This is a genomic window from Pontibacter sp. H249 (assembly GCF_037892465.1).
Taxonomy (GTDB): Bacteria; Bacteroidota; Bacteroidia; order Cytophagales; family Hymenobacteraceae; genus Pontibacter.
Genome location: NZ_JBBKTR010000018.1, coordinates 57672 through 101619, shown reverse-complemented (window position 1 = coordinate 101619; position 43948 = coordinate 57672). Strand labels below are relative to the sequence as shown.

Sequence of the window (43948 nt, the reverse complement as noted above, 5' to 3'; positions counted from 1 at the left end):
CAGGTGGATCACCGCGTCGAACCTGTGCTCTGAGAAGATCTCCTCCAGGTATGCAGCGTCCACGATGTCGCCCTTCAGGAAAGTGTAGTTTTCCCTGTCCTCAATGTCGGTGAGGTTAGCCAGGTTGCCGGCGTAGGTCAGCTTGTCGAGGTTGTAGATCCGGTAGTTCGGGTACTTGGTGACGAACAGGCGCACCACGTGAGAGCCGATGAAGCCGGCCCCTCCGGTAATTAATATTTTTGTTGTACTCAATGGTTTAAAATTAACTTATTTAATCCCTTTATTACCAACCTACTGGTTGTCCTCCATATACTTACTTATCGCTACTTCAGTATCACCAAAGTATATCAGTTCCCCCTGCTTCATAAAAGCAGCTCTGTTGCAGTACCGCCTTATTACATCCATGGAGTGACTAACCAAGATCACGGTTCTTCCTTTTATCCAGGAGCTTTCGAATACCTTGATTGCCTTCTCCTGAAACTTGGCATCCCCTACTGCGAAGATTTCATCTAGGAACATGATATCCGCTCCTGCCTTCACGGCTATCGAGAAACCCAACCTGGCAACCATACCTGATGAGAAGAATTTGATCTTTGTATCAACGAAGCCCTCGAGTTCAGCAAACTCTATGATTTCGTCAAAGATAGCATCAACTTCTTTTATCTTTAGGCCAAGTACTGATCCAGAAACATACACGTTCTCCCTAGCAGTTAGTTCGTGGCTCATGCCTACGCCAAGATTCATCAGCATTGTAGAGCCGGTTATATTCACATAGCCGCTATCAGTTGGATACACACCTGCCAAAAGCTTTACAAGAGTAGATTTACCCGAGCCGTTTCTACCTAACAAACCAATACATTCCCCCTGCATAATTTCAAGCGACATACTCTTAAGTGAAGGCACATATTTAGTCTTAGGAGGATTGAATAAATTGAACAACCTATGTTTAACAGTATTATGACTATCCTCTGATATTTTAAAAGTCTTGCTGATATTTCTTGCCTTTATAGCAACCGCACGATCAACAGTAGTAGTATTTCCCATAAGAATTAAAGCTTTTCAGCAGCTTTAGAGCCAAGTTTGTTTAAAAGAATAAGACCAATGAACAGAAGAAATATAGCATACATAAAGTCGAATAAAAGTAGTTCCATATCAGGTTGACTATTATACATCATCACATTTCTTGCATTAATAATTATTCCAGCAAGAGGATTCGCATAATCAAAGTTAGGAAGTGCCTCTCTGAATGAAACTAATTTGTAAAAAATTGGAGATAAGAAAAACAAGAAAGTAGAAACTACTTGCCACACTTGGTTTATATCCTTTGCAATCACATAAATATTAGAAAGTATAAGTGATGCAGCTAGTGATAAGATAAAAAGATTGACAAATATCACGGGCATCCATAAATTAAAAATAGAGGGTCCTAATGAAGTTGGTTCCAAGAAGAAGTAAAATATCAGAAACATAATAAAATTGAATGAAAATCCTATAACACTACTTAAGATTGTAGATATATAGATTTCTATTTTATTCATGTTACTATATTCATACAGGTACTTCTTAGTGTTTAACAGCTGTATTGTACCACTTGTAGATTCAATAAAAAAGTTGAAAAGGATTAGTCCAATAAATAAGTAAGAAGCAAATGCAGGGACATCTTGCTTCATTATGATCTGGAACACGACATAATAAATACCGATATCCATCACAGGCTTCAATAGAGCCCAAAACAAGCCTAACTTATTTTCATAATACCTAAGTTTGAATTCAATTTTTGCCAAGAGCCAAATTCTCTCCATTTTGTTGGAGCTCTTGTACCAGTCACTAATGATAGCTGTAATCATAAAAATATTATTTTAACAGTTTGTATATCCTGTAGGCGAATTGTTTAGCTTTTTTGTTTCTTTTTAAAGTTGATACTATTCTTTGATTGATTTTTTGTCCAAATGGCAATCTATTAATAACATCATAGTCTAATGTTGGATTATCCAGAAATATTCCGGGACCGTTTTCTGAGGAGAGGTTATAAATTTCTATTCCATAATTTGAATATGCTTTCCGATGCTTTTGTGTTATATACTCTATAAGAATCTGCTTTTTTACCTTTGTAATGTTTCTAATCATTGACTTCTTTCTCACTCTATAGTAAAACAGAACTTCAGGTAGCACAATACCACAATAACCTGATGTTACCATAGAGATTACACTTTCATAATCTTCCAAACCTTGAAAAGGCATGTGTATATCATTTAGGCCCGCTTTCAGAAATGATTTTTTTTTGTAAACCAAAGCACTTGAATTCACTAAGTTATGATACAAAATCAATGGAGGTTCTGGATTAAAAGTTGGCCACACCTTTTTAGATCCTTCAAAATATTGTGTCCAACATCCAACAAAATGAACATTGCTATATAATTTTAATACATTAATTGCTTTTGTGAAATACCTTGGATCTACTTTATCGTCTGAGTCTAAAAAAGCAATAAATACTCCTTTAGCTTCTTTAGCACCTCTATTTCTTGCACTTGCTAGTCCTTCATTTTTTTGATCTATAATTCTAATTCTTGTATCTCCCTTTAGTGTGTTAAGTTTATGTATACTATCAATATCATTACTTCCATCATTTACAATAATAATTTCAATATCAGTGTAATCTGACAATAGAATTGAGTTTACAGTTTCCTCAATATAGGTGCCCATATTAAAATATGGCACAATAACAGATAATTTACTCTCTACCCCACTAATATCGCCTATGATAAACTCTTGGGAATGAACATGCACAAACGGATATTCAAAAGGTGTACTTTCCTTATTTAGGAATTCAATTACTTTGCTCTTCCGAGCAAAAGTTAAGTTATAGTTATACTCACTTTTGATTCTCTCAACAGCATTTAATGATATGTGACTTCTTTCTATAGATGTTAAAGATAAGGCCCTTTTGAGTTTATTAAAGAAGCTAGAATTATCAGTATGGTCAAAAACAAAGCCACTAATGCCATCTTCAACTATCTCGGATTGCCCGCCTTGCTTAGACACTAACACTACTAAGCCGATATTCATCATCTCCATAACTACGTATGGTAGATTATCGACAATACTAGGTATTATAACAACCTTTGCACTCTCTAGCCTCTCCTTAATTTTACCTGGTGGTAACTTATCTTCTATTATTAAAAGTTTATTAGAAATGAACTTAGCATACTTCTGTCTAACTACATCTCCCATATTCTTTCCCTCTGGATGGTAAACTATTTCTTGACCACCAATTAGAAAGAGCTTTTCATTAAACCCTTCCTCCCATAGTTCAACAAAATAATCTACTAACTTAAATGTTCCTTTCTGAGGAGAAAGCTTACCAAAAAATACAATATCTTCAGCCTTAGCCTTTTTTACTTCATTACTGTCTGCAAAATAAGGATTTGGTACATGATGTATCTTATTTCTATCGATATACATTCTTTTTTCTATCTCTTCTATCAAATAAGAGCTAGGTGAGATACATATATCAGCTGAAATGATACAAAAACGCTCCATCTCACCTATCCAATAGTTTGGATATTGGAAGAGTGGCACCTGATTATATTCCAGATATAAAAATGCAGGAGAATGAAGTGTAATGATAAACTTTGTATTTTTATACCATTCGTATCTTATGAACTTATGCTGTAACAAATAATATGCAATTCCTAGATATTCTTGAGATTCAATTATATCAGGTGCTCCTTCACTCTTAATAAAAGTTTTTACAATCTCAAGAAACCGATAGCTAAGATTTGCAGCGTACCCTAAGAACTGATTAGTTTCTCCAGTAGAGGCATTAAATCGGATAATTCTGATTTTATCCTGCTCTTCAACTATATAGTCATCTACAACTTCATCATTAAGAAATATTGTAACATAATATCCTCTCTCTGCAAGCATTCTCGCTGTATTAAAACAGTAAGTACTAATGCCTCCTCCATAAAATGGGGGGTACTCAGTGGTTAATAGCCAGTATTGCATATTAGATTTTACTTGAATATAGATCCTATAGACCGTTTACCAAGCATTACTTTAACAAGATGCCCAATTCTCTTAAACCACAACGGTAATACTTCATATTCTTTATGATACCAATCTAAGACCTCTTTATATTCCTTTTCTTGTATTTCCTTACTAATATTCAAAAAGTTGCGATACACTTCAACCCTTTCCTGTAATAGACTTTTCTCATGAATTAAATTTTCTACTTCATTCTTTTGCTCAATCACCGTATTAAGACAAACGCCAATGCTACAGTTGTTGTCTTGTTCAGCCCTTCTTGAGGCTGCATTTAGCGGTCTGCATAATATTAGTGATGATATGTTTCTATTGACAAGATGAGTTAGAAGTTTGGTTTGAAACTCATAACTGCTAAACATTTCGGGCTGTACAAGTGTAACTCCTTTGTCATCAATTATTTGTTGTGAAGAATCAAATATAGAAAATACAGGTAATAAAATTTTGTTGTTCCTTTGTACTGAGAAGACGGATTCTATTTTGCTAACTAAATGCGACACTGAATGGCTGGGATGGCTATTAAACACTGGAATGACTGCCAAACCTCCAACTCTATAATAATTACTTAACAACGTAATCAAGTATAGGTCTTGATAAGTTTTATCCTGAAGATTCAAGTTCCCACTAAAAGATAGCGTCACAATAAATTTAAAGTCACATCCAATTAACAACTTTATCAATTCATCATTAATTTCTACAGGACTCTGAATAATTACATTTATGCATTTACTTGTGACATTATGAAATTTTCTAGCTTCCTCAGAAATTTGATCAATATATATATTAGATAATATATTTGATATCATTATCAGACCCCCTTTATTAAGTAACCCTGTGAGGTTACTATCCAACTAAGCAATCTCTCCCATGCATGTGTTCTGCTGCCGCAATAATTATCTAGCACGTTACCCTCTTCCAAACTTGCTCTAATTGCAAGTGGGCAGTTAGCATTAAAAAAGTTTAGCAATGGCTTAACCTTAACCCAAAACATTGTACCTGCTACATATTTATAATTTGGAGGATTTATATTAAAACTACCCATTAACTCTAGAAGGAATACAGAGTTAGTACTACCTTCAAACTGATAATTTCTGAACTCCTCTTCTAAGATGTATTTATTTGCGGCTACGATACCACAATTATTATCACTAAAGTGGTTACTAATTTTCTCAATAGACTCAGTAGATAAAATTTTTAATAAGTCTCTTTTCCAAGAATTACTTTTTAAAGCCTGTAGACTCTTTTTATCATGAAGAAATACAAAACAGTCACAGTCTAGGTCAAGTCTCAAGTATAGAGCAACAAGGTTAAGCTTTGCTCCAATATCCTTACCAACATTAGATGAAAGTGTGATAAAGCAGTTTTCTAGCTTTTCTTTTAATACTTTAGAGATGAACTCATTATTAGGAGTATCGATACATATGTTAATAAAAAAGTATACCTCTTTACCATCAAACACTGCTAATTCTTGTAAAACATCGTCTAAGCTATCCTCATAAAATATATGGTAAAAAACGGCGATTCTAAAATTCATTTTGAGTAAGTCAGTTATTTCGAAGCTGAGCTGATAGTCAGCAGCTTTTCATCAAACAAATAAGATACTTTATAAAACTCCTCAGGAAGTACTCCAGTGCTACATTTAGCTAATATGTGAATCAGGAATTGGAACAGCAAAACTGTAGTTATTTGGATCATAACGTTTGATTTCTTTGAAAGGCAAGATATTATGCCAATTAAATAAACGAGTATCAGTAACAATTCTGTCATCTAAGAAGCAGCATATTGAGAATATCCTTTCTATTGCATGGCTTAATGTCCCATCTTTGATACCAACTAATTTATCTTCAGTCTCAAAATCTTCTGCATTCAGATTTAATTCTCTAAAGACCTTTAATACCTCCACTCTAATCCAAAACATAGTACCTGCAATAAAATGAAACTCATCATTTATTTCATAGCCAAGTTTTGTCGCTAATTTTTTTACCAAGGGTTTATTATCACCCCAATAGTTTTTAGTATTTAATATGTGTCCCTCAGGGCCAATTATTCCGATATTCTCATACTGCTCAAAATATTGCCTTATGTAATTTAGAGTTTCTTCATTACCTACAAGCTTTGCTAACAGTTCATTTCTCCAGACGTGGCCATCTTCTCTATGACTTGATTTTTTAGAATGTATCTTGCACAGATACTTACAACCACTCTCTATTATATCATCTATAAATAAAATAAACGGTAAAACATCCCTACCTTTATTTTCTACTAACTTAATTTTAGCAGTCGGATATTTCTTCAGTATAGTCTCTCTAAGTACTTCTGATTCACTTCCTTGATCAACAATACTTATGAACAAATGAAAGTTTAGATTCAAGTTACCCAAATATGAATCTATTTCATTCCACAAGTCATGATAATAAATATGAATACAAAATCCTAACTCAACTGTTTTAGTGAAACTTACATTTATACTATTAGGGAAATATTCTAACACTTGTGCTGTTGCATCAAGCACAGAAAAGCCATAAAATCGGTCTGGCTCTAAGTGGGTACCTTCAGCCCATTCATTCCAAGCATTTATAAACAAAAACTTATCTTTGTCATATCTCTCGTTTGTATATCTAGCTGCCTCAAGTAACCAATCCTGATAAACTTTTGGTGATGAGTAATGAAATATGTGACCATCATTATTTCTTCTTGCTGTATTATCCCACGATGGCATTACACCCTTATAAACTCTATACTCAGGATACTTCATTTGCTTCATGTTATTAGCTACTTTCCTGTAGTCATATATTTTACCAGAAAACTCTGGATTGTTGAGCTTTATAGTTGCCTTATCATGAGTATCTAGCTCAATGTACCCTGCAGGTGTTGCTGGCGGAAATTCAACCAAAGCGTCTAATCCAAATTCTGCTGGATCCTCACATCCAAAGCCTTTTACACTTATTAAATGCAAATCTGGAAAACCCATTTCTTTAGCTGCTTTTCTCCAGTGTGAAGCAGTCTCTTTGAAATCTGGAAATAATGTTGGTTTATAAACCATTAGTACTGGTTTAGCATCATACTTGATGTACCTTTTGTCTAAAAGATAATCTTTAATAGAGTCTAAGAACTCTAGATCAGTTTTTGTATTATGATTTTGTTTTAGAAGAACTTGACTGTCTAAACCATCCCATCTTTTGGTCCAGTTCTCATTTGCCCAGCAAAGCATAAAGTTGATGTCTAAATCCTTATTGTTGTAGATTAAATCTAGAGGTGTCTCTAATACTCTTTTACCTTCAAACCAATAGTGGTAAATACAAAATCCATATATACCATAGTGCTTTGCAATATTTATTTGCTTCTTTATTGCTGATTTATCTGTGAGATTATAAAAACCTAAATCCCCAGGCAAATGTGGTTGATAATGTCCTTCAAATTGGGAAAATGTTTTTGTCACATTAGTCCATTCAGTAAATCCCTTTACCCAATTGTTATCATTTTCTTTTATCGGATGAAACTGAGGCAAATAAAAAGCTATTGTTTTGATTGCAGTATTTACAACAGAGAACTCCCTCATCTCTTTATAGTCCCCGCTTCTGTTCTTCATAAAATAGGTCATGTCGCAGAACACCTTCTCTCCAGAAGCTGACTCTCTGCTTAATGACGCCGTCTTGGGTAATTCTATGAATTCTATAGCATTCGCTTTTATATTCTTTTTAAAGTTATAAATATTGGCGCCAAGGCTTTTGATACTTCCAACAAAATATCCTTTAACCCTTGATTGGTTTTTCAACAGCTGGTCTAAAAATACACCATATTTACTTTGTCTAATAAGTTTGAAGGTGTCAATAGAGAACTCTACATTGCCTGCTATATTTTCATGTGGATCAAATCGTATTTGATTACAGTTTTGGTTTATTTTTATATAAAACGTTGTTAAGTAGCCGTTACTCAAGCTAAATTCATAAGCTGTATCCTCAGAGAAAAGACCATTAAAATCAAAATATAATTTTGATGTAATATGGTTAAAAGGAATGTTTTTGAAATTCGCTTTAATTTGAAATTTATACCAGCCATATTCTAGAGGGGAATTAAATCCAAACCAGATTTGAGGATCATTAGTCGTAGAAATAAAGCAATTAACCTCGGTTTCCTCAATATTTTCTACAGCTGACTTATACTTTTGTAAAAGTTTCATTTTATATAAATTAATAATTTTAACGCAAAATTTTTTCTTTTAAAGTACCAATGAAACTCCTACTTTCATATGTGCGCTTATACCAATCAATATCCTGCTGCAAACGATCAATATCATTTAGCAACTTATTTACAATTTGCCTATTACCTTCAGTAAGTCGCCTGTTAGTTTCCAGCTCAGCGTACAACTCTGTGATTTTCTGATCACGCTGATCAATAATATTTTCAAGCTTAGCTAAACGTTCTACAAGAAGCTGCATAGCCTCATGCTTTATTTTAACTTCATTAAGCAACTGATCTTGAATAACTTCTAAAGATTGATGAATGGCTTCTAAGTAAAAAGGGTGCGGTTCATCTTTGGGTAGGAGTAAAGGTTCGCCCATACGGTATACTAAAAGGGTACTAAATTAAATTGCTGCTTGTAATGTTTCGTGATCCGGGGTAGATCGCTTTGTCTGATAAATGCGTTTGTAGTCTAGGAAGTTCTGGAACATATCAAATTCTGATTTACAAATGTCCCTGGAGTGCTGGCCCATCACATCTACCATATCTCTATTGTTAAAATAACTTAAGATCTTAACAATGGCTTCGGTTTTATTTGTAAATATATCGCCGTTGATACCTTTTTTAACGACATCCTTATTACCCACGCATTCACTGAGAAGTACCGGCTTGTTTAAAGCTAAGGCCTCAAGCACGCCAAAAGAAAGTCCCTCGAAGATGGAAGTTGATAAATACACATCAGCCTGTACTACGAGCCTCTTAATTTCTTCTGAAGAGACCCAACCTGTGACTTGAATGTTTTGAGAGGTTAACAGGTGCTTCTCCTGTCCATCTCCCGCCCAAATAAACCTAAACTGTTTAAACTCTTCAAAATAGGAAGCAATCTCATTAAAAAGGGCTGGGTTTTTCTGGTTTTCAATCCGACCTGTAGTTATGACAGTGAAGACATCATTTTCTTTTTTGACCGCAGGCTGATTAAAACTTTTTACTGATATACCATTATTGACATAAACTGAACGCACACCAAGTTTGCCGTACACTTTTTGTTCAGAGGCCGAACAGCATACAACCTCCCCTCCTATCCTATTTCCAAATTTCTCGATCTGCTGATAAAAAAAGTTAGCAATAGAACTGCCTCCTGATAAAAAGGGCGCTCCGTTGGGAGTATAAACAACCTTTTCAATACCTGCCATCCTACAAGCAATTCTTCCTAAGAAACCGCTTTTAGATGAATGTAAATGAACAGCATCTACCAGGTTTTTGCGTTTTAACCTTCTTAAAATTTTATAAAGCTCAGCTAATGCCAGGAAGTCCTTTAGAGGGTGTATAGACCTTTGCGCTGATTGCCAGCGAATAAAACGGACATTATTTTTGGGAAAGGTATTTTTTACTGCCGCTGCTGATACCTCTTTCTTTCGTTCGCCGTGAACAACAATATGCAACTCATCTGGCATAGATTCCGTAAGAGAGCGTACAAAAACCGAAACTCCGGCAGCGAAAGGTTCAACAACGTGTACAATAATCATAAGTTTGTTTATTCAGAGCAATCTTATAGGGCATATCATGCCCTATACAAAACTCCACAAAGTTAATATAATATACTCTTATATAACAAATGAATATGTAGTTATTTACCTTATTATTTTCCTTACTAAAAGGAAAATCGGAATAGTTTAATATTTGGTTATCAGAGCCTTCGTTTTGAGAATAAAGTTGTAAGGAATAAGAAGAAGTAGACGGAGCTTAGCAATACCAAGTTGCTTCATAAGATAGTTTGTTCCGAACACTTTCACAATTCTTTTCCGGGCCAATAACTGAAGTTTTCGTTTCGAAATAGAAATACCTCCTTTGTTTATTTCACAGGTTACTAGAAAATCAGCTATAACTGCCCCTTTAGAGACATTAAGTATATTCCAGAAAAAGGCATAATCCTCTACATATTCATACCCTTCAGGATACGACCCTACACTTTCAATTAGCTCGCTTCTGAATATTACTCCCGGATGAATGAACACGTTTCTCAGGTGCATTTCCTTTAAAATCTGTTGATGGTCAGTTGGAGTCGTATAGTTATAAGACAAAGTTCCATCTTCTGTCTCAAATTTGCACCAACAGCCTAGAAGACCTGTTTCGGTATTTGCATACAAGAACTCAACTTGTTTATAAAACCGATCAGATCGACAAACATCTCCACAATCTAAGCGAGCTATGTATTTAACCTTCAAATTCTTTTGAATCCAACGAAGGCCTGTGTTCATAGCCTTCGTGATACCTCCATTTACACTGCACTTTATGATGTGCAAAGGGACGGGGTGATTGACACCTCTCATCGCTTCTGCTTTAGTAAGAGGTGTATTGCTACCATCGTCAACGACTAAAACCAAGAACTTACCAGTATGATACTCAATACTATTCAGCGATTTTCTTAATCCTTCAATGTTATTATAGTATGGTACAAGCACACATACATCAAGTACCTCCTGTGTTATATTATCCATTATTACAGCCTAAATCATACGCACAGAAGGCGTAAAACCAATACTCAAAAGTATAATAATTGTAGCGGAAGCACATCAATACTTTTGTAAAAAGAGAATAACCTCAAAATAGTAATGATTGCACATATTATTTACTGATTCTTACTCTTCTTAATAGCATCATACACCACCTGTAGCACTTTGGTGCGAGTGTTCAACTTGCTTAGTTTCGGGTTATCTCGGCTTGGGTTTACTCGGTTAGACAAAAACACATATACTAAATTATTCACAGGATCTACCCAAGTATAAGTGCCTGTAAAGCCAGAGTGTCCAAAACTTTCTACAGGTGCCGACGGGGCTGCGTTGCTGTTCTGCTCACCGGGTTTGGCAGGCCTGTCGAAGCCGAGGGCGCGGTAGTTACCCTGATCGCAGAACTGGCTCTTGCTAAACTCCTCTACCACCCCATCCGCTATGTAGCGTTTGTAGCCATACACTCCATCGTTCAGGTACATCTGCATCAGCTTGGCTAGATCGTTGGCGGTACCAAACAAACCGGCGTGGCCGCTCACACCACCTAACATGGCGGCGCCCTCATCATTCACGGTGCCATGCAACAGGCTTTTCCTGAAGTGTGGGTCAAACTCTGTAGGCACAATGCGTGATCTTGGGTATTTGGTGTAAGGGTTAAAGGTTAACGTGGTAGCGCCAAGCGACTCGTAGAAGTTTTCCTGCAGGTACGTCTGGAAATCCTCACCAGTAATGTTCTCGATCACCTTCGGAGCAAGTATAAACGACAGGTCGCTGTACACGTAACCCGGCTTCTCGTTTAGCGGGTACTCCACTATACTTTCATAGATCTTCTTGTGGTACTTGCGGTGCATGTAAAGGTTATCGGCTACTCTAAAAGGGAATCGTGCAGTGGAATCTTCGTTAAAGGTGCGCCACTTAAATTTGCCGTTCTTCTTCACCGTCTCCTTCCAGAAAGGTATCCAGGCATACAGGCGGGCCTGGTGCGTGAGGATGTCTCTATACTTCAGGTTCTGAAGGTCTGTGCCCTGTACCATGGGTAAGTATGCACCAAGCGTGTTGTCTACATTAAACCTGCCCTCCCCTTTCAGCTTCATGAAAGCAGCCATTGAGGTACTGATCTTAGTTACAGATGCCAGGTCGTAGATGTCGGTATTTTTTACAGGCGCTTCGTTGTCGTACGTATGGTAGCCGAAGGATTTATGATAGATCACCTTACCGTCTTTTGCCACCAGCACCTGTGCCCCAGGAGTAGCTTTTTCCTGTATAGCTTGTGCTACTAAAGAGTCTATTCCTGCAAAATGCTCCGACTTCAGGCCAACCGCCTCCGCCATACTATACGCCAGCCGTATGCCGCCATGCGTTATCAAACCATCGTTTAAATTAAAGGCATTGGATACGGCAATAGGCAACTTACCTTTAGCACTTATGCCACCAAAGATCAGCTGTGATGCAATATCCTGCGTTTCCGGCGACTCCTGGTAAGCGGCAATAACGGCATCGGCCTTATCTAGACTCTCTATTTTAGCCAAGCTGTATACATTGCCAAACACACTCACGATTGTTTTTTGGCTGCGAATCAGGTCTTTCAGGAAGAAGTTCATTTCGGCAGTGATGCCGAAGTTGCTGCCGCCGGCTTTTAACTGCAGTTTGTGCACTCCCGCTACAATCAGGTTATACTTTGCCAGCTGGTCCTTCAGCTGCTGGAGCTCTGCCAGGGTAGCAGTTGGCTTCAGAAAAAAAGTATCTACTTTCGTGTAGCGTGCCAGGTTTCTCTGAAAGTCTGTTTCGGTATATGTGCCTATGGCAAGGGCAGCAATGCGTAGGGTATCCAGGTAATTTAGCGGAAGTATGTTTCCCTTATTGCGCAGCAGCGTGAGCGAAGCTTCTGTTAACTGGCGGCTCAGATTTTTAGCGTAAGGGTTGTTCAGGTCCTCGATCAGGTTTTCAGTTTCGATAGGCTTATACTTGTCGAGTCCTACCCATTGCTTGGCGGCCAGTAACTTACGTACCCGGGCATCAATTTCTGCCTGGGTTATCTCTCCGTTCTGTATGGCTTTTTTGATTTCCTCAATGGTGGTTTTTACATCCATGGTGTTCAGCAGCACATCGTTGCCGGCAAGCAAAGCCTTTACATCTACTATGCCCGGAGGATAGAATTTTGCCACGCCCTGCATGTTCAAGGCATCGGTAAACACCAGGCCTTTATACTTTAATTCCTTCTTTAGCAGGTCCATTACAATGCGCTCGGATAAAGTAGATGCCAGGTTCGGTGTATTATCCAGCACCGGAATGTTCATGTGCGCCACCATCAAGCTTCCTAATCCATTTTCCATCAATTCCCGAAACGGGTACAGCTCTACAGAATCTAGCCTGATGCGGGAGAAGTTAAGGATTGGTAAGTCTGCGTGTGAGTCTACATTGGTATCGCCATGGCCGGGGAAGTGCTTGGCGTTTGCCAGCACACGCTGGTCCTGCATACCTTTCATATAGGCCATAGCCTTGCGGGTAACGTTATACTTGTCTTCGCCGAAAGCCCGGAAACCGATCACAGGGTTGTTGGCATTGTTGTTCACATCCACCACCGGCGCAAAGTTAACGTGTATGCCCAGGCGCTTGCACTGACGGGCAATCTCTGCCCCCATCTCGTAAATCAACTGCTCATTCTCTATCCCTCCCAAAGACATCTGGTACGGAAAGCGAATGGTACTATCCAGACGCATGGCAAGTCCCCACTCAGCATCTATAGTTACCATCAACGGCACCTTGCTTTCCTGCTGGTATCGGTTTGTCATCTGTGCCTGCCTCACCGGACCGCCTTGGAAAAATATCAAGCCGCCTACTTTATAAGTAGTAATTAAATTGCTAATAGAGTCGATGTGCGCCTGGTCGCGGTTAGAGTATACCGGGATCATAATCAGCTGCGCAATACGTTCTTCCGGCGTCAGGGTGCTCATCACAGAGTCTACCCACCTGGATTGTTGCCAAGCCAGAAAATCGGGGTCTCTGGTTTGATCATAAGGCAAAGCAGTTTTTTGTACAGTGTTTTTTGTACCGGAGCGACTTCGCTGCGCATCAGCCTGCAGGACAAAAAACATCCATAGTATAGTTAGCAAAAGCGATAAAGTATGTTTTTTCAAGACGAACAGGTGGTTTAGTATCAAGTATTTAGTATGTATACAGTAAAAGCAAAATTAAGGTAAAAAGTATAGATGGAAGAAAAATAAGCATAACTGACTGTGTATACTGTAAGAAAAACAAAAGCTCCTCCCTATACTTAAAAGGAACCCTTGGGCTGGTCTGATAGTTGCATAGTATAATTCAATAGATTAAACCTTTATATTTTAAACCACTCTAAGGCAGTAACAACTAAGCTTATATAGCCTATAAAATTTAACTGCTAATTCAGCATAAACTATTACATTTAGCCGTGCTTTTGTAGTTACAACGACAAACGCCAGAGGCATATAAATTAATCTACATTTTCTTAAAACTAAACCGACTACTAATAACTAAATGACAAATTTGAATTCTATGAAAAGTAAGAAGAACTGGAAAAACCACCTTCGTATTTTACTTTTTGGAGCAGCCATGTTTACTGCCGCAGAAGCCTCTGCACAGTATAACCCAAACAATGGCACCAAAAATACCTTTATCGATAAAGCCAACATGGACCTGTCTGTTAAGCCAGGCGATGACTTTTATACTTACGCTGGTGGTGTATGGGTTAAAAACAACCCGGTTCCGGCAAAGGAAACCCGCTGGGGTAGCTTTAACCTGCTGCGCGACTTTAACATCAAGGCTGTAAAAGATATCCTGAACGAGGCAGCAGCTGACAAAAACGCAGCAACTGGATCTGTGAACAAGCGTGTAGGCGATTTTTATGCAGCTGCCATGGATAGTGCTGCTATCGAGAAACTGGGATACAAGCCTATCAAAAAAGACCTGAAGCGTACCGGTAAGGTTAAAGACGTAAACGGTTTACTGAACGAGGTAACTTACCTGAGAACATCAGGAGCAGGTTCTCCGATGTATGGTTTCTATGTTGGCCAGGACCGCAAGAACCCGAACAACATGGTGCCTCAGCTTAGCCAGGGCGGTACAACTTTACCTGACCGCGACTACTACCTGAAAGATGATGCCCGCAGCAAAAAGATTCAGGACGCTTATAAAACATATATAACTACCCTGTTTACTTTAACAGGTGAATCTCAGGCTAAAGCTCAAGCAAACGCTGAGACTATCTTTAACCTGGAGAAAAAGCTGGCAGCTGCACAGATGGCTCGTGTAGAGATGCGCGACCCATATAAAACGTACAACAAATTCTCTGTTGCCGACTTCAGCAAAACCACTCCGAACATGGATTGGAAAGCGTTGATGGCTAAGATGAAAGTGAACGGCCAGGACACTATACTTGTAAACAACCCTAAGTTCTTTGTAGAGCTGGACGGCATGCTGAAAAGCGTACCTGCTAAAGACTGGGCTACGTACCTGCAGTGGAACGTGCTGAAGTCATCTGCGCCATACCTTAGCTCTGATTTCACAAATGCTAACTTTGCCTTTACACAAGCTCTAACAGGCCAGAAAGTACAAACGCCACGTTGGCAGCGCATGTCGCAGTTAACTGACGGTACAATCGGTGAATTGCTAGGCCAACTGTATGTGCAAAAGCACTTTAAGCCAGAAGCAAAAGCTCGTATGAACGAGATGATCGCTAACCTGATCAAGGCTTATGAGATTCGTATCAACGGTCTGGATTGGATGAGTGCTGAAACAAAAGAGAAAGCGCTTGCTAAACTACATGCCTTCCGTCCAAAAGTAGGGTACCCGGATAAGTGGGAAACGTATGAGGGCTTAGATATCTCTCGTAATACTTTCTTTGCGAATGTGCGCAACTCTGGTGAGTGGGGCTACAACAAAATGGTGAGCCAGCTAGGTAAGCCAGTAGACCGTGAGCGTTGGGGCATGACACCTCCGACAGTAAACGCATACTACAGCCCAGTGATGAATGAGATCGTATTCCCGGCAGGTATCCTGCAGTTCCCGTTCTTCGATCCGAATGCGGATGATGCGGTAAACTACGGTGGTATTGGTGCAGTAATCGGTCACGAGATATCTCATGGTTTTGATGACTCTGGTAGCCAGTACGACAAAGACGGTACGTTGCGCAACTGGTGGCAGCCTGAAGACCTTGCAAAGTTTAAAGCAAAAGCAAAGTTGCTGAAAGAGCAGTATGATGCTTATACTGTATTAGATACTGTTCATGTAAATGGTCAGCTTACTTTAGGTGAGAACATTGGTGACCTTGGTGGACTTGCAGGTGCTTACGAAGCCTTTAAAATGACGAAGCAGGGCCAGTCTAACGAGAAAATTGATGGCTTTACTCCTGATCAGCGTTTCTTCCTGTCGTGGGCACAAGTATGGAGAGGTAACATTTTGCCAGAGGCAGCTGCCCAGCAAATCATTACTGATACACACTCACCTGGCCAGTTCAGAACCGTTGGACCGCTAGTGAACATGGATGCCTGGTATGAGGCATTTGATGTGAAGCCGGGAGATAAGCTGTATAAAGCTCCGGAAGAAAGAATCAGAATCTGGTAAGTATAACCGGATAGAATCTATATCTTGGAAAGCCGCTCAGACATTAGTTTGAGCGGCTTTTTTTATACTACCTGTTATTTCGAGCCCAGCGAGAAATCTGGAGCATTTCATGAACCTGAAATATGTCAGATTTATTACTAGCGTTTGAAATGACAACTGATTATCCTAAAACCTTCTGATGTATTTATAGTTTTAAACACTTAAGACTAAAATACAAAGTATAAATGCCGAATCTATTTTCTCCTCTTACTGTAAAGAGTATTACGCTTAAAAATAGAATTGCCGTATCGCCGATGTGCCAGTACTCCAGCCAGGATGGCTTTGCCAACGACTGGCATTTGGTGCACCTTGGCAGTCGTGCAGTAGGTGGTGCAGGACTAGTCATAGCAGAAGCTACAGCTGTTTCGCCTGAGGGTAGAATTACACCTGATGACACTGGCTTATGGAAAGACGAGCATATTCCGATGTGGCAGCGCATCAATGCTTTTATCGAATCGCAGGGAGCCATTCCGGGTGTGCAAATGGCTCATGCTGGCAGAAAAGCCAGCCACAGCAGTCCGTGGAAGGGAGCTAAAGCTTTAACTCCCTCAGAAGGTGGATGGCAAACAGTTGCACCAAGCGCCATACCTTTCTCAGATGCAGAACCTGCTCCCCTGGCACTCGATAAGGAAGGTATACAAAAACTGATCTCTGACTTTAGAAAAGCTGCTGTAAGATCTTTAGAGGCTGGTTTTAAGGTAGTAGAGGTACATGCCGCACATGGCTACTTACTACACGAGTTCTACTCCCCGCTCAGTAACAAACGAACTGATGAATACGGCGGATCCTTTGATAACCGCATTCGCCTGTTGCTAGAAGTAACAGAAAGTATAAAAGAAGTGTGGCCTGACGATTACCCGCTTATCGTGCGTATCTCCGCTACCGACTGGACTGAAGGCGGTTGGACCAGCGATGACTCTGTGGAGTTGGCTAGAGTGCTGCAACAGCGCGGTGTTGACTTGATTGACTGCTCTACAGGCGGCAACGTACCAGCTGCTAAAATTCCTGTTGGGCCTTTATATCAGGTGGAGTTCGCTGAAAGTATAAAAAAAGAAACAGGCATGATGACAGGCGCTGTTGGTATGATCACCACCGCTCAGGAAGCAGAGTCGATTATTACAAACGGCCAGGCAGATTTAGTATTATTGGCAAGAGAGTTACTGAGAGATCCATACTTTCCGATGCACGCTGCCTTAGAACTGGGATACGAGCATACATGGCCACCGCAGTACGATAGGGCAAAGCCACGCAAAGTATAAGTATAATTTGCATAAAGCTGCCGTAAAGGCAAATTTAAATGAGTTTGTCATTTCGAATGCAATGAGAAATCTGGAGTATTGCGGAACTGTAAATTCTCAAGTTTTCTCGCTTTGCTTAAAGTGACAGGATCAGCTAATGCCGATCTGTTTTAGTGAGATACGCTGAATAGGGGCGGCATGAATCAATCTTAAAGTTGTACCTAAGCAGATGGTATTAGACCTAATTAAAGGTGACGAATGGAGAAATTTATACTTTTAATGATAGATAAACACGACTAGCATCGACTCACAAGTATAAACTAATTAACATCTATGCCCTCTACTTGGTAAAACTGATAAAATTGATGTAGTTTAGTGTTGCAGCATTTGGTCAGAAAGAAATTGATCTCGGCAAATTGTTGCACTAACCAAACTAAACACTAACTACTACTACATCTGCATGGAGCAAGTCTCTTCGCCAGCACCCTTAATTACCAACGATGCCGTTGTTTTAGGCATCCTGGTTGTGATCCTGGCATTCGTTTTCAGAACATCATCCAGTAACCACCCTTTCTTTAAGAAGTTTTACTCAGTAGTGCCATCGGTATTGCTTTGTTATCTTATACCAAGTTTACTGAACTCCTTCAACATCATCTCCGGTGAGCAATCCAGCTTGTACAACATGGCTTCGCGTTACCTGCTGCCGGCCAGTTTGGTACTGTTTACCCTCAGCCTCGACCTGAAAGAGATCTGGAAGCTGCGTCACAAAGCTGGTCTGATGTTTTTAACGGGGACTGTGGGTATTATGATCGGTGGTCCGCTGGCTATACTTATTGTATCTACGTTTGCCCCGGACATTGTAGATGGAGAAGGACCAATGGCTGTTTGGCGTGGCCTTTCTACCATTGCCGGCAGTTGGATAGGCGGTGGTGCAAACCAGTTGGCTATGTTCGAAGTGTTTCAGCCTGACCCGAACCTGTTCTCTGCCGTGATAGCCGTGGATGTGATTGTGGCTAATGTATGGATGGCAGTTCTGCTATTCGGAGCTGGCTACAGTGAGAAAGTGGATAAATTCTTTAAAGCAGACAGCACCGCTGTAAATGACCTGAAAGAAAAGATCGAGAAGCACAGGCTCAGCATCATGAAGATCCCAAACCTGTCGGATACAGCCATGATTGCCGGTGTGGGATTAGGCATAACAGGTATTGCGCACTTTTTTGCTGATATTATTGCGCCCTGGATCGAAATGAATGCACCTTACCTGGATAAGTTCAGCCTTACCTCCGGCTTTTTCTGGATCGTAGTAATTGCGACTACGCTTGGCGTGTTTCTTTCTTTTACAAAAGCCCGCAACCTGGAAGGTGTTGGTGCAACGCGCATTGGCAGCCTGTTCCTGTATATACTGGTGGCCACTATTGGTATGCAGATGGATATTACGGCCATTGTAAGTCAACCAGGATTGTTCCTAGTGGGTATCATCTGGATTATGGTACACATGTTGCTTCTATTTATCATTGGTAAGCTGGTAAGAGCACCGTTCTTCTTCCTGGCTGTTGGTAGCCAAGCTAACGTGGGTGGCGCTGCTTCTGCTCCTATTGTGGCGGCAGCTTTCCATCCGGCACTTGCACCGGTTGGTGTACTTTTATCTATACTTGGTTATGCTGTTGGCACCTATGGCGCTTACATTTCGGGGCTGATGATGCAAATGGTTGCACCGTAATAGAATTAAAATTTGTTTAAATTAGTTATAAGCTTGAAACACCAGTTAATTAACCTTAACTTCTAATCACTATGAGAAGAATTCTTCCTATACTTTTACTCGGCTCCCTGTTTGCCTGTACTTCCACTAAAACCACTGTGGATACGGCTGCTACTGCAACTCCTACTGCAGCCGCTGCTCCATCTCAGCTTGCTACCCACGTAGAAGAGGTAAGAAAGCAGTTTGCACCGGATAAGCGTACGGTGCTGTTTGATGTAAAAGCCAAAGAAAACGGCGTGCTGGTGGGCGAGACCATCGTTCCGGAGGCTAAAGCTGCTCTTTTAAGTAAATTAAATGCTGCAGGACTCTCCTACACCGATAGCATCCAGGTACTGCCGGAGGCTCAGCTGGAGGGCAAAAACTATGCAGTAGTTACCCTGTCTGTAGCTAACCTGCGCTCACAGCCAAAGCACCCTGCTGAACTGGCGACACAGGCTATGATGGGAACTCCGCTTAAAGTATGGAAAGCACAGGACGGCTGGTATTTGGTACAGACCCCTGACCACTACCTGGCTTGGGTAGACCGTGCCGGTGTTAAACTGATGACCAAAGCTGAGATTGATGCATGGCAGAAGGGCGAAAAGCTGATATACACCAACCCTTACGGTTTTGCTTTTGATTCTAAAGACAAGCAGGGCGCAACAGTATCTGACCTAGTATATGGTGATGTGATGGTTGTAAAAGGCAAGTCTAAGGATTTCTACGAAGTTAGCTTCCCAGATGGCCGTTCAGGTTTTATTGCTACATCTGAGGCTGCTCCTTACAAAGAATGGATCACGAGCCGCCAGCCAAACGAGAAAAACCTGGTAGCAACGAGCAAGCGTCTGATGGGACTTCCATACTTATGGGGAGGTACTTCTTTTAAAGGGGTAGACTGCAGTGGCTTTACCAAAACAGTATACTTCATGAACGGTATTGTATTGCCTCGCGACGCTTCGCAGCAGGTAAACGTAGGTGAGTTAATTGATACCGATAAGAACTGGGATAATCTGAAACCTGGCGACCTGCTGTTCTTTGGGGTGCCTGCAAAAGACGGTAAGCCAGAGCGTATAGTACACGTGGGCATGTGGATCGGTGGTGATAAAGAGTTTATCCACTCTGCTGGCCGCGTAAAAATCAGTAGCATGAACCCATCTTCACCCAACTGGGATGAGTTCGAGAATAACCGTTACCTCAGAACAAAACGCCCTACTCCAGGTCCTGAACTGCTGGACCTGCGTGCAAGTTCTATTTACGAATAAGACGAAAGTATCAAGTATAGAAAAATCCCCTGTTGGTGAACGACAGGGGATTTTTGTTTTAGCAGTACCGTAGCTAACCACCCCTAGCCCCTCCTTAGCTAAGGCGGGGAATTTTATTTACTCTTTCATCTGCCCTCACAGTAGCTGCTTTCTTATCTTTTTGTCATCCTAGTAGGGTCTTGGTAGAAGGGAGATTAAGCGGCAACAACAGAATTTATACTTTTGCTAAAGGAGTAGCAAATTCCCCCATCTTAGACTACCGAGAACGCAAGTTAAAAGGTAGCGAGCCTAGCTCTGAGGGGGTAAAGGAGGTTGGATACGCTACTACAGAAATAGAGAAAAGGGTGTTCCCGGAAAATTGGTTCTGAACCAGGAAGTCTAGAACAGCAGGCTACTATATGATAATCATACTTACCTGACCAACTTCTCCCCCACTCTATACTTCTCAATTTTAGCAGCCAGAAAAGCGATATCCTCCGAAGTATGCAGGCTGTTAAGCACCACACGTGTTATAGGCTCACTTTCGGGGTCGGGATAAGAGAAGCAGGATATAATGACATCTTCTTCTAACGCATAGTATAAACTGTGCTCTTTCGTGTAGAAGACCGGATATGAATCAAAGCAGTCGAAAAAGCCGCAACCACTTACCAGTTGCTGAAACTGCAGCACATTACGCTCCAGCTGTTGCCTGGCCTGTGCAAAGGTATCCTGGGCATGCACAAAGGCATACAGATAGGCAGGCGGCGCAGGAGAACCTCCTACAAAGTATGGCGACTTCCGAAGTGAATTAATTCTACTAGAAGGCCCCAGTACCACACCACCAGCTATACCTAATGCCTTTCCCATAGAGGCTACTACGATCAGCTCTACATTAAGCTTTGCCAGCTTTTTCAGAGCAGGATAAACGCCCGCTCCGTTGTCTCCTAGTAAACCAAACCCATGAGAGTCGTCCACAACAAGTGTAATGTTACGGTTGGTAGGCAGTTGAGAAACCCAGCTGAAATCATACTTCTTGGCCCTGAGCGGATCTACAGAGTTCATCACCAGCACCACTTCTCCCCTGCTATGCTTTATACTTTCGGGCAAAGATGCTACCCACGAAGTATAATCCTGGTGATTGGCATCGGCGGCGGTGCGCCAGACAGCAGGGTGTGCATCCGGGGCGTAAATAAAGGTTTGGCCTTTGGCAATGGTACGGATAAGTGCCTGCCCCGCCAGGTAACCCGACGAAAAAGTAAGGGCCGCTTCGGCTCCTGCCAAAGCGGCCAGCATATCTTCGGCCTCGTCGTATACAGCCAGTTTCAGGTTCGAGTTTCTGGAACTGGAGTAGGTGGTGCCGTAGCTTTTACTGCCCTCGTATATCAAGGCTTCCAACTGGCTGTTTTTGCACATGCCCAGGTAAGAAGTACCGCTAAAGTATAGCAGTTCTTTTCCGTCTGCTACAACGGTTCTTCCGGTAAGTGCTTCTACCACAGCCATAGCTATACTTTATACTTTTAAGCCTCTATCAGTTGCGGAAGCAGCTGTGCACCTGTACCTTTTTCTTTCGGATACACCAGGCCAGTTTCTGTTACCACCACGCCTGTAGCAATATCTTCTCTTAACAGCAGGGCTCCGTCCATATCTACGTAGTCCAGCATTGGTGCCAGGTGGCCAATAGCAGAAATACCTACCGATGACTCCGTCATACAACCGATCATCACTTTCATACCCAACTCACGTGCCTCTTTGATCATGCGGATTGCTGGCGTTACACCACCACATTTGGTCAGCTTGATATTTACGCCATGGAAGAGGTTATGGCATTGGGCAACATCGGCCTCTACTATACAGCTTTCGTCAGCGATAAGCGGAAGTACAGAGTGCTTGTACACTTCTTTCATACCTTCCATATTATCGGCTTTCATGGGTTGCTCAATAAACTGTACCCCTAGTTTTTTCAGCTCTACAGCATTGTTTATAGTTTCATCCACGCCCCAGGCGCAGTTGGCATCTACCCTGAAAACAGCATCGGTGTGCTTGCGCAGCTCACGCACAATCTCCAGGTCTTCTTTTGTACCTAATTTAATTTTATAGATCGGCCACGGCATTTCCTTCATCTTCTGCACCATCTTCTCAATAGAATCTATCCCGATGGTATAGTTCGAAATCGGGGCATTTTTAGGATCAAGGTTCCAGAGCTGGTACAGCGGCTTGCCCATCTTCTTGCCGTATAGGTCATGCACAGCCTCATCTAAAGCGCATTGGGTAAAAGAGCTGTGCTGCAGCGCCGGACGCACCTGCTCCCAGAAGGCAGCCGGGTCTGTTATCTCTGTCGATTCGATCTGCTCCCGGATGTTCTCTAGGTTTTGCGTCATCCCCTCAATCGTTTGGCCATAGTATGGGTTGCTGGTAGCTTCACCGTAGCCCCTGAACTCCCCGTCCTCCAGTTCCACGATCAGGGTGTCCTGCTCGTCGCGGGAGTCGTAGGATATGGTAAACGTATGGCGCAAAGGCAAGGCAAAAGATCGGATCGTTAACTTCATAGTATTGTATGTTTAGAAGGTTCAGGTTAAAGTATAGTTGGGTTAGTATTTCTCGTGAATTTCAGTCATGATGCGCACCATTTCGTCGCGGATCACGCTGGATGACTCTTTAAAGTTGTTGTTCATAAAGCTGTAAAGTAGCAGCTTACCACTCTTTGTAATGATGTAGCCGCTTTGGTTATGTACATGCGATAAAGTACCCGACTTACCAAAAACAAACGGCACATCAGCTTTGTAGATGTTGCGGAACGTACCCGGCCTGCCTCCTACAGCCAGCATCGGCAACAGCTTTTCGGTAGGGCGTTCCTGCTGTAGTTTCTGCAGCAAAGCAATAATGCTGCGTGGCGTAAACATGTTCATGCTCGATAACCCAGATCCATCCACCCAAACCGGCTTATCCGGTAAGTCTGCCAAGTGCGTGTTCAGCATGTATTTAATACTTTTCTCTACGGATAGTGTGTCTGATATGGTGCCTGTAGCCAATACCATCAGTTGCTCTGCCATCAAATTGTCGCTTACCTGCAGCATACGTTTATACACGCTGTCAGCTGGCAGGCCAGGTAAAGTAGTTGCTGTTTTTGGGATTGGTCGCTTCAGCAGTTTTACCTCACGCTTCAGGGTATCAGACAGCAGTTGCACCGTCGTCTCTGGTGAGGTAATAAAAGGCACTTCCACGGAAAAGTCGGCTTTGGCTACTTTCGGATAATAAGTGATGTTGTTCGTGCGCCAGCCTCTCACAAAGGAATCGTTTTGCGGCTGCAAAGTAGCTGTGTCTGCCTTCACAGAAGCTTTAAAGTATAAAGGCGTGGTGGTGTAGTCGCTGGCTCCGTTACGGTAAAATTTAACGATGTTGCCGTGTATCGGGAAGATGTTGCGCTCCGGCTGGTAGTAGTAATTATAATCGTCCCAGCCCCAGTTGGTGGCAAAAGGCGTGCTGGTAAAAGGTGCCTCTATGTAGTATAGCTTCTCTTTTCTGTTCTTCAGGAAATCGTAAGCAATGGAGTTTTTCAAATCCATGTGCGTGAACGTTGGGTCGCCGGTGCCCCAGAAAATAAGGGAGTCGCCACTTACGGTATACTTCAGAGCAGGAATGGTATCGCCCAGCATTTTTATACTGGCATAAAAGGTAAATAATTTGGTATTAGATGCCGGTACAAAGTACTTATCGGAATTATGATCCACCACCATTTTCCCTAGCTCAGGGTCGAAGAGGGCAAAGCCAACAAAGCGGTTTACTTTCTTCTCCGACTCCTGCACCCGCTGCAGAATGGTTGCTGGGCCATACTTTTCCGCTGTTGGTTCAGGTTGTTTTTGTGTAACACAGGATACCTGTACGAGCATGAGTAAAGCCAAAAGATAGAAACTTACCGAGCGTATTTGCATGTTTTTGCGGGTTGTTGATCAGAAAGTTTAAATAAATGAATTTTACTATATCCTCAAAGCTTTTACGCTGCTTATTTTATACTTTGATTCCTACCTCCTTAAGATGAAACACATAGTAAGCCGCTGTATTCAAGGCGCAAAGTATAAAAACAGAAAAAAGCTGCATCCTCTACACTACTTTATACTGTCACTATTGTTCGATTAGACCTACTTTGTTCTTAAAGGTGATATAAATCAGCATTATTTGTAATTTTAAAGCTGATATTTACCCCGACATACCTATATTAAGATATGAGAGTAGAACAGATTTACACCGGCTGTCTTGCCCAAGGCGCCTATTATATCGAGAGTAACGGCGAGGCCGCCATCATAGACCCGCTTCGTGAAATAAAATCTTACCTGGACAAAGCCGCTGAGAACGGAGCTACTATAAAGTATGTGCTGGAGACGCATTTTCATGCTGATTTCGTGTCGGGACACCTGGATCTGGCGAAGTCAACTGGTGCACCTATTGTATTCGGTCCAAATGCACAACCTACCTTTGAAGCGCATATTGCCACCGACGGCGAAGAACTTAAAATAGGTGATTTAACCATTCAGGTACTGCACACGCCGGGCCATACGATGGAGTCTACCACCTATTTGCTAAAAGATGAAAACGGTAAGGAATACGCCATTTTCACCGGTGATACGCTGTTTATCGGTGATGTAGGCCGCCCTGACTTGGCCGCAAAATCTGACCTGACGCAGGAGCAGCTGGCTGGCTACCTCTACGACTCGCTGCGCACGAAAATCATGCCTTTGGCTGATGACGTGCTGGTATACCCTGCACACGGAGCCGGCTCTGCCTGTGGCAAGAACATGAGCAAGGAAACTTTTGATACATTAGGCAACCAGAAAAAAAACAACTATGCCCTGCGTGCCGACATGACAAAAGAAGAATTCGTGAAGGAAGTAACCGACGGACTGACACCACCACCAAACTACTTTCCGTTTAATGTGCAACTCAATAAGGAAGGGTACAACAGCATCAACAACATTCTGGAGCAGGGCCTGAAGGCATTATCACCGGAGGCCTTTGAAGCCGCCGCCGCAGAAACTGGTGCCCTTATACTGGATACCCGTAAGCCACAAGCTTTTGCACAGGGCTTTATACCTAATTCGCTGTTCATCGGCATCGACGGTGGTTTTGCCCCTTGGGTTGGCGCTCTTATACTTGACCTGAAGCAGCCTATACTTTTTGTAGCCGACGCTGGCCGTGAAGAAGAAGTTGTTACACGCCTGGCTAGAGTTGGGTACGATAACACGATCGGCTATTTAGAGGGTAGTTTTGTAGCCTGGAAAGAGGCCGGTAAGCCAGTTGATACCATTGTGTCTATTCCGGCTGATGCGTTTGCGGCGCATTATACAGAAGATGCAAGTATAAACGTAATTGATGTGCGCAAGCCAGGCGAGTTCCAGGCAGAGCACATTGAGACAGCGGTAAGCAAACCTCTGGATTTTATCTACGATAACTTTACAAGCCTGCCAACCGACGAAACACTTTACATCCATTGCGCCGGTGGCTACCGTTCTATAATCGCGGCATCTATACTTAGGGCACGCGGCTTTGAAAAACTGGTAGATGTGCAGGGCGGTTATGGTGCTATTTCTAAAACAGATATCCCCAAAACCAACTTTATTTGCCCAAGTACAGTAAAATAATTGTACTTCATAACGAAAGAGCCTGATGATCTGCTAGTTGATTATCAGGCTCTTTGCGTTTTGTTATTCTGTATAGAACCCCATCTTGCCCAGCTGATAATCGCGCATGGCTTGCAGAATCTCCGTTTGGGTATTCATAACATAAGGCCCATGTGATACCATCGGCTCGCCAATCGGTTTGCCAGCCATTAGTAAAACACGTGTGTCTTTTTTGGCCGTTATGGTGCAGCTGTCGCCGTCGGTGTTCAGTACAACTAGCTGGTGGCTCTCTACAAGCCCAAAACTCTCATAGCTTACCTGCCCATCCAGCAAGTATAAAAAAGCTTGATAGCTCTCCGGCACTGGGAACGTATAACTGTTGCCTGCCCGCATAAAAATGCGCAGCGAAAGTATAGGTGTGGCGGTTTTGATAGGGCCGGTCGTACCACGAAACTCACCCGACACTACCTGCACTGTTACTTTTCCTCCTTCCAGTTCCACTAAAGGTGTATCTTCAGCTTGCAAAGGAATATACTCCGGCTGCATCATCTTATGCGACTTTGGCAGGTTTACCCACAGCTGAATGATTTCCTGCACGCCTCCCCTCTCTTCAATATCATCCGGTGGGCGTTCACTATGAATAATACCCATGCCTGCATTCATCCATTGGGTACCACCTTCATAAACCGTACTGTTGTTGCCACGGGAATCGCGGTGGTGCACGCCTCCTTTGTATACAAACGTTACCGGTGAGAAGCCTCGGTGCGGATGCGGAGCCACGCCTGCCAGCTTCGGAATAGTGCCTTCCGGAAAGTGTGTGATATGATGGTGCAGCAGCAGAAAAGGATCCAGCTGCTCTACCTGCTGTGTGGGGAATGGCTGTCGCACAGGCATGCCTCCCATGTCTATCACATCGGCGTAAAGAATACGGTTAACAGTTCGGTTTTTCATTATTAGTTTAAGTGCCTGCATTAAAGCAAATAGGTAATGAAACTCGTATACACATACTACTATGTAAACAAATCAGTTTAGCAACCTTATAGAGAAGCTAGAATACCTGTTTTCTGTATAGTAGTTTTATACAAAGTAGTTCTTTAGCATGTGTACACTTGTTAAAGAACTACACAATACCTTATGTTATATAAAGCTCTGAAAACTAAATATCTGATTAATAAAGCTCCTATAATATGCTATTTTTAAAATAAAAATATTTTAACAAAAAAGTATATATTATATAAAAATAGTACATATATTTAAGACTTAAGAATTTTAATACTAGTAGTAGTTTGCACAAATGGTAAGTCTATAATTACACACTAATAATTAGCAACACAAAAAATGCAAAGGTTCTCTGCAGAGGTCAATTATCTGGAATGTATTGTTGCAGTCAGGCTAAATGGGGAGCTCGATGCAAATACAGCCGTTGCAGCTGATGACGCCCTGCAGGAGGCAATCACTAAGGCGCCAGATAAGCCTCTTCTTATTGATTGCACTGGCCTGCAATACATTTCATCAGCAGGTTTGGGAGTTATACTTTCTTCGTTGCATGCCTGCAATCAAAACAAAACTAAGTTAGCTTTCTGCGGCCTTCAACCAAAAATAAAGAATGTTTTTACCATATTAGGGTTAGAAAAAATCATTCAAACAGCTAAAAACGAAGAGGAGGCAATTAAAATTCTTGTACAAGATGGTATATAGGCTTGAGTCTTTTAAAAGTTATAGTTTAAGGAATTCTTAAAGCTCTAAATCAAAAAAGCCCGGCAAGCCGGGCTTTTTTGATTTAGTTTAGTACATGTCTGGAAAATTATCAAACACAGTATTTAATCTCTTGGGCCATAGCCTGTAGTTCTATTGCCGTACGTATTTCTAGGAGAAATATCGTATCCTGAGTCAAAAATCTGCTGCTCGTCTTTTGGCAGATTACCATAAAAGTTTTGCTTGGCAGTACGGGTTACAGAATATTTCTCCGATGATGCCCCAGCAAAGTTACCTGATGTTGTTTTGTTTACTATACGTTTAGGCATTCTTTGTTTTACAGCCTGTTGCCATGAATTCTTGTAAGGGTTGTACAGTTCTCTGTACTCATTTGTTTGCATGCTATAACCAGAATCATAGTCCTGATCATAAGGATCGTAACTCATACGATCATTTTGATAACCTCTAGACATTGCTTATACTATATTAATTTAACAATAACTTGCACTATAAACGAAATAAAAGTGTAGTGGTTCCTTTCATAGGCTTGTTAAATTAAGATTTGCTTACGCTAACCTCTAGGTGATCTAAAAATTACAACATTTTGATTATCAGCCTTCTACTACTAAAACGATAATTAATAAACTTTGGGTGAAATTAAGAGGCAAAAATTCTGCTACCCATTGTTTATTTTTATAAAAGCTAAAGCAAATGTTATATTCCAAATTTCTATAAAAGAAAGCTGTTCCATGCCTGAAAGTATAAAGGAAGACCTCCTTCAGCACCCATTCAAGCGGTCTCCCCACCAAACAGGAGTAATACAAAATTTTTAGCCAACCAAAAAAATCTGTGCTACCCAGTCCTATTCTTCCTATTACGTTTGCAGTAAGCAGAAGTAGCAAGCTTAGATTGGAAATTGTGCATTTACCCCACAAAATAAGCTTTAGCCGCAAGTCTGTTAAGTAGAAATACGCAACCCATTCCTACATTAAAACTAAATATTAACATATTATAATATAGGCATAGAATTTGCTTCGGTTCTGAAAACATTTTTAACTTTTAAATGAAAACAAACATGAAGAAAATTTTACTTTCTGGCTTGCTGGCACTAATTAGTGTCGGGGCTTTTGCCCAAACAACTCAAGGCTCTATTTCTGTTGGAGGCGATATGGGGCTAGGTAGTCACGCTACCAGCAACATTAATAATGAATATTCTGACGACACAAAAGGAATAAATATTAATCTGTCTCCTTCGGTTGGTTATTTTGTAAAAAATGGCTTGGAAATAGGACTTAGAACAACGCTATCTTTTGGTTCAAGTACCACGCAACATAATCGATCCGATGTAAAAAATAAAATTAACTCCTTTGGCTATGGATTAGGACCTTTTGTTACAAAGTATGTTCCGATAACTGAAAGGCTTCATTTTACTGCCACAGGAGGGTTTGGATTTGACCACGAAAGAACCAAAAATCCTGATCTGGATCAGAAGCTGTTGACAACGACTACGGGATATTATGTATCGGCTGCGCCTGGCCTTACTTTTTTTGCTACAGAGAAATTGGGTTTTTCTATTGCAATGGGTGGTATCAGCTATACAACTTCTACTGAAAAAGTAAAATATAATTCTCCGGAAACAGAAACCACTCGGGATAATTTCAATTTAACTTTTTCGCCTGGTAGCTCCCACATTGGTATTCGTTATTACATAAACCGTTAACAGCAGGCCATGAAGAAAATCATACTTACTATACTTATGGCTGTACTTGTGCAAATAGGGTTTGCTCAGGTGCTGCAAGGAAACTGGACCACTACAGGCTCTATCAGCTATTATAAATCGCAGCAAAACGGTGACAGATATAGCATCAGCTATACTTATGAGCATAAATATTACAACATCAGTCCTACTATAGGTTATGTAGTGGCAAATAATATTGAGGTTGGACTAATAGGGTCATACAACCGAAGTAAATCGAATTCCGAAAAAATTATGGATGCAGGCGTTTCAAATACATTTTATAATGATTCAAGAAGTTGGTCTGCTGGCGTGTATACAAAGGCATACAAATTTCTGCTGAGCAACTTTGCAGTTACCGGGCAGGCAGATGTCAGTTATGATTCCTACTCGTCAGATTTTGCACAAAAAAACATAGCCTACTACTACTCCAATGAGTATGTAGGCGAACATGAACGTAATTATATTTCTGCTACGATAAGCCCAGGCATCTCCTACTTTTTGTCTGATAAAATAAGCCTCAACCTAAAGTATGGTTCTTTAAGCTATACAAAGATGGATAATCAGGCCTATTACAGGAATCAAGCTTATAATAGAGACCATTTAGACGATTCTGCTGCTGATGGACATTCACTTGTGCTTAATTTTTCCAGCAGTTCCTTTGGAGCTGGCTTAAGCTTCTTTTTTTAGGTAATTATACTTTACCACATAAAAAAGCCCGGGCAGTTTATAGCTGCACGGGCTTTTTTATGCTTTAGCTTATACTTACCAACCACTTGCCAGCACATCGGCAATGTGCATGGTTTTAATCGGCTTCTTTTGCTTGTTAATGTATGCCTGCAGGTGCATCAGACAGCTACTGTCCGTGGAGATAATGTAGTCGGCGCCGGTGGCAAGGGCATTGTCTACTTTCTGCTCGGCCATGGCCGTGGAGATAGCCTCGAATTTAACGGCAAAGGTACCGCCAAAGCCGCAGCAGGTCTCGTTGTCTTCCATTTCTATCAGCTCCAGCCCCTGCACATTACCTAGTAACGCACGTGGACCGGCCTTTATACCGCACTCACGCAGGGCGCTGCACGAGTCGTGGTAGGTATATTTACCCTGTAGCGTGGCTCCTTCTATATTTGTAATCCCTATTACATCCGTCAGAAACTCCGTCAGCTCATACACTTTTTTCTGCATGGCCCTGTACTTTACCAGCTTCGACGATTTCACGAAAATATCCTGGTAAGCATTGCGCACCATCCCTACACAAGAGGCAGAAGGCGCTACAATATAATGCGACGTTTCGTTAGAGAAATCATCTAGAAACTTATTAGCTACCTGCCGGGCCTCGTCGAAAAAGCCAGCGTTGAAGGCTGGCTGTCCACAACAGGTTTGGTTTGGATTATAGTTTACTTCACAGCCGACTTTCTCCAGCACTTTTACCATGTTCATACCTGTTTCGGGAAACAGTTGGTCTACAAAACAGGGTATAAAAATATCTACTATTGTTCTTTTTGCCATAATTAAGAAAACACTGCACCAGACGCTGCCAGTGCACGATTAAAGGCGTCTTTGTCTAAGTTCAAATTTAAACCAATCTTTTCGAAGTAGGCTATTAAATTTTCGGTAGCCATGTTGCCCACCAGTTCGTCTTTGGCCATCGGACAACCGCCGTAGCCACGCAGGGCACCATCAAACCTTCTGCAACCTGCATTATACGCTGCCTCTACCTTTTCTTGCCAGGTGCTTGGTGTAGTATGCAGGTGCGCACCAAACTCTATACTTTTAAAAGCCGGAATCAGATTCTCGAAGAGGTAAGTAATATTTTCCGGGTTAGATACCCCAATCGTGTCTGAAAGCGAAATGATTTTTACTTCCAGCTTATTTAATTCCTCTACAAAGCGAATAACCGTTTCTGCATCCCAGGGGTCGTTGTAAGGGTTGCCAAAGCCCATCGAGATGTACGTTACCAGCGTTTTGCCGTGCCGGTGGCAGATATCCTGTATCTGGGCCAGCTGCTCCATCGCCTCGGCTATACTTTTATTTGTGTTGCGCTGCTGAAACGTTTCTGATACTGACAACGGAAATCCCAGGTACTCGATCTGCTTGTGCTGAGCCGCATCGTCGGCACCGCGTACGTTGGCTATAATGGCCAGCAGTTTAGATTTCGTGTTATGCAGTTCAAGATTAGCCAGCACCTCAGCCGTATCGCTCATTTGCGGTATGGCCTTTGGCGAAACAAAGCTCCCAAAATCGAGCGTATCAAAACCTACCTGCAATAAGGTGTTCAGGTAAGCTATTTTCTTTGCAGTTGGAATAAACTCCTTGATGCCTTGCATGGCATCGCGGGGACATTCGATTATTTTCATATTTGGTGGTTCTGAAGCGTGTGCCGCCGGAGCGGTTATACTTCAAAGATACAAATTTACCAGAGCATCTACTTAATACATCGGTTTAGGGTTGGCATAAAGTATAGGAAAAACTGTATCTGTATATAAAACCCCGCTCCCACCGTATATACACCTGACATCTAATTATGCCGCTGCACTATGGAAAACCTGATTGCATACCTCGACGAATCACTGATTCCGCTGGAGAAAAAAGTACAGGAATACCTGGAAGTAGAAAAAGAGATAAGACTGCTCGAAGTTAAAATACTAACACTCCAGAACAAAGTGGCTTCAGTAGATGAGGCAGAGCAGACAGAGCCGCAGGCAGAAGATGTAGGCACAGAAGAAACAGTGCTCAGCCAGCACGAGCAACAAATGGAGCATCTGCTGCAGCGCTATAACGATTTAAAAAATGAGGTAATAGCTATGTTACCAGAAAAGAATAAATTTGTAGAAGTGAATTTGGGCTATGGCCCGAGTATGGTAGGGTATTTTACCGTAGACCACGAAACGCACCACGAACTGCCAGAGCCGGTGCTTCGGGTAGTACACTAATTGTTTATCAAAAACTTAATTTAATGGGTTTACTAATCTTATATCTTTGTATAGCTTTAATTTTTTCATTTTTATGCTCTTTACTAGAAGCTTCGCTGCTAAGTATAACTCCCTCTCACGTAAGCATCGTTAGCAAAGAAGACCCTGCCCTGGGTAAAGACCTGCAGCATTTTAAAGAGAATATAGACCGGCCCCTTGCTGCCATACTTACACTAAATACATTTGCCCATACCATTGGTGCGGCGGGTGTGGGTGCACAGGCCCAGATTATTTGGGGTGATGAGTACCTGACAATAGTATCGGTTATACTTACCATTGTGATCCTGATACTTACAGAGATCATACCTAAAACACTCGGTGCGAATTTCTGGAGGCAGCTTACGCCATTTACCGTTCGTACGCTCAAAATCATGATCTACTCGCCGCTTTACCCGATCATCATACTTTCGCAGTTTATAACCAAGCGACTTAAAACCGAGAAGAACCGCAGTGTGCTTAGCCGCGCAGATTTTACAGCCATGACGGAGCTAGGTATAAAAGAAGGTATATTTAAGAAAGGTGAGTCTCAAATCATACAAAACATACTTCGCTTCAATAACATCCTGGTGCACCACATCATGACACCACGAACCGTGATCGTGAGCGCGCAGCAGGACATGTCTTTAAAAGATTTTTTTAAGGAGTTTACTGATCTTCGCTTTTCCCGGATTCCGATTTATAAAACTAACTTAGATGATATATCCGGCTACGTACTAAAGGATGAAGTAATGTATAAGATGATCAATCATGAAGGTGATATTCCTCTTAATTCTATTGTCAGAACGCTGCAGGTGGTACCGGAACACATGCCAATTCCAAAATTGTTTAACCGCCTGATGGAAAAACAGGACCATATTGCATTAGTAGTGGATGAATATGGCGGCACAGCAGGTATCATAACCATGGAAGATATTGTGGAAACACTCCTCGGAATGGAAATTATAGATGAAATGGACCAGATTGCCGACCTGCAGGAGTGGGCAAAATTAAACTGGGAAAAACGTGCTAAACGAATGGGCTTCAAAAAAGAATAAGCTAAGTTCTTAGTTTTTTTACTTAAAAAGGCCGCTGTAATCTAAGTACAGCGGCCTTTTTAAGTTTATTAGAATTTATGATCCTAATGGAATTGTTCTTCTTCAGTAGAGCCAACTAAGGCAGCCGTAGAGGCAGTACCAGCTGTTACAGTGTTTTGCACCGCATCAAAATAGCCTGTACCCACAAACGATTGGTGCTTCACGGCCTTAAAGCCATCCTTTGTTAAGGCAAATTCACGCTCCTGCAGTTCAGAGTAACCTGCCATGCCGCGCGCTTTGTAAGCCTTAGCCAACTCAAACATACTGGTGTTCAGCGCATGGAAACCTGCCAGTGTAATAAACTGGAACTTGTATCCCATTTTAGCTAACTCTTCTCTAAAGCTTTCCATCTCTTTAACGCTTAGCTTGGCAGCCCAGTTAAATGACGGTGAGCAGTTGTAGGCCAATAACTTACCCGGGAATTCAGCATGAATGGCTTCTGCAAACTGTCGTGCCTGCTCCAGATCCGGGTGAGATGTTTCCATCCAGATCAGGTCGGCGTAAGGGGCGTAGGCTAAGCCGCGAGCTATACCTTGTTCTATGCCGTTGCGAACTATGTAAAAGCCTTCGACGGTACGTGGCTCATCAAGTATAAATGCATGATCTCGTGGGTCAATATCGCTGGTAATCAAGTTAGCTGCATCGGCATCGGTGCGCGCTACAAGTAGAGTCGGTATCCCCATAACGTCTGCTGCCAGGCGTGCTGCCACTAGTTTATTTATAGCCTCCTGCGTTGGTACCAACACTTTGCCGCCCAAGTGTCCGCACTTCTTCGCCGACGACAACTGGTCTTCGAAATGTACTCCTGCAGCACCTGCCTCTATCATCATCTTCATCAACTCAAATGCATTCAGGTTGCCTCCAAATCCAGCTTCGGCATCGGCTACAATTGGCACCATGTAGTCAATTTCGCCATCACCATTTACACTTTGTATCTGGTCGGCGCGCAGCAACGAGTTGTTTATTTTCTTTACCACATTTGGCACCGAATCGGCAGGGTACAAACTCTGGTCCGGATACATCTGCCCTGCCAGGTTTGCATCGGCAGCCACTTGCCAGCCGCTCAGGTAAATCGCATTCAGCCCTGCCTGCACCTCTTGCACCGCCTGGTTACCAGTTAGCGCTCCCAACCCTGCCACATAAGGCTCGGAGTGCAGCAATCGCCAAAGTTTTTCGGCTCCGTTTCTTGCTAAGGTGTGTTCTATCTGCACCGATCCCTGCAGCTTTACAACCTCATCGGCACTGTAAGGTCTTTTAATTCCGGCCCAGCGTGGATTCTCTATCCAATCTCTTTCAATTTTCTGAATTCTATCTTTCTTTGTCATGGCAGTTTATATAATGAGTGATGATTCTAAAATTTATACTTGTATGATATCGCGCCTAGTCAATGTACTTGTAGGCTGGCAGCGTCAGGAACTCGACGAAGCATTTGGAAAGTACTAGTTCTGAGAACAATTGAGATGCTTTCTCGAAGTGGCAATTTTTAAACGTGGCCAGGCCAACTTCCTCTTTTATACCTTCCGTTTCCTCTTTAATGAGCTGCAGCACGCGTTGTTCTGTTATCTCCACGCCATCATCTGTTTTAGTGTGCGGGTGGTGCAGCCATTGCCATACTTGTGCTCTTGATATTTCGGCGGTAGCGGCATCTTCCATCAGGTTATGAATAGCCGCAGCCCCTGTGCCGCACAACCAGTTTCCGATGTACATAATACCCACGTTGATGTTCAGGCGTAGTCCCTGCTCTGTAATTTTGCCGCTTTCGATGTTGAAGTTTGTCAGATCTTCAGATGTTACCTGCACGTCGTCACGCAGCATCCCTTTCTGATGCGGCTTATCGCCCAGTACTTTGTCAAACTCTTTGCGGGCCACCTGTACCAGGTCTGGGTGCGCAACCCAGGTGCCATCAAAGCCATTGTTTGCTTCAAAAGCTTTATCAGCCTCTACTTTTTTAAAGGCATTTTCATTAACTGCAGGGTCTTTGCGACTTGGAATAAAAGCGGCCATACCTCCCATAGCATGTGCCCCACGCTTGTGGCAAGTTTTTACCAGTAAATTAGTATAAGCACGCATAAACGGCACTTGCATGGTTACATCAGTCCTATCCGGGAACAGCACACCTTCCTGTTTTCTAAACTTCTTGATAGCGCTGAAGATGTAGTCCCAGCGGCCGGCGTTCAGGCCTACTATATGGTCGCGTAATTCATACAGAATCTCATCCATCTCGAACGCAGCCGTAATGGTTTCTATCAGCACTGTTACCTTAATAGTGCCTACCGGAATATCCAGCGCCTCCTGGGCCGCTACAAACACATCGTTCCACAATCTAGCCTCCAGGTGGCTCTCCAGCTTTGGCAGGTAAAAATATGGCCCAGTACCACGAGAGATCAGCTCTTTAGCATTATGAAAGAAGAAAAGGCCAAAATCAAACAAAGAAGCTGATACAGGCATATCTCCAAAGTATAAATGTTTTTCGGGCAGGTGCCAGCCTCTTGGTCTTACCTTCAGCACGGCCACCTCTTTGTTTAAGTGGTAGGTTTTACCATTTTGTACCGTAAAGTCAATATCCCTCCTGATAGCATCGCGCAGGTTTAGCTGGCCCTGAATCACATTTTCCCAAGTAGGTGAGTTAGCATCCTCAAAATCAGCCATAAACACATTGGCACCAGAATTAAGCGCATTAATAACCATTTTGCGATCTACGGGACCCGTAATTTCTACGCGCCGCAGCTGCAGGTCGGCAGGTATACTTCCTACTTTCCAGTCTCCTTCACGCACCTGCTCTGTCTGTGGCAAAAAATCAAGTTTCTCTCCTGCGTCTAACCTGTCCTGGCGCTCTTTGCGCAGATTTAGTAACTCTTCTCTCCTGCTGTTAAATTTGGTGTGCAGCATTTCCAGAAAATCGATTGCTTCCGGTGTCAGCACTTCATTTACTCCGGTTTGGTCTTTTGCTTTTATAGTGGCTGTGTTTTCTAAAATCATGGTACTATCAAGTTAAAAGATGAATATTTTTGCTTCTTTAGATACCATATACGCGAAGATTTTATTTTTGGCGAATTTTCGCTAATTATTTTTTTTCGTTTTTTAGGAGATTGTCACAAAAAGCGCTTCCTTAGATAAAAATTCTCCTCTTTTATAAAGCATGAAACTCCAGGAAGACGTAATTAGACTAATATTTGGACTGAAGGTGAAGCAGTTACGAACAGACAAGGGTATATCCCTTACCGACCTTGCTACTGCCACCGGCATCTCCGTATCTTACCTGAACGAGATTGAGAAAGGTAAAAAGCACCCGAAGCCTAGCAAAACTGCCATTATAGCTGATGCACTTGGGGTAAGCTACGATTACCTGGTATCGCTGAAGCTAAACAAGCGCCTGCAGCCAGTGGGGGAACTGCTGCAATCGAATATACTTTCGGAGCTGCCGTTGGAGCATTTTGGGCTGGATATGAGCCGGGTGTTAGATCTTTTTGCCACAGCTCCGGCCAAACTGAGTGCTTTTGTAAATACACTATTGGAGATCTCCAGGGCTTTCGACCTGCGGGTAGAACAGTTTTACTTTTCTGCCCTTCGCTCTTACCAGGAACTGCATGATAACTACTTCGACGACATAGAACTGGAGGCGGAGCGTTTCCTAGAGCAGTATCAACTGGAGGAAGAAACCACTCCTACTTTTGAGGAACTGGCAACTATACTTCAGAATCAATTTAACATAACAATTGCAACAAACACTTTTGATGCACATCCTGAGCTGGCAACCTTACGGTCTGTTTTAATTCCGGGCGCTACTCCGCAACTACAATTAAACCCTACCTTAACACCGCACCAAAAAGCCTTTGCCCTAGCCCGGGAAATTGGTTTCCAGTACCTGCAGCTGCGGGAGCGGCCTTATACTTCTACCTGGGTGAAGGTGGGTTCTTTTGAGGAGGTGCTGAATAATTTTAAGGCGTCATACTTTGCCGGTGCCTTACTACTAAACCAGGATAGGCTGGTTGAGGACATACAGCAATTTTTTGCGCAAGACAAGTGGCGGCCGGAGCTGCTGCTGCAGTTAATGGAAAAGTATAATACCTCGCCAGAAACTTTGCTGCATCGCCTTACATCGCTGTTACCTAAATTTTTCGGTATTAAACAGTTGTTTTTCCTGCGCTTCCAGCACCAACAGGCAACAGATAGTTATTACTTAACAAAAGAGTTGCACTTATCGGGCCTGCATAACCCGCATGCGTCATTCCTGAACGAACACTATTGCCGCCGCTGGATATCCATTACCTTACTGGAACAGGCTGAACAGGATGAGCATCTGGCTAATATACTGGTAGGGCTTCAACGCTCTTCCTACATCAATTCTGATAACGAATACCTGGTATTGGCACTTGCCCAGCCAGCAGAAAACCGCCATGGCACCGTCAGCATCGGACTTTTAATCAACGAGAACCTGAAAAACAAAGTGAGATTCTTAAATGATCCTGCCATACTTAACCGCTTGGTAAACGAGACCTGCGAACGCTGCCCCGCTCCAGATTGCCTGGAACGTGCTGCCCCACCTCTTATACTGGAGAAACAACTGTGGCAGGAGAAGCTGACTGAGACGATTAATGGTTTGATTAAAGGAAGATGATAATTTAATGATTATACTTCTGGCGCTAGCTTCCAGTTGGTGACATATTTTGGGTGAGAGTTTCCAGACTCGGTTTTGCAGTACCGGCCCCATCACCCCTGCCCCTAATTACCTAAGGGGGGGGCTGCTACTGCTGCTTTGCATGTGAAGGTTCTTTAGCCAAAGTACAAATCCACAATAAATACTCATTCCCGTTTAGCCTGATAATTTAAAAAATCCTATCTTCGAATCGGAGGAGCCGGAACTTGCCGGCACAGCAGGAGAAGAACACGTTGTAGCCATGTCCCAAATCTTTTTTCGACAAACCATCACCCACGAGGAGCTAAATGCCCCACTCTCTCTATATGAGCTGCACCAGCAGATCAGAGAGGAGTTGGAGGTGGCGTTCCCGGAAACGTACTGGGTTGTGGCCGAAATTGCACAGGTAAGCGTGGATCGGCGAAAAGGCCATTGCTACCTTACCCTGGTAGATAAAGGCGACGATGCACGACAGATGCTGGCACAGGCAAAAGCTACTATTTGGGCCTCGCGTTACCAGATGCTGAGCCGCTACTTCGAAGAAAAGACAGGGCAACAGCTAAGAGCCGGATTAAAGGTACTGCTACAGGTATCAGTGCGTTTTCATGAATTGTATGGCCTGAGCCTCGATGTATCCAGCATCGACCCAAATTATACTATCGGCGACCTGGCAAGGCAACGACAGGAAACCCTGAAGCGACTAACAGCAGAGGGTTTGTTGGAAGCAAACAAAGAGCTTGAGCTACCGCTTGTGCCGCAGCGCCTTGCCGTTATTTCATCGGCAACGGCAGCCGGTTACCAGGATTTTGTGCACCAACTGCAAAACAACAGCTACGGATATACTTTTGAGACCACTCTTTTCCCGGCAGTAGTACAGGGTAACGAGTCGCCGGCATCGGTGGCCGCAGCCTTTGCTAAATTAGCAAAGTATAGCAACCATTTTGATGCCGTTGTACTGATACGCGGAGGAGGATCACAAACAGACTTGAGCTGCTTTGATGATTATAAGATAGCTGCTGCCATAGGTAACTCTCCCCTACCCGTACTTACCGGTATTGGCCACGAACGCGACGAAAGTATTGCCGACATTGTAGCACATACACGGCTTAAAACGCCAACTGCCGTGGCAGGATTTCTGATCGATAGATTTAGAGAAGCCGAAGAAATAGCAGAGGATCTTTTCGACAGGATCAGGATGTTTTCCGCGCAGCAGCTAAAGGTTAACGATAATAAACTGGAACGCTTAAATCTGCGGATTGCAAATACAACTCAACAATTACTGCAAGGCAACAAAGACAGACTGGAGCAGCTATCCAGAGGCCTGCTCTTAAAACCTAAATCATATCTGGAGCAGCAAAGGCACCTGGTAAGCAACCTGGAGAAGGATATACATTCTGAAACTAAAGATTTGCTACACCAGCGGGAAAAGTATCTGCAGGAGCTGTCTGTTTGCGTGGAAGGTAAAAGCCAGCGTTGGCTGCACATGAAAGAGCACGAGCTTAACCACCTGGTGCATTGCCTGGAAACCGAAGCCAAGGACAAACTACAGAAAAGCCAGATTGCTTACACTAAGTATAGCGATAAATTAAAATATTGTGCACAAAGGAAGCTGCAGCAGGAAAACCATCGCCTGAAACTCCTGGAAATGAGCATTGAGGCCAATAACCCGGAGCGGTTGCTTTTACGAGGGTATACTTTAACATTGCTTAACGGCAAGATCGTCAAAAGTATAAAAGAAGTAAATAACGGAGACATTATGGAGACCCGCGTGCAGGACGGCACCCTCCACAGTACAATAGTAAACATCGATACAAATGAATAAGAACCTGAACGAAATGACCTACCGCGAAGCTACGCAGGAGTTGGAGGAGATACTACGCGCTATTGAGAATGATGCCGTGGACGTGGATGAGCTAACGCAAAAAGTACAACGTTCGTCGCAGTTAATAAAGCTTTGCAAAGAAAAATTGCGCAACGCTGAGAAGGCAATAGACCAAGTGTTTAACGAAGAAAATTGCGAACAGCCTGCAAAGTCTGGTGATGCTAAGCCGGCAGCTGGTGGTAATACACTGTTTTAAACCATTGTACGATTGTGCCCCAGCTTCTTTTAAAGGTGGCCTATACACTCCTTTCTAAGGTAGTAAGAGCGTATTTTATGAAGTTAAGTGAAAGGTACGATAAGCTGTAACTTAAACAGCGTGAGAGATCTTTTTAAAACTAAGTCAAGAAGAATTCTCACAAGTTTCTAAATGCCATATAAAGTATAAAAGCCGGTGCAACTAGATTTGCAGCGGCTTTTATACTTTATACTTTTCTAACTTTTACGAGCCTGTCATCATAGCGTCTGTAGCCTGCTCTGATCCTGAGTGGCGCAGCAGTTTAGAAAGCATCCAGCGGGCTTCCTGGCAGGTATCCAAGTGGTACTTGGCTATGGAGCTTCCGTTTCCAATTTTTACAGTATAAGCCTCACGTGGCATGGCCTTAAAAACATCTTCGTCTCCCCAGTCGTCGCCGATAGCTAGAACGAACTCGTGCGGGTATTTACCTAGCCAGTAGCTGGCGGCTTTACCTTTGTTTATTTCCTGCGCCTTTACCTCAACTGCCATTTGCCCGTCCAGCACCTGCAGGTTACTGTTGGTAGCTAAAAAGTTTAGGTGGCTAACTAACTCTCGGGCACGCAACTCGCCTAAACCAGTTTCAACTTTGCGGTAGTGCCACACCAGCGAGTAATCTTTTTCCTCAATAAAAGAGCCAGGTGTACGGTCTACGTAAAGTTCCAAAATCAGGCGTATGTCGCTTTTCCAGTCATCCATCAGACTAAGTACCGTTTGCCAGCCGGAGTTTTTTTGCTTTATCCAGACACCATGCTCTGCAATAATATCTATGTTCAGATCCCCCAGCCAGTCTTCCATATTATCTTTATCGCGGCTGCTCACTACTACTACCCTGTTTTTAGAGTCGCTGCCTAATTTATCCAGCAACTCCATCAACTCCTCTGATGGGTTTGCCATCAATGGCCGGTTAGAGTAATCTACAAGAGCTCCGTCATACTCCAGGAAGAACAACCGTGAACTGGCCGACACATAAGAATCTGTAAGTTCTTGGAAAGTTGCGTTATCCAGGTAACTGGTAGCCATAGAAAGCTGTTTGATTTTCACATAAGCCAGCCTGTCCATAAACATCGACACCCAGTGGTGTATATTATAGCGCTTAATAGACTCCTGCATGCTTCGCATATGAACCTTCTGCTCCTCTACCGGCATGGTAAGTGCCTGGTAAAGGGTCTCTACCATCTGGTTAATGTCGTTCGGGTTGATAAGCAAGGCATCAGAAAGCTCTTTAGACGCGCCGGCCATTTCACTTAGAATAAGTACCCCTGTCTGGTCGTGTTTACTGGCTACATATTCTTTACATACCAGGTTCATGCCGTCGCGCATTGGTGTTACCAAGGCTATGTCTGCCATTCTGTAAAAAGCAGATAAGGTTTCAAGCGGATAAGAGCGGTAAAAGTATTGTATTGGATTCCAGTCGATGTGGCTATATTTTCCGTTAATGCGGCCTACCATTTCGTCAACTTCCTCTTTCAGCTCTTTATACTTTTCCACTTCGTCGCGGCTTGGCACCACCAGCATTACCAGCGTTACCTTATCATGAAACTCAGGGTACCGTTCCAAGAATTTTTCAAATGCATCCAGACGCTGCGGGATGCCCTTAGAATAATCTAACCGGTCTATTGAAATGATCAGTTTATCTGCTTTAAGGTTTGAGCGGTAAATACGCTCACGCTTTTCAACTTCCTCAGACACGGCAGTTTGGGAATACTTTTCATAGTCTATCCCCATCGGGAAGGAGTCTACGAGCAAAGAGCGTGTGCCCATATTTATCCAACCATGCATGCTGCCATAACCAATTAACCTGTTTACAGAACTCAGAAAGTGGCGCATGTCGTCATAAGTATGAAAACCAACTAAATCTGAGCCTAGCATACCTTGCAGTAGCTCTTTGCGCCAAGGCAGCAACCTGAAAACCTCGTAGCTAGGAAAAGGAATATGTTGGAAATAACCGATTGTACAGTCTGGTAGTTTTTCACGCAGCATTGAGGGCAGCAAGAGCAACTGGTAATCATGTACCCAGATGGTATCGTCAGGGCCGGCCTGCTTTACAACTTCCTCGCAAAATTTCTGATTCACAGATACATAAGTTTCCCAAAACTGCTGGTCGTAAACTGCATACTGAGAGAAATAATGAAAAGTGGGCCAGAGTGTCTCGTTACTAAACCCCTCATAGTATTCTTTAATCTCGGCCTCAGATAGAAAAATAGGATACATACTTTCCTTCTGCAGTTCCGTAATTACTATCTGCTGCTTTTCTTCTTCCTCCACCACTTGGCCAGGCCAGCCAATCCACAAATTATCGCCCTCCTTATAAATAGAGCCTAAACCTGTAGCTAATCCGCCCTCACTTGTTTTAAATTGTAGTTCACCCTCCTTTTCCTGGAGTTTAACGGGAAGTCTATTTGATACTATGATCAGTTTTGCCATGTAAGCTATATAAATGATACTAAGCTGCTTAAACAGTCGGGCATTATTTTACCTGTAAACAACAACTCGAATTAAACCTCTGCTTTAGTTATAATCTCCTCATTATTACGCAAAGCACCTTATAAGCGTTTTCTATATATAGAAATTTAACTATAAATTAATGACGCTCAGCTTGTGTAACATTAGCCTTTACTTAAAATACCCGCTGAAGCTGCCATACGTTAAGTAAAGGGTGATTATTTGTGCTCACTAATTCCTATAGTTTGGATACCAATTATAACACATTCCGTAGTACCTAAGCATGAGTAGAATTTCAGATTTTATTAACCAGTTAGATGATTTTGTACTGGGTTTAGGTATTTGTGTTATCGCACTCATTATAGGCTCCATTTTTAAGCTTGTAACTTTTAAAATTCTTCGTGTTTATAACAAAGAAGAAAATCCGCTGTTGGTTCGCTCACTAACCCATCATCTAAATCAGCCGCTTTCACTCCTGATACCACTATTGTTCCTATCCTTTGCCATGCCACTGCTGCCCTACTCCGACAGCACAGTGTACATTTTGAAAAGGATAATAGAAGTGCTTGGGATAGTTACTTTTGCCTGGACGCTGATAATGTTTACCAATGTGGCACGAGACCTTGTGCGCAACAAATACCAACTGGATAAGTCGGATAACTTTAGAGAGCGTAAGCTATTTACGCAGCTGCAGTTTATCCGGAAAATAACCATCGTGCTGATTGCCTTTATCGCGTTGTCTATGATCTTGCTAAGCTTTGATGCTGTTAGAAAACTAGGAACAGGTTTGCTTACATCGGCTGGTGTGGTAGGCATTGTGGTAGGTATAGCCGCACAAAAGTCAATTGCCAACTTACTGGCTGGCCTGCAAATTGCGTTTACGCAACCTATCCGTATAGACGATGTACTGGTGGTAGAAAACGAGTTTGGCCGTGTAGAGGAAATTACGCTTACTTATGTGGTGCTTAAAATATGGGATAACCGCCGCATGATCCTCCCCTTAAATTATTTTATTGATAAACCTTTCCAAAACTGGACCCGTACCGGTTCTGATATATTGGCCACCGTTTATATTTACACAG

General features: G+C 42.4%; 35 protein-coding genes (1 of these 35 running past the window's edge). 14 read left to right on the top strand and 21 right to left on the bottom strand.

Annotated elements, in window-relative coordinates:
* The 11 genes from WG943_RS18515 to WG943_RS18465 form a co-directional block, all read right to left on the bottom strand.
* On the bottom strand, nt 1–252 hold a 252-nt coding region (locus tag WG943_RS18515; RefSeq protein ID WP_340411292.1), incomplete at its 3' end, for a GDP-mannose 4,6-dehydratase.
* Between the two features lie 39 nt (nt 253–291).
* Nucleotides 292–1044: an ABC transporter ATP-binding protein gene (locus WG943_RS18510; RefSeq protein ID WP_340411291.1), complete on the bottom strand. Its 753-nt coding sequence runs from the start codon at nt 1042–1044 to the stop codon at nt 292–294.
* Between the two features lie 5 nt (nt 1045–1049).
* Nucleotides 1050–1847: an ABC transporter permease gene (locus tag WG943_RS18505; protein WP_340411289.1), complete on the bottom strand. Its 798-nt coding sequence runs from the start codon at nt 1845–1847 to the stop codon at nt 1050–1052.
* Between the two features lie 7 nt (nt 1848–1854).
* A complete protein-coding gene (locus tag WG943_RS18500; protein WP_340411288.1) occupies nt 1855–4008 on the bottom strand; it encodes a glycosyltransferase in 2154 nt (717 codons plus the stop codon).
* 8 nt (nt 4009–4016) lie between these two features.
* Nucleotides 4017–4850: a hypothetical protein gene (locus WG943_RS18495; RefSeq protein ID WP_340411285.1), complete on the bottom strand. Its 834-nt coding sequence runs from the start codon at nt 4848–4850 to the stop codon at nt 4017–4019.
* Between the two features lie 2 nt (nt 4851–4852).
* Nucleotides 4853–5578, bottom strand: coding sequence for a rhamnan synthesis F family protein (locus tag WG943_RS18490; RefSeq protein ID WP_340411283.1), 726 nt, complete (start codon nt 5576–5578; stop codon nt 4853–4855).
* A gap of 105 nt (nt 5579–5683) precedes the next feature.
* Entirely contained in the window at nt 5684–8224 is a 2541-nt protein-coding gene (locus WG943_RS18485; RefSeq protein ID WP_340411282.1) for a glycoside hydrolase family 99-like domain-containing protein, read from the bottom strand.
* Between the two features lie 19 nt (nt 8225–8243).
* The gene (locus WG943_RS18480; RefSeq protein WP_340411280.1) at nt 8244–8606 is read right to left on the bottom strand and encodes a hypothetical protein; all 363 of its coding nucleotides are present in this window, start codon (nt 8604–8606) and stop codon (nt 8244–8246) included.
* 24 nt (nt 8607–8630) lie between these two features.
* Nucleotides 8631–9752, bottom strand: a complete 1122-nt coding sequence (locus WG943_RS18475; RefSeq protein ID WP_340411278.1) for a glycosyltransferase — start codon at nt 9750–9752, stop codon at nt 8631–8633.
* A gap of 147 nt (nt 9753–9899) precedes the next feature.
* Nucleotides 9900–10724, bottom strand: coding sequence for a glycosyltransferase (locus tag WG943_RS18470; protein WP_340411276.1), 825 nt, complete (start codon nt 10722–10724; stop codon nt 9900–9902).
* Nucleotides 10725–10855: 131 nt separating this feature from the next.
* Nucleotides 10856–13687: a glycoside hydrolase family 3 N-terminal domain-containing protein gene (locus WG943_RS18465; protein ID WP_445323652.1), complete on the bottom strand. Its 2832-nt coding sequence runs from the start codon at nt 13685–13687 to the stop codon at nt 10856–10858.
* A 577-nt stretch (nt 13688–14264) separates the two neighbouring features.
* Between WG943_RS18465 and WG943_RS18460 the strand changes: the two genes are divergently transcribed.
* The 4 genes from WG943_RS18460 (at nt 14265) to WG943_RS18445 (ending at nt 20608) form a co-directional block, all read left to right on the top strand.
* Complete coding sequence (locus WG943_RS18460; RefSeq protein ID WP_445323651.1) at nt 14265–16331, top strand: M13 family metallopeptidase; 2067 nt, start codon at nt 14265–14267, stop codon at nt 16329–16331.
* 224 nt (nt 16332–16555) lie between these two features.
* Nucleotides 16556–17629: an NADH:flavin oxidoreductase/NADH oxidase gene (locus tag WG943_RS18455; RefSeq protein WP_340411272.1), complete on the top strand. Its 1074-nt coding sequence runs from the start codon at nt 16556–16558 to the stop codon at nt 17627–17629.
* Nucleotides 17630–18068: 439 nt separating this feature from the next.
* Nucleotides 18069–19328, top strand: coding sequence for a DUF819 family protein (locus WG943_RS18450; protein ID WP_340411271.1), 1260 nt, complete (start codon nt 18069–18071; stop codon nt 19326–19328).
* Nucleotides 19329–19399: 71 nt separating this feature from the next.
* Nucleotides 19400–20608, top strand: coding sequence for a C40 family peptidase (locus WG943_RS18445; RefSeq protein WP_340411269.1), 1209 nt, complete (start codon nt 19400–19402; stop codon nt 20606–20608).
* A 411-nt stretch (nt 20609–21019) separates the two neighbouring features.
* On the opposite strand, the gene WG943_RS18440 is transcribed toward WG943_RS18445, so the two are convergent.
* The 3 genes from WG943_RS18440 to WG943_RS18430 are packed head-to-tail and all read right to left on the bottom strand — an operon-like array spanning nt 21020 to nt 24516.
* Nucleotides 21020–22087, bottom strand: a complete 1068-nt coding sequence (locus WG943_RS18440; RefSeq protein ID WP_340411267.1) for an aminotransferase class I/II-fold pyridoxal phosphate-dependent enzyme — start codon at nt 22085–22087, stop codon at nt 21020–21022.
* A 17-nt stretch (nt 22088–22104) separates the two neighbouring features.
* Complete coding sequence (locus WG943_RS18435) at nt 22105–23133, bottom strand: dipeptide epimerase (RefSeq protein ID WP_340411266.1); 1029 nt, start codon at nt 23131–23133, stop codon at nt 22105–22107.
* A 42-nt stretch (nt 23134–23175) separates the two neighbouring features.
* Entirely contained in the window at nt 23176–24516 is a 1341-nt protein-coding gene (locus WG943_RS18430; RefSeq protein ID WP_340411265.1) for a D-alanyl-D-alanine carboxypeptidase, read from the bottom strand.
* Nucleotides 24517–24807: 291 nt separating this feature from the next.
* Between WG943_RS18430 and WG943_RS18425 the strand changes: the two genes are divergently transcribed.
* Nucleotides 24808–26220, top strand: coding sequence for an MBL fold metallo-hydrolase (locus WG943_RS18425; protein WP_340411264.1), 1413 nt, complete (start codon nt 24808–24810; stop codon nt 26218–26220).
* A 63-nt stretch (nt 26221–26283) separates the two neighbouring features.
* Here WG943_RS18425 and WG943_RS18420 read toward each other — a convergent pair whose 3' ends face one another.
* Nucleotides 26284–27150, bottom strand: a complete 867-nt coding sequence (locus tag WG943_RS18420; RefSeq protein WP_340411263.1) for a pirin family protein — start codon at nt 27148–27150, stop codon at nt 26284–26286.
* A 387-nt stretch (nt 27151–27537) separates the two neighbouring features.
* Between WG943_RS18420 and WG943_RS18415 the strand changes: the two genes are divergently transcribed.
* On the top strand, nt 27538–27897 hold the full coding sequence (locus WG943_RS18415; RefSeq protein ID WP_340411262.1) for an STAS domain-containing protein: 360 nt from the start codon (nt 27538–27540) through the stop codon (nt 27895–27897).
* Nucleotides 27898–28019: 122 nt separating this feature from the next.
* On the opposite strand, the gene WG943_RS18410 is transcribed toward WG943_RS18415, so the two are convergent.
* Nucleotides 28020–28367 carry a hypothetical protein gene (locus tag WG943_RS18410; protein ID WP_340411260.1) on the bottom strand — a complete coding sequence of 116 codons (348 nt, stop codon included), beginning with the start codon at nt 28365–28367 and terminating at the stop codon, nt 28020–28022.
* Between the two features lie 602 nt (nt 28368–28969).
* On the opposite strand from WG943_RS18410, the gene WG943_RS18405 reads away from it, so the two are divergent.
* Both WG943_RS18405 and WG943_RS18400 read left to right on the top strand, forming a co-directional pair.
* The gene (locus tag WG943_RS18405; protein ID WP_340411258.1) at nt 28970–29614 is read left to right on the top strand and encodes an outer membrane beta-barrel protein; all 645 of its coding nucleotides are present in this window, start codon (nt 28970–28972) and stop codon (nt 29612–29614) included.
* Between the two features lie 9 nt (nt 29615–29623).
* A complete protein-coding gene (locus WG943_RS18400) occupies nt 29624–30319 on the top strand; it encodes a hypothetical protein (protein ID WP_340411256.1) in 696 nt (231 codons plus the stop codon).
* 75 nt (nt 30320–30394) lie between these two features.
* Here the strand turns inward: WG943_RS18400 and WG943_RS18395 are convergent, their stop codons facing one another.
* Both WG943_RS18395 and WG943_RS18390 read right to left on the bottom strand, forming a co-directional pair.
* Complete coding sequence (locus WG943_RS18395) at nt 30395–31135, bottom strand: (Fe-S)-binding protein (protein ID WP_340411255.1); 741 nt, start codon at nt 31133–31135, stop codon at nt 30395–30397.
* A 2-nt stretch (nt 31136–31137) separates the two neighbouring features.
* Complete coding sequence (locus WG943_RS18390) at nt 31138–31983, bottom strand: hydroxymethylglutaryl-CoA lyase (protein WP_340411253.1); 846 nt, start codon at nt 31981–31983, stop codon at nt 31138–31140.
* Nucleotides 31984–32163: 180 nt separating this feature from the next.
* On the opposite strand from WG943_RS18390, the gene WG943_RS18385 reads away from it, so the two are divergent.
* Both WG943_RS18385 and WG943_RS18380 read left to right on the top strand, forming a co-directional pair.
* Nucleotides 32164–32559 carry a hypothetical protein gene (locus tag WG943_RS18385; RefSeq protein ID WP_340411252.1) on the top strand — a complete coding sequence of 132 codons (396 nt, stop codon included), beginning with the start codon at nt 32164–32166 and terminating at the stop codon, nt 32557–32559.
* Nucleotides 32560–32582: 23 nt separating this feature from the next.
* Nucleotides 32583–33632, top strand: a complete 1050-nt coding sequence (locus tag WG943_RS18380; protein ID WP_340411250.1) for a hemolysin family protein — start codon at nt 32583–32585, stop codon at nt 33630–33632.
* Nucleotides 33633–33715: 83 nt separating this feature from the next.
* On the opposite strand, the gene aceA is transcribed toward WG943_RS18380, so the two are convergent.
* Together aceA and aceB are read right to left on the bottom strand one after the other, a co-directional pair.
* Nucleotides 33716–34996 carry an isocitrate lyase gene (gene aceA, locus WG943_RS18375; RefSeq protein ID WP_340411249.1) on the bottom strand — a complete coding sequence of 427 codons (1281 nt, stop codon included), beginning with the start codon at nt 34994–34996 and terminating at the stop codon, nt 33716–33718.
* A gap of 55 nt (nt 34997–35051) precedes the next feature.
* The gene (gene aceB / locus WG943_RS18370; RefSeq protein WP_340411248.1) at nt 35052–36650 is read right to left on the bottom strand and encodes a malate synthase A; all 1599 of its coding nucleotides are present in this window, start codon (nt 36648–36650) and stop codon (nt 35052–35054) included.
* Between the two features lie 160 nt (nt 36651–36810).
* Between aceB and WG943_RS18365 the strand changes: the two genes are divergently transcribed.
* The 3 genes from WG943_RS18365 (at nt 36811) to xseB (ending at nt 40385) form a co-directional block, all read left to right on the top strand.
* Complete coding sequence (locus WG943_RS18365; RefSeq protein WP_340411246.1) at nt 36811–38289, top strand: helix-turn-helix domain-containing protein; 1479 nt, start codon at nt 36811–36813, stop codon at nt 38287–38289.
* Nucleotides 38290–38569: 280 nt separating this feature from the next.
* Nucleotides 38570–40129: an exodeoxyribonuclease VII large subunit gene (xseA, locus tag WG943_RS18360; RefSeq protein WP_340411244.1), complete on the top strand. Its 1560-nt coding sequence runs from the start codon at nt 38570–38572 to the stop codon at nt 40127–40129.
* On the top strand, nt 40122–40385 hold the full coding sequence (gene xseB, locus WG943_RS18355) for an exodeoxyribonuclease VII small subunit (protein WP_340411243.1): 264 nt from the start codon (nt 40122–40124) through the stop codon (nt 40383–40385). Before xseA ends, xseB begins: the two co-directional genes overlap by 8 nt.
* A gap of 243 nt (nt 40386–40628) precedes the next feature.
* On the opposite strand, the gene WG943_RS18350 is transcribed toward xseB, so the two are convergent.
* Entirely contained in the window at nt 40629–42848 is a 2220-nt protein-coding gene (locus WG943_RS18350) for a bifunctional alpha,alpha-trehalose-phosphate synthase (UDP-forming)/trehalose-phosphatase (protein WP_340411241.1), read from the bottom strand.
* Between the two features lie 301 nt (nt 42849–43149).
* Between WG943_RS18350 and WG943_RS18345 the strand changes: the two genes are divergently transcribed.
* Nucleotides 43150–43948: the 5' portion of a mechanosensitive ion channel family protein gene (locus tag WG943_RS18345; RefSeq protein WP_340411240.1), read on the top strand. 290 nt of this gene lie beyond the right edge of the window; the window shows 799 of its 1089 coding nt (coding positions 1–799); its start codon is at nt 43150–43152; its stop codon lies off the right edge, out of view.

Excerpts from the sequence above, each read along its gene's own strand:
- WG943_RS18510 (WP_340411291.1), bottom strand. The coding sequence starts at position 1,044 with ATGGGAAATACTACTACTGTTGATCGTGCGGTTGCTATAAAGGCAAGA.
- WG943_RS18505 (WP_340411289.1), bottom strand. The coding sequence starts at position 1,847 with ATGATTACAGCTATCATTAGTGACTGGTACAAGAGCTCCAACAAAATG.
- WG943_RS18500 (WP_340411288.1), bottom strand. The coding sequence starts at position 4,008 with ATGCAATACTGGCTATTAACCACTGAGTACCCCCCATTTTATGGAGGA.
- WG943_RS18495 (WP_340411285.1), bottom strand. The coding sequence starts at position 4,850 with ATGATATCAAATATATTATCTAATATATATATTGATCAAATTTCTGAG.
- WG943_RS18490 (WP_340411283.1), bottom strand. The coding sequence starts at position 5,578 with ATGAATTTTAGAATCGCCGTTTTTTACCATATATTTTATGAGGATAGC.
- WG943_RS18485 (WP_340411282.1), bottom strand. The coding sequence starts at position 8,224 with ATGAAACTTTTACAAAAGTATAAGTCAGCTGTAGAAAATATTGAGGAA.
- WG943_RS18480 (WP_340411280.1), bottom strand. The coding sequence starts at position 8,606 with ATGGGCGAACCTTTACTCCTACCCAAAGATGAACCGCACCCTTTTTAC.
- WG943_RS18475 (WP_340411278.1), bottom strand. The coding sequence starts at position 9,752 with ATGATTATTGTACACGTTGTTGAACCTTTCGCTGCCGGAGTTTCGGTT.
- WG943_RS18470 (WP_340411276.1), bottom strand. The coding sequence starts at position 10,724 with ATGGATAATATAACACAGGAGGTACTTGATGTATGTGTGCTTGTACCA.
- WG943_RS18465 (WP_445323652.1), bottom strand. The coding sequence starts at position 13,687 with ATGAGCACCCTGACGCCGGAAGAACGTATTGCGCAGCTGATTATGATC.
- WG943_RS18460 (WP_445323651.1), top strand. The coding sequence starts at position 14,265 with ATGAAAAGTAAGAAGAACTGGAAAAACCACCTTCGTATTTTACTTTTT.
- WG943_RS18455 (WP_340411272.1), top strand. The coding sequence starts at position 16,556 with ATGCCGAATCTATTTTCTCCTCTTACTGTAAAGAGTATTACGCTTAAA.
- WG943_RS18450 (WP_340411271.1), top strand. The coding sequence starts at position 18,069 with ATGGAGCAAGTCTCTTCGCCAGCACCCTTAATTACCAACGATGCCGTT.
- WG943_RS18445 (WP_340411269.1), top strand. The coding sequence starts at position 19,400 with ATGAGAAGAATTCTTCCTATACTTTTACTCGGCTCCCTGTTTGCCTGT.
- WG943_RS18440 (WP_340411267.1), bottom strand. The coding sequence starts at position 22,087 with ATGGCTGTGGTAGAAGCACTTACCGGAAGAACCGTTGTAGCAGACGGA.
- WG943_RS18435 (WP_340411266.1), bottom strand. The coding sequence starts at position 23,133 with ATGAAGTTAACGATCCGATCTTTTGCCTTGCCTTTGCGCCATACGTTT.
- WG943_RS18430 (WP_340411265.1), bottom strand. The coding sequence starts at position 24,516 with ATGCAAATACGCTCGGTAAGTTTCTATCTTTTGGCTTTACTCATGCTC.
- WG943_RS18425 (WP_340411264.1), top strand. The coding sequence starts at position 24,808 with ATGAGAGTAGAACAGATTTACACCGGCTGTCTTGCCCAAGGCGCCTAT.
- WG943_RS18420 (WP_340411263.1), bottom strand. The coding sequence starts at position 27,150 with ATGAAAAACCGAACTGTTAACCGTATTCTTTACGCCGATGTGATAGAC.
- WG943_RS18415 (WP_340411262.1), top strand. The coding sequence starts at position 27,538 with ATGCAAAGGTTCTCTGCAGAGGTCAATTATCTGGAATGTATTGTTGCA.
- WG943_RS18410 (WP_340411260.1), bottom strand. The coding sequence starts at position 28,367 with ATGTCTAGAGGTTATCAAAATGATCGTATGAGTTACGATCCTTATGAT.
- WG943_RS18405 (WP_340411258.1), top strand. The coding sequence starts at position 28,970 with ATGAAGAAAATTTTACTTTCTGGCTTGCTGGCACTAATTAGTGTCGGG.
- WG943_RS18400 (WP_340411256.1), top strand. The coding sequence starts at position 29,624 with ATGAAGAAAATCATACTTACTATACTTATGGCTGTACTTGTGCAAATA.
- WG943_RS18395 (WP_340411255.1), bottom strand. The coding sequence starts at position 31,135 with ATGGCAAAAAGAACAATAGTAGATATTTTTATACCCTGTTTTGTAGAC.
- WG943_RS18390 (WP_340411253.1), bottom strand. The coding sequence starts at position 31,983 with ATGAAAATAATCGAATGTCCCCGCGATGCCATGCAAGGCATCAAGGAG.
- WG943_RS18385 (WP_340411252.1), top strand. The coding sequence starts at position 32,164 with ATGGAAAACCTGATTGCATACCTCGACGAATCACTGATTCCGCTGGAG.
- WG943_RS18380 (WP_340411250.1), top strand. The coding sequence starts at position 32,583 with ATGGGTTTACTAATCTTATATCTTTGTATAGCTTTAATTTTTTCATTT.
- aceA (WP_340411249.1), bottom strand. The coding sequence starts at position 34,996 with ATGACAAAGAAAGATAGAATTCAGAAAATTGAAAGAGATTGGATAGAG.
- aceB (WP_340411248.1), bottom strand. The coding sequence starts at position 36,650 with ATGATTTTAGAAAACACAGCCACTATAAAAGCAAAAGACCAAACCGGA.
- WG943_RS18365 (WP_340411246.1), top strand. The coding sequence starts at position 36,811 with ATGAAACTCCAGGAAGACGTAATTAGACTAATATTTGGACTGAAGGTG.
- xseA (WP_340411244.1), top strand. The coding sequence starts at position 38,570 with ATGTCCCAAATCTTTTTTCGACAAACCATCACCCACGAGGAGCTAAAT.
- xseB (WP_340411243.1), top strand. The coding sequence starts at position 40,122 with ATGAATAAGAACCTGAACGAAATGACCTACCGCGAAGCTACGCAGGAG.
- WG943_RS18350 (WP_340411241.1), bottom strand. The coding sequence starts at position 42,848 with ATGGCAAAACTGATCATAGTATCAAATAGACTTCCCGTTAAACTCCAG.